Source organism: Aurantimonas sp. DM33-3 (genome assembly GCF_014334315.1).
GTDB classification, from domain to species: Bacteria; Pseudomonadota; Alphaproteobacteria; order Rhizobiales; family Rhizobiaceae; genus Aurantimonas; species Aurantimonas coralicida.
The window spans coordinates 56,006-109,472 of the sequence record NZ_JACSGS010000017.1 but is presented as its reverse complement, the minus strand read 5'-3'; the positions used below and the strand labels follow the sequence as shown (position 1 = coordinate 109,472).

48 protein-coding genes and 1 pseudogene (1 of these 49 only partly in view) are annotated in these 53,467 nt (G+C 66.2%); 29 read left to right on the top strand and 20 right to left on the bottom strand.

Going from position 1 to position 53,467, the window contains the following annotated elements; translation table 11 throughout:
• Positions 1–122: 122 nt before the first annotated feature.
• Positions 123–1,326 (bottom strand): annotated as a pseudogene (locus H9Q09_RS19005) (IS256 family transposase); the annotation flags it as partial.
• Positions 1,327–1,379: 53 nt separating this feature from the next.
• Here H9Q09_RS19005 and H9Q09_RS19000 point away from each other — a divergent pair.
• Positions 1,380–2,408: an IS110 family transposase gene (locus H9Q09_RS19000; RefSeq protein WP_187392337.1), complete on the top strand. Its 1,029-nt coding sequence runs from the start codon at positions 1,380–1,382 to the stop codon at positions 2,406–2,408.
• A gap of 481 nt (positions 2,409–2,889) precedes the next feature.
• On the top strand, positions 2,890–3,252 hold the full coding sequence (locus H9Q09_RS18995; protein WP_187392336.1) for a PRC-barrel domain-containing protein: 363 nt from the start codon (positions 2,890–2,892) through the stop codon (positions 3,250–3,252).
• A 59-nt stretch (positions 3,253–3,311) separates the two neighbouring features.
• On the opposite strand, the gene H9Q09_RS18990 is transcribed toward H9Q09_RS18995, so the two are convergent.
• On the bottom strand, positions 3,312–3,830 hold the full coding sequence (locus H9Q09_RS18990) for a phosphatidylglycerophosphatase A (protein WP_187392335.1): 519 nt from the start codon (positions 3,828–3,830) through the stop codon (positions 3,312–3,314).
• A 167-nt stretch (positions 3,831–3,997) separates the two neighbouring features.
• Here H9Q09_RS18990 and H9Q09_RS18985 point away from each other — a divergent pair, with 167 nt between their 5' ends.
• Positions 3,998–4,765 carry a nucleoside recognition protein gene (locus tag H9Q09_RS18985; protein WP_187392334.1) on the top strand — a complete coding sequence of 256 codons (768 nt, stop codon included), beginning with the start codon at positions 3,998–4,000 and terminating at the stop codon, positions 4,763–4,765.
• A 160-nt stretch (positions 4,766–4,925) separates the two neighbouring features.
• Here H9Q09_RS18985 and H9Q09_RS18980 read toward each other — a convergent pair whose 3' ends face one another.
• Positions 4,926–6,293 (bottom strand): amidase, encoded by a 1,368-nt coding sequence (locus tag H9Q09_RS18980; protein ID WP_187392333.1) that lies wholly within the window; start codon positions 6,291–6,293, stop codon positions 4,926–4,928.
• Between the two features lie 102 nt (positions 6,294–6,395).
• On the opposite strand from H9Q09_RS18980, the gene H9Q09_RS18975 reads away from it, so the two are divergent.
• From H9Q09_RS18975 to H9Q09_RS18960, 4 genes are read left to right on the top strand one after another with little or no spacing between them, the layout of a single operon-like run.
• Complete coding sequence (locus H9Q09_RS18975) at positions 6,396–7,409, top strand: branched-chain amino acid ABC transporter permease (protein ID WP_348646333.1); 1,014 nt, start codon at positions 6,396–6,398, stop codon at positions 7,407–7,409.
• Complete coding sequence (locus H9Q09_RS18970; RefSeq protein ID WP_187392332.1) at positions 7,406–8,347, top strand: branched-chain amino acid ABC transporter permease; 942 nt, start codon at positions 7,406–7,408, stop codon at positions 8,345–8,347. Before H9Q09_RS18975 ends, H9Q09_RS18970 begins: the two co-directional genes overlap by 4 nt.
• Positions 8,340–9,071 carry an ABC transporter ATP-binding protein gene (locus H9Q09_RS18965; protein WP_187392331.1) on the top strand — a complete coding sequence of 244 codons (732 nt, stop codon included), beginning with the start codon at positions 8,340–8,342 and terminating at the stop codon, positions 9,069–9,071. Before H9Q09_RS18970 ends, H9Q09_RS18965 begins: the two co-directional genes overlap by 8 nt.
• Positions 9,058–9,777 carry an ATP-binding cassette domain-containing protein gene (locus tag H9Q09_RS18960; protein ID WP_187392330.1) on the top strand — a complete coding sequence of 240 codons (720 nt, stop codon included), beginning with the start codon at positions 9,058–9,060 and terminating at the stop codon, positions 9,775–9,777. Before H9Q09_RS18965 ends, H9Q09_RS18960 begins: the two co-directional genes overlap by 14 nt.
• A 106-nt stretch (positions 9,778–9,883) precedes the next feature.
• Here H9Q09_RS18960 and H9Q09_RS18955 read toward each other — a convergent pair whose 3' ends face one another.
• The gene (locus H9Q09_RS18955) at positions 9,884–11,101 is read right to left on the bottom strand and encodes an ABC transporter substrate-binding protein (protein ID WP_187392329.1); all 1,218 of its coding nucleotides are present in this window, start codon (positions 11,099–11,101) and stop codon (positions 9,884–9,886) included.
• Positions 11,102–11,298: 197 nt separating this feature from the next.
• Between H9Q09_RS18955 and H9Q09_RS18950 the strand changes: the two genes are divergently transcribed.
• The gene (locus tag H9Q09_RS18950) at positions 11,299–12,147 is read left to right on the top strand and encodes a transcriptional regulator (RefSeq protein ID WP_187392328.1); all 849 of its coding nucleotides are present in this window, start codon (positions 11,299–11,301) and stop codon (positions 12,145–12,147) included.
• A gap of 529 nt (positions 12,148–12,676) precedes the next feature.
• Here the strand turns inward: H9Q09_RS18950 and H9Q09_RS18945 are convergent.
• Positions 12,677–13,585 (bottom strand): LysR family transcriptional regulator, encoded by a 909-nt coding sequence (locus tag H9Q09_RS18945; RefSeq protein ID WP_187392327.1) that lies wholly within the window; start codon positions 13,583–13,585, stop codon positions 12,677–12,679.
• A 78-nt stretch (positions 13,586–13,663) separates the two neighbouring features.
• Between H9Q09_RS18945 and H9Q09_RS18940 the strand changes: the two genes are divergently transcribed.
• From H9Q09_RS18940 to H9Q09_RS18915, 6 genes are all read left to right on the top strand, one after another.
• On the top strand, positions 13,664–14,362 hold the full coding sequence (locus tag H9Q09_RS18940) for an RraA family protein (RefSeq protein WP_210315430.1): 699 nt from the start codon (positions 13,664–13,666) through the stop codon (positions 14,360–14,362).
• 65 nt (positions 14,363–14,427) lie between these two features.
• The gene (locus tag H9Q09_RS18935; RefSeq protein ID WP_246716234.1) at positions 14,428–15,390 is read left to right on the top strand and encodes a tripartite tricarboxylate transporter substrate binding protein; all 963 of its coding nucleotides are present in this window, start codon (positions 14,428–14,430) and stop codon (positions 15,388–15,390) included.
• The gene (locus tag H9Q09_RS18930; protein ID WP_187392324.1) at positions 15,387–15,851 is read left to right on the top strand and encodes a tripartite tricarboxylate transporter TctB family protein; all 465 of its coding nucleotides are present in this window, start codon (positions 15,387–15,389) and stop codon (positions 15,849–15,851) included. The genes H9Q09_RS18935 and H9Q09_RS18930 overlap by 4 nt, the downstream gene beginning before the upstream one ends.
• Before the next feature lie 30 nt (positions 15,852–15,881).
• Positions 15,882–17,387 (top strand): tripartite tricarboxylate transporter permease, encoded by a 1,506-nt coding sequence (locus H9Q09_RS18925; RefSeq protein ID WP_246716233.1) that lies wholly within the window; start codon positions 15,882–15,884, stop codon positions 17,385–17,387.
• Complete coding sequence (locus H9Q09_RS18920) at positions 17,384–18,283, top strand: NAD(P)-dependent oxidoreductase (protein ID WP_187392322.1); 900 nt, start codon at positions 17,384–17,386, stop codon at positions 18,281–18,283. Before H9Q09_RS18925 ends, H9Q09_RS18920 begins: the two co-directional genes overlap by 4 nt.
• Positions 18,280–19,338, top strand: coding sequence for an Ldh family oxidoreductase (locus H9Q09_RS18915; protein WP_187392321.1), 1,059 nt, complete (start codon positions 18,280–18,282; stop codon positions 19,336–19,338). The genes H9Q09_RS18920 and H9Q09_RS18915 overlap by 4 nt, the downstream gene beginning before the upstream one ends.
• Before the next feature lie 78 nt (positions 19,339–19,416).
• Here H9Q09_RS18915 and H9Q09_RS18910 read toward each other — a convergent pair whose 3' ends face one another.
• The 5 genes from H9Q09_RS18910 to H9Q09_RS18890 all read right to left on the bottom strand — a co-directional run bounded on the left by H9Q09_RS18910 (position 19,417) and on the right by H9Q09_RS18890 (position 25,133).
• Positions 19,417–20,466 (bottom strand): Ldh family oxidoreductase, encoded by a 1,050-nt coding sequence (locus tag H9Q09_RS18910; RefSeq protein WP_187392320.1) that lies wholly within the window; start codon positions 20,464–20,466, stop codon positions 19,417–19,419.
• Positions 20,467–20,768: 302 nt separating this feature from the next.
• A complete protein-coding gene (locus tag H9Q09_RS18905; RefSeq protein ID WP_009208005.1) occupies positions 20,769–21,713 on the bottom strand; it encodes an ABC transporter permease in 945 nt (314 codons plus the stop codon).
• Positions 21,710–22,645 (bottom strand): ABC transporter permease, encoded by a 936-nt coding sequence (locus tag H9Q09_RS18900; protein ID WP_009208006.1) that lies wholly within the window; start codon positions 22,643–22,645, stop codon positions 21,710–21,712. The genes H9Q09_RS18905 and H9Q09_RS18900 overlap by 4 nt, the downstream gene beginning before the upstream one ends.
• Complete coding sequence (locus H9Q09_RS18895) at positions 22,642–24,111, bottom strand: sugar ABC transporter ATP-binding protein (protein WP_187392319.1); 1,470 nt, start codon at positions 24,109–24,111, stop codon at positions 22,642–22,644. The genes H9Q09_RS18900 and H9Q09_RS18895 overlap by 4 nt, the downstream gene beginning before the upstream one ends.
• Before the next feature lie 11 nt (positions 24,112–24,122).
• Positions 24,123–25,133, bottom strand: coding sequence for an ABC transporter substrate-binding protein (locus H9Q09_RS18890; protein ID WP_210315429.1), 1,011 nt, complete (start codon positions 25,131–25,133; stop codon positions 24,123–24,125).
• A gap of 333 nt (positions 25,134–25,466) precedes the next feature.
• Between H9Q09_RS18890 and H9Q09_RS18885 the strand changes: the two genes are divergently transcribed.
• Both H9Q09_RS18885 and H9Q09_RS18880 read left to right on the top strand, forming a co-directional pair.
• Positions 25,467–26,258, top strand: coding sequence for an SDR family oxidoreductase (locus H9Q09_RS18885; RefSeq protein WP_348646332.1), 792 nt, complete (start codon positions 25,467–25,469; stop codon positions 26,256–26,258).
• Between the two features lie 78 nt (positions 26,259–26,336).
• Positions 26,337–27,428, top strand: a complete 1,092-nt coding sequence (locus H9Q09_RS18880) for a TRAP transporter substrate-binding protein (RefSeq protein WP_187392317.1) — start codon at positions 26,337–26,339, stop codon at positions 27,426–27,428.
• Positions 27,429–27,504: 76 nt separating this feature from the next.
• Here the strand turns inward: H9Q09_RS18880 and H9Q09_RS18875 are convergent, their stop codons facing one another.
• From H9Q09_RS18875 to H9Q09_RS18865, 3 genes are all read right to left on the bottom strand, one after another.
• Positions 27,505–28,275, bottom strand: coding sequence for a glutaredoxin (locus H9Q09_RS18875; protein WP_187392316.1), 771 nt, complete (start codon positions 28,273–28,275; stop codon positions 27,505–27,507).
• 183 nt (positions 28,276–28,458) lie between these two features.
• Entirely contained in the window at positions 28,459–29,358 is a 900-nt protein-coding gene (locus tag H9Q09_RS18870) for a response regulator transcription factor (protein ID WP_024352129.1), read from the bottom strand.
• Complete coding sequence (locus tag H9Q09_RS18865; RefSeq protein ID WP_187392315.1) at positions 29,355–32,738, bottom strand: ATP-binding protein; 3,384 nt, start codon at positions 32,736–32,738, stop codon at positions 29,355–29,357. The genes H9Q09_RS18870 and H9Q09_RS18865 overlap by 4 nt, the downstream gene beginning before the upstream one ends.
• A gap of 309 nt (positions 32,739–33,047) precedes the next feature.
• Between H9Q09_RS18865 and urtA the strand changes: the two genes are divergently transcribed.
• The 7 genes from urtA (at position 33,048) to H9Q09_RS18830 (ending at position 39,633) form a co-directional block, all read left to right on the top strand.
• Entirely contained in the window at positions 33,048–34,316 is a 1,269-nt protein-coding gene (urtA, locus tag H9Q09_RS18860; protein WP_187392314.1) for an urea ABC transporter substrate-binding protein, read from the top strand.
• A 154-nt stretch (positions 34,317–34,470) separates the two neighbouring features.
• Positions 34,471–35,397, top strand: coding sequence for an urea ABC transporter permease subunit UrtB (gene urtB / locus H9Q09_RS18855; RefSeq protein ID WP_024352132.1), 927 nt, complete (start codon positions 34,471–34,473; stop codon positions 35,395–35,397).
• A 10-nt stretch (positions 35,398–35,407) separates the two neighbouring features.
• Complete coding sequence (urtC, locus tag H9Q09_RS18850) at positions 35,408–36,556, top strand: urea ABC transporter permease subunit UrtC (protein ID WP_187392313.1); 1,149 nt, start codon at positions 35,408–35,410, stop codon at positions 36,554–36,556.
• An 11-nt stretch (positions 36,557–36,567) separates the two neighbouring features.
• Positions 36,568–37,314: an urea ABC transporter ATP-binding protein UrtD gene (gene urtD / locus H9Q09_RS18845; RefSeq protein ID WP_009208017.1), complete on the top strand. Its 747-nt coding sequence runs from the start codon at positions 36,568–36,570 to the stop codon at positions 37,312–37,314.
• 11 nt (positions 37,315–37,325) lie between these two features.
• Entirely contained in the window at positions 37,326–38,015 is a 690-nt protein-coding gene (gene urtE, locus H9Q09_RS18840; protein WP_024352135.1) for an urea ABC transporter ATP-binding subunit UrtE, read from the top strand.
• Between the two features lie 42 nt (positions 38,016–38,057).
• Positions 38,058–39,287, top strand: a complete 1,230-nt coding sequence (fmdA, locus tag H9Q09_RS18835; protein WP_187392312.1) for a formamidase — start codon at positions 38,058–38,060, stop codon at positions 39,285–39,287.
• 4 nt (positions 39,288–39,291) lie between these two features.
• A complete protein-coding gene (locus tag H9Q09_RS18830; RefSeq protein WP_009208021.1) occupies positions 39,292–39,633 on the top strand; it encodes a zinc ribbon domain-containing protein in 342 nt (113 codons plus the stop codon).
• Between the two features lie 87 nt (positions 39,634–39,720).
• Here H9Q09_RS18830 and H9Q09_RS18825 read toward each other — a convergent pair whose 3' ends face one another.
• Complete coding sequence (locus tag H9Q09_RS18825; RefSeq protein WP_187392311.1) at positions 39,721–41,181, bottom strand: aldehyde dehydrogenase family protein; 1,461 nt, start codon at positions 41,179–41,181, stop codon at positions 39,721–39,723.
• Positions 41,182–41,260: 79 nt separating this feature from the next.
• A complete protein-coding gene (locus H9Q09_RS18820) occupies positions 41,261–41,986 on the bottom strand; it encodes a GntR family transcriptional regulator (RefSeq protein WP_187392310.1) in 726 nt (241 codons plus the stop codon).
• A 146-nt stretch (positions 41,987–42,132) separates the two neighbouring features.
• Here H9Q09_RS18820 and H9Q09_RS18815 point away from each other — a divergent pair, with 146 nt between their 5' ends.
• The 5 genes from H9Q09_RS18815 (at position 42,133) to H9Q09_RS18795 (ending at position 47,092) form a co-directional block, all read left to right on the top strand.
• Positions 42,133–43,110 (top strand): TRAP transporter substrate-binding protein, encoded by a 978-nt coding sequence (locus H9Q09_RS18815; RefSeq protein ID WP_029703759.1) that lies wholly within the window; start codon positions 42,133–42,135, stop codon positions 43,108–43,110.
• A gap of 144 nt (positions 43,111–43,254) precedes the next feature.
• Positions 43,255–43,773: a TRAP transporter small permease gene (locus tag H9Q09_RS18810; RefSeq protein WP_024352140.1), complete on the top strand. Its 519-nt coding sequence runs from the start codon at positions 43,255–43,257 to the stop codon at positions 43,771–43,773.
• On the top strand, positions 43,770–45,041 hold the full coding sequence (locus H9Q09_RS18805) for a TRAP transporter large permease (RefSeq protein ID WP_187392309.1): 1,272 nt from the start codon (positions 43,770–43,772) through the stop codon (positions 45,039–45,041). The genes H9Q09_RS18810 and H9Q09_RS18805 overlap by 4 nt, the downstream gene beginning before the upstream one ends.
• 46 nt (positions 45,042–45,087) lie before the next feature.
• Positions 45,088–46,182 carry an isocitrate/isopropylmalate dehydrogenase family protein gene (locus H9Q09_RS18800; RefSeq protein WP_187392308.1) on the top strand — a complete coding sequence of 365 codons (1,095 nt, stop codon included), beginning with the start codon at positions 45,088–45,090 and terminating at the stop codon, positions 46,180–46,182.
• 25 nt (positions 46,183–46,207) lie between these two features.
• Entirely contained in the window at positions 46,208–47,092 is an 885-nt protein-coding gene (locus tag H9Q09_RS18795; protein ID WP_187392307.1) for an NAD(P)-dependent oxidoreductase, read from the top strand.
• 53 nt (positions 47,093–47,145) lie between these two features.
• Here the strand turns inward: H9Q09_RS18795 and H9Q09_RS18790 are convergent, their stop codons facing one another.
• The 5 genes from H9Q09_RS18790 to H9Q09_RS18770 all read right to left on the bottom strand — a co-directional run bounded on the left by H9Q09_RS18790 (position 47,146) and on the right by H9Q09_RS18770 (position 52,538).
• The gene (locus H9Q09_RS18790; protein ID WP_187392306.1) at positions 47,146–48,438 is read right to left on the bottom strand and encodes an amidase; all 1,293 of its coding nucleotides are present in this window, start codon (positions 48,436–48,438) and stop codon (positions 47,146–47,148) included.
• Between the two features lie 68 nt (positions 48,439–48,506).
• Entirely contained in the window at positions 48,507–49,466 is a 960-nt protein-coding gene (locus H9Q09_RS18785; RefSeq protein WP_187392305.1) for an ABC transporter substrate-binding protein, read from the bottom strand.
• Between the two features lie 36 nt (positions 49,467–49,502).
• Positions 49,503–50,369 (bottom strand): ABC transporter permease, encoded by an 867-nt coding sequence (locus tag H9Q09_RS18780; RefSeq protein WP_187392304.1) that lies wholly within the window; start codon positions 50,367–50,369, stop codon positions 49,503–49,505.
• Positions 50,370–50,378: 9 nt separating this feature from the next.
• On the bottom strand, positions 50,379–51,152 hold the full coding sequence (locus H9Q09_RS18775) for an ABC transporter ATP-binding protein (RefSeq protein ID WP_024352147.1): 774 nt from the start codon (positions 51,150–51,152) through the stop codon (positions 50,379–50,381).
• Positions 51,153–51,497: 345 nt separating this feature from the next.
• Positions 51,498–52,538, bottom strand: coding sequence for an SMP-30/gluconolactonase/LRE family protein (locus tag H9Q09_RS18770; protein WP_246716232.1), 1,041 nt, complete (start codon positions 52,536–52,538; stop codon positions 51,498–51,500).
• A 261-nt stretch (positions 52,539–52,799) separates the two neighbouring features.
• Here H9Q09_RS18770 and ugpC point away from each other — a divergent pair, with 261 nt between their 5' ends.
• Positions 52,800–53,467, top strand: partial view of a sn-glycerol-3-phosphate ABC transporter ATP-binding protein UgpC gene (gene ugpC / locus H9Q09_RS18765; protein ID WP_187392302.1) — the 5' portion only. The gene runs 397 nt beyond the window's last position; only the first 668 of its 1,065 coding nucleotides appear in the window; it begins with the start codon at positions 52,800–52,802; its stop codon lies beyond the right edge, outside the window.

The following is a 53,467-nucleotide window of genomic DNA, read 5'->3' as shown; positions in this document are numbered from 1 at the left end:
GACTATGCTGTATCGCTCGACGGACCGCCTCTGTCGTCGTGGCGCATCCATGAAGAACTTGGACCATAGCGCATCCTTCCATCCCTGCGAAAAGACTGCACCATCAAAACCCGGGATCAAACAGCGATAACGAACTTAAAGACCATCAACCGGGCGGTCTTCTGCGACAGTTGCTCCCTTTGTTCTGACCGTCCGGTGCCGGACCGTGGCGAAGACGCTCTCGATGGGGTTCGAGGTCCGCAAATGGTCCCAGTGCTCGGCCGGAAAGTCGAAGAAGGCCAGGAGCGCGTTGCGGTCCTTAGTCAGGCATTCGACAGCCTTGGGATATTTGGCGCCGTACTTCTCGGCGAAGACCGCGATGGCCGCTTCGGCACTCGCCCGTTCCGCCGCGTCCCGCACCTCGCGCAAGTCCGTCTTCATGTTTGGCTGAACCGACTTCGGGACCCTATTGAGGATGTTGAGGAGCTTGTGTTGCCAGCATCGCTGGTGGCGCGTTCCGGGGAAGATCTCCTCGAGCGCTTTCCAGAAGCCGAGTGCTCCGTCGCCGACGGCGATCTCGGGCGCGGCGGCGAGACCGCGTGCTTTCAGGTCGACGAGCAGTTCGCGCCAGCTCTGCGCACTCTCGCGGACACCGACCTGGAAGCCGACGAGTTCTTTCTTGCCTTCGGGCGTGGCGCCGACGATGACGAGCATGCAAGCGGCATCATCCTCCATCCGTGCCTGAAGATAGACCCCGTCGGCCCAGATGTAGACGTAGCGCCGGGCCGACAGATCGCGCCGCTGCCAGCGATCGTATTCGTCCGTCCATTCGTCCTTCAGACGTCCGATCACCGACGGCGACAGGTTCGGGGCGTCCCTTCCCAGCAGCGCAGCAAGGGCCTCTTGGAAATCGCCGGTCGAGATGCCGCGCAGGTAGAGAACCGGCAGCAGGGCATCGAGGCTCTTCGTTCGCCGTGCCCACTTCGGCAAGATCGCCGAGGTGAACGTGATGCGGTCGGCGCCTTCGCCGGACCCGTCACCAGCATTGCCGCCGCGGTCGCGAACCTTCGCTCGCTGAACCGGCACCGGGGCGATGCCCGTCTGGATGGTTCGCTCTGGGCCATGGCCGTGGCGGACGAAACGAGCCCGGCCGTCAGAAAGCCGCTCCTCCTGCATCGCAGCCAAGAATACCTCGGCTTCCGCTTCGATCGCTTCTGCGAGCAACCGGCGGGCCCCATCGTGCAGCACCGAGGTAAGGGGATCCTCGATCGCGTCGGGATGTCGAAATGCGGAACGGTGGTATCCGTCGTCATAGATGGGGTGGTTGCCGCCCTCCCGATACGGCATCGCGATGTGCCAAGGTCGTGGTGTTAAGAGCCACGAAGCGGAGAGGACGGCAGATGAAGGATACGATGATCGGCGTGGATCTGGCAAAGAATGCGTTCCAGCTCCACGGCGCCTCGATGACGGGGCAAGTGAAGTTCCGAAAGAAGCTGACGCGGCTGCAGTTCCTGAAGTTCATGGCGGAACAGCTACCAACTGTGGTGGTGATGGAGGCTTGCGGCAGCGCCAGCTATTGGGCGCGCGAGATGGTCAAGTTCGGCCATGAGGTGAAACTGATCGCCCCACAGTACGTCCGGCCCTTCGTAAAACGCCAGAAGAACGACATGGCAGATGCCGAGGCAATCGTCATTGCCGCGCAACGCCCCGAGATGCGTTTCGTCGAACCGAAGTCAGAGAAACAGCAGGCGCGTGCTGTGATGTTCCGCAGCCGAGAGCGCCTTGTCCACCAGCGTACAGAACTGGTGAACGCATTGCGCGCAGTCCTTTACGAATACGGCCATACCATTCCGCTGGGAATCAGACAGCTCAAGCGAATTGAGGCGCTGCTTGATGAGCCAAACAGCGATCTGCCCGCGCTGGTCCGTGAGGAATGTCGGGACATGATGGCGCAGATCGCGGAGAAAACCACCCGGATCGAAGCCCGAACGAAGCGCGCCGCGGAATTGGCCGCCTCGGACGACATGGCAAAGCGTTTGCAGACGATGCCGGGGGTCGGAACGCTGACCGCGTTGGCGGTCGAAGCCTTTGCTCCGGACATGACAAGCTTCCGGCGCGGCCGCGACTTTGCGGCATGGCTCGGGCTTGTCCCGCGTCAGCATTCCACGGGCGGCAAACAACGGCTGGGGCGTGTGTCGAAGGCCGGCCAAGCCGACATCCGACGACTCCTGATTATCGGGTCGATGTCGCGACTGAACTGGCTAGGCCGCCGGACTATTCCCGAGGGGTCCTGGCTCGCGCGCATGGCAGAGAGAAAGCCGCGGATGCTCGTCGCCATCGCTCTGGCGAACAAGATGGCGCGGGCAATCTGGGCCATGCTGACAAAGAACGAGGACTATCGTGATCCGGCATGGGCTGCCGCTGCATGAGCTTCATGGCGCGGACGACAGCCCGCCGCCGGTGACGGAGGTGTGAGAAGCCGAAGACCAGAATGGGCAAAAGATCGAACAGATCCGGACGGTAAAACCAGGCGATACGCCAGAGCCCCGAGCTCGTTTCATAGATTTGGACCCGTTTCGCGGATCACCATACCGGCCAGCGGCACGTGAACGCCGCAGAAACAGGCCTCACACAAGACCGCGCTCGATCACATGCTCATAGGTAGAAAACTTCTTGCATCACGGGCGGCAACCACACAAGGCGTATCGCTCCTCTGGAGGTTCGGGCAGGCTTCAACAACCGCCCCGATACGCCGCCTTTCTCAAACCGTCATCACCCAGTTTCCGCCATGGCTCTTCCAGACTTCTGAGTGGGCACAATTTCCTAGTAAACGATCTCTCCCGAGGCCCGTGGAACGACAAAACCCGTTCGAGCCTTTCAGGTGCAGCAGTGCACCAGGAGGAATAACCTATGAAACAGATTCTTGCCGCAGCAGCTCTTTCACTCATTGCCGTCCCGGCTCTGGCGCAACAGGGCGCTATGGTGGAAGTGGCAGACCAGACGATGGTGTCTGATTTCAACCTGACAGCCGATGCTGTCGGTGAGCTTGACGTCTATACGAGCGATGGCACGAAAATCGGTGAGGTTGAGGACGTGGTCGGCCCTGATCAGAACACAGCCCAAGGGATTGCCGTCGATTTTGATGACAACGCAACTGACTATGGCCGTGAGGATCGCGTCATCCCGATCGACCAGTTTTCTGTTTCGGAAAGCCGTCTCGTTTTGAGTGCGGACGCCCAGACCGTTTCATCAATGCCGACTTGGGACGACTGAACCTCGATAACATCTATGGAAACCAAAGGACGGCCCTAAGGGCCGTCCTGATACAAAGCCTATCGTTCGGTCTTCGCGCGCCGGATCATCCAGCGCACGGCAATCACAGCGATTGCGGCGACCATTCCCACGGCGCAATCATCCAAGAGTACCCCAATATCAGTTTTGCGGAAAAGCTCGACCTGAGAAAGCGGCCAAGGCTTGAGACGATCAAGCACCGCGTAAAGGGGCGCGGTCGCCAGCGTCCATGGCCGGCTTTTCCAACCGCCGATCGCAGCGACAAACATCCCTGCCACCTCGTCGATGACAATCCTGCCATCGTCGACAACGCCGGTCAGGGCGAACCAGTAACCTCCGGCAGCCACTGCGAGAACAGCGACGGGCAGGAATGCCGCGAGCGCCAGCTTCCCCTGACCGCGTGATGTACTGATCCATAGAAATGGCAGGATCGTCAGCGCAGCCAGAAAGCCCTGAAACGGTTCGACGAGGCCGGTTCCAAACCATGTTGCCAGAATGGCAAGCCAAGACACGGCCGCTATCTCGGCGGGCAAGGACTCAAGGTAGGGAAAAAGCTGCATACAACCCCCAGATCGCAGGACGAATCGCCTTAGCAGGGGCTTACGCCATGTCTCGGATATTGCAATTTCGAGATCGAATCTGAAACAGAACTCAAGTATTCCGTTTCACAAACCGACGGTCCGCTCTCTGTGTAAGGCTGGAGGGCCATGAAGGGCTTGGTTGGGTCGTGAGCCGCCGCATCCAGCCAACTTTAATATATCACAACGTCACCGCCGATCTGAGCGTCGGCAACATCACTGTCTTCTCGGCCCTTCTGCTGTTCGCCCATGGCCTGCCCATTGAGCAGAAGATCATCCAGAAGGCCGGGCCCGCGCTGATTGTCACGACGGTCCTCCGCCTCCTCGGTGGTGTCCTCTACGCCTTCCTGCTGCACCGCCTGCTCGTGGCGACCGGCTGGTTGGCGTCGCCGGTAAATCCTGCCTGGATCCCAATGAACGTCGAGCCGGGCTGGGGGGACTTCCTTTTCGGCCTACTGGAGACGATGGCCGCGATGCTAGTCATCTTCCTGGCTCTGTCCTGGATGCTGGACATCCTGAAGGCCGCCACCGGGCTGCTGGACCTGATGATGCGGGGACTGGCGCCCCTGCTGCGGCTCGTCGGCATTCGAGGGGAGGCGGGAGAGTTCACGGCGGTCGGTCTGCTCCTTGGGATCTCCTATGGCGGCGGCCTGCTGATCCGCGAGGCGCGATCGGGTGCGATCTCCGCGCGCCAGATATTTCTCGCCTGCGTCTTCATGGGCTTTGCCCATGGCGTCATTGAAGACACGCTGGTCGTCGTCGCGCTCGGCGCTAATCCAATGGGCGTCCTCGTCGGCCGCTTGGTCTTTGCCGTCGCGGCGACGGCTTCGATTTCGGTTCTGATTGGACTGATGTCGGAAAGAACCTTCTCCAGATGGGCTTTCCGCAGCGGGCCCCGACCAATCCTGGATATCTAGCCGCTGTTCAGTCCGGCCGCCGCATCGAGATGGAGTCGAGTGCTCTTCCGCGCGTTTGCTTGAGATGCGAATTCCTGCATCTTCGATGTGTGGCGACAATCGACAAAGGTGGCGAACCGCACTCACCTGTCTGCAGGCGGCAGGCACGACCGGTTCACGTTCAGTCTTCAACGACCAGATTCCTCTGTTGCATGGCAGCCTGCAGTTTTGCCGCCACGGCCATGACGAGGTCCTCGCGACCGTGTCGCGCGCAGATCTGCATGCCGATGGGCAGGCCGGTCGCGGTCGTGGCCACCGGCACGGAGATCGCGCAGAGATCGAGATAGTTCGCCAGTCTCGTCAGGCGCGACATGGGGAAGACCGCCTCCTCGACATCGATCAGACGGCAGGCGGGGAAGGGCGTTGTCGGCAAGAGGATAACATCGTCCTTCCCGAGCATCTCCTCGAGTGCGCCAAGCGCCTGGTGGCGCGCAGCGACCCGTGCGGCATGGGCCGCATCGTCGATGGCGGCGCCTTGGCGGACGCGGCTGCGCACGGCCGGGTCGAGCGGCAGATCAGGATCCTCGACGAGGTGGCGCAGCGCGCCATAAGCCTCCTTCGCCATGATCGCGCCGGTCTCGGCCTGATAGTCGACGAATGCACGCGGCAGAACAAGTGGCTGCACCGACAGGCCGGTCTCCGAGAGGCCCGCGATGCTGGCAAGCAACGCTGCCGCCACGGCCGGATCAAGGGGGTCCAGTTCGGCCCGCGGCGGTATTCGAACGGTGCCAATCGACCTGTTCGGATCCGACATGAGAGCCGACACCGTCGCTGTTGGATCGCGCATGGCCGCGAAGATCAGCCTCGCATCGTCGATGTGATGGGTGAGGGGCCCGATCGTGTCGAAGCTCGGGGACAGCGGCGCAACGCCGTCGGTGGACACCACGCCGCGGCTCGTCTTCAGGCCGATCGTCCCGCAAAGCGCCGCCGGGATGCGGACCGAGCCGCCGGTGTCGGAGCCGATCGCCGCGGGCACCATGCTGGCTGCGACCGCCACCGCCGAGCCGCTGCTGGAGCCGCCGGCAACGTAGTGATCGTCGGCCATGCGGGGATTGCGCGGCGCGCCGAGCGCGGCATTGGTGCCCCAGCTGCCGAAGGCGAACTCGACCATCTGCGTCTTGCCGATCAGCACCATGCCGGCATCTTCCAGGCGGCGCAGGAAGGGCGCGGTCGCAATTGCGGGCGTCGTGCCATAGGCGCGAGAGCCGAAGCCGGTGACATGGCCTTCCGTGTCGGCGAGATCCTTCACTGCGATGGGAATGCCGTGCAAGGGGCCGCGCGCCCGACCTTCGACACGCTCGCGATCGAGCCGGCGGGCTGTGGCGATAGCGGCTTCGGAATAGACCGCCACGAAGGCGTGCAGCGCGGCGTCCTGCGCCTCGATACGAGCCAGGCACTCCGCCACCAATGCCTCGCTGGTCAGTTCTCCTGCCGCCATGAGGCGCGCGAGTTCGACAAAGGGCAGCGCGACGATATCGGTCTGCGGCATGGCACAATCTCTCGCATGGTTCGCCGTAAACGGTGGGGCCGCAGTCATAACCGATCCGTGCTTCCACGCCTGCGCCGAATATGTCGCGAGGTGTCGCTTTAAGTGTGCCTACTTGCGACTATTGCTGCACCGCAACCCCATTGTCCCGTCGGTGGAAAGCGTCCATCGTTCCCGCTGCCCCACCGTCTCCCCGCAGAACCGAAGAGCAAGAGCATGAGCCTCCTGGCGATCTCCGAACAGGCGATCAACGGTCTGATCATCAGTTCCTTCTATGCGCTGACCGCGCTGGGGCTGGCAGTTATCTTCGGCGTCCTCAGGATCGTGAACTTCGCCCATGGCGAGCTCTACATGCTGGGTGGGTATGCCTACTATCTCGCGATCAGCGCGCTCGGCCTGCCGCCGCTTTTCGCTCTTCTGGTCGCGGCGGTGGCATTGTTCGCCGTGGGAGCTGCTATCGAATGGCTGCTGATCCGCCCGATCCATACGGGGAAGATCGATCGACCCGAAGAATACGCCATCATGATCACCTTCGCCCTGTCGATCTTCCTCCTGAATTTCGCCAACAGCATCTTCGGCCCCTGGCCGCAAAGGCCGGAGCCCCTGGTGCGAGGCCGGGTCGAAATCGGCGAACTGATCATCAGCGGTGACCGGCTGGCCGCCGCCGCAGCTGCGATCATCCTCATGACCGCCGTAATCCTGGCGCTGCGCTATACGTGGGCTGGCAAGGCTGTTCGCGCCGTCAGCCAGGACCGGATGGCCGCCGAAATCTACGGGATCAGCGTGCAGCGTGCGGGGCTGATCGCCTTCGGTGTCGGCGCCGCTCTGGCAGGGCTCGCCGGCGCGCTGATCGGCCCCGTCTTTAACGTCACACCGCCCATGGGCGTCGTTCCCGTCATCAAGGCCTATATCATCGTCGTTCTCGGTGGACTCGGCTCCGTGCCCGGCGCGATCATCGGGGCTGTGATCCTCGGTCAGGTTGAAAGCTTCGCCACGATCCTGATCCCCGACCCAAGTCGGGCACTCGCCTACAAGGACGCCTACGGGCTGCTCGTGCTGGTGGCGGTGCTGCTGTTGCGCCCGCAGGGTCTCTTCGGTCGCGCGGAGCGCCGGGCATGAGCCGTTTCGCGTCGATGAAGGTCACCGGTTTCGCGGTGCTTGCCTTCGGCTTCGCCGTGCTGCCCCTGGTCGGGCTTTCCGACTACTGGATCTACACGGTTACGATCGGCTTCTATTACGCGCTTCTGGCCGCGAGTTGGTCGCTGCTCGTCGGCTATGTCGGACGGATCAGTTTCGCGCAGGCGGCGATGAGCGGTCTCGGCGGCTACGCTTCGGCGCTGAGTGTCATCCACCTGGGGCTGCCGGTCGGCGTCGGCCTCGCTATGGGCGTCGTTGTGGCAGGGCTTGTCGGCTTCGCACTGGGCTGGCTGACGCTCCGGCTGCATGGTGCCTATCTTGGCCTGACCACGATCGCCTTCGGCGAGATTCTGCGCATTACCGTCACCGCCGAGCACGGGATCACGGAGGGAAGCCTGGGACTGCGTGTCCCGGCGCTCATCCCGGACGGCAGTCGGTTCGACTACTACTATCTGTTTCTCGTCGTGACCGCGGTCTGCCTGATTGCCATGGGACTACTCCTGCGTTCGCGGGTAGGCCTGTTCTTCCAGTCGATCCGCGAGGACGAGGACGGGTCCGCCAGTCTCGGCGTCGACGTCACCTTGTGGAAGTGCGTCGCTTTCGCCGTGTCCAGCGCGTTTGCAGGCCTTGCCGGCGGGCTCTACGCGCATTTCGTACAGCTCATCACGCCGTCGATGATGTCTCTGCAGGAGATGGGGATCGTCCTGGCGATGGCGGTAATCGGCGGGTTTCACAACATCCTTTATGCCGCTCTAGGCGGAATGCTGCTGCAGGTAATGCTGGAGATGCTGCGCGAAGTGGAGCAATGGCGGCTGGTGGTCTTCGGCCTGGTCACGATCCTGATGCTGCGTTTTGCACCGAACGGCATCTTCGGCACGTTCATCGATGCGGTCACCAGCCGGAGGAAGCGCCATGACTGACCAACTCATCGTCCGGGGGCTGCGAAAGCGGTTCGGCGGCGTCGTCGCCCTGAACGACATCGATCTGGCGGTCGAAGCAGGCGAGCTGGTTGGCCTGATCGGGCCGAACGGATCCGGTAAGACGACGCTTTTGAACATCGTCAGCGGCTATTACGATGCCGACGCAGGAACGATCGCCTATGACGGCGCGCCCGTTGCCGGCCTGTCGCCGCATCGTCTCGCGCGCATTGGCATCGGCCGGTCCTTCCAGGTCACCAAGGTGTTCCGCCGGCTGACGGTGCTGGAGAACATGCTGGTATCCGGGCTATCGGATTGGAGCGAGAGTCGGGCTGTCGCAACCGAACGCGCCATGGCGGTGCTGGACGATCTAAAGCTGACGCGTCTCGCCCAGGAGCCGGCCGGCAACCTGTCCGGCGGTCAGGCCAAGCTGCTGGAGTTCGCCCGTATCATGATGCTCCAGCCGAAACTCGTTCTGCTGGACGAGCCCTTCGGCGGGGTCCATCCGGAGCTCAAGCGCTTCATGTACGAGCGGATCCGCGAGTGGAACGGGAACGGCGTGACGATCATCCTCATCAGCCACGACATGGGCTCGATTTTCGGACTTTGCCGCCGGGTCGTCACATTGAGCTACGGAGACATCATCTGCGACGGCACGCCGGACGAAACGCGTGCCAACCCAGCCGTTCTGGAGGCCTATCTGGGGGATCGTCATGACGCAGCTTGAGGTCTCGAATCTACGCGCCGGCTACAGCCGGGACATCGACATTCTCAGCGGTGTCAGCGTCATCGCCCGGCCGCGGCAGCTGACCACGATCATTGGGGCCAATGGCGTCGGAAAGTCGACGCTGCTCAAGACGATCATTGGGCAATTGCGACCCCACGCCGGGTCAATCCGCTACGGCGATAAGGACATGTCAGGTATCGCAACGCGCGATCTGGTGCGCATGGGGATCGCCTATGTTCCGCAGGGCCACGCGCTGTTCAAGGACATGACCGTAGCGGAGAACATCGAGATCGCCACGTGGTCGTTCCGGGCCGACCGGCCGCGCTGTCGCGCCGCAACCGAACGGGTCTTCGAGCGGGCCCAGTATCTGAAGGAATTCCGCCAGCGTCGGGCTGGCCTCATGTCGGGCGGCCAGCAGCGGCTCATGCAGCTGGAACTGGCACTGATGGCCGATCCGGATCTGATCCTGATCGACGAGCCGACCGTCGGCCTCGATCCGAAGCGGGCAGGGGTGATCTACGATCATTTGCGCAAACTGGTCGACGAGCAGGGTCGGACGATCCTGATGGTCGACCAGAACGTCATCGCAGGCACCGACGTCGCCGATTACATCTACGTGCTGGAACTTGGCGCGAACAAGATCGAGGGCAGCAAGGCGCATTTCGATGAGACGTATCGCGACACCATTGCAGACTGGCTGTTCTGACGAAGCTGTCCTACCGGCCGGCACTTGCGCAGTCAGCTGATGCCAAACAAAAACCCCACCGGTCTGCACCGGCGGGGTTTCCAATTTCAGCGCGGATTCTCGCTGTTCAGGGCTTAATCACGAGCTCGTCCGTGGTCGCTTCGGCCCGCGGCCACAGAATGGCGGAGTCTGACGGAGTCTGGTTCGCTTCGGTGTACTGGATCACGAAGATCGGCACATCCGGCCACTGCTGGAACTTCCAGGCTGGGTCCTTGTCCTGCGGGAAATAGATCTCGCCGCGCGTGCCGTTCCAGCGAAGCTGGCGTAGCGCCTCCTGCAGCGCCGGCCCGTCGGTGGCTCCCGCCGCCTTGATCGCTTCGGCGATGACCATGACACCGTCATAACCTTCCATCGCGACAGCGTTTGCCGGGCGGTCGAACTCAGCCTGGTAGGCCTCCGAGAACGAACGGGACAGTTCGGTATCCGGCTTGCCTGGAAGACCGGCAGGGTTGCCGATTACGTACTTTCCGGCATCGCCCATGACGTTCCAGAATTCCGGCTCGAGGACGTCGGCACCGGCGGCGAAGATCGCCGTATCCTTGGAGGGTGCCAGTCCCAGATCATAGGCCTGCCGCAGCATGAGGAGCAGATTGGAGCCGGTGAAGCCGGCTACGATCAGGTCTGGCTGTGGATCGGCGCGCTTAAGTTGCAGAAGCTGTGGCGTGAAATCACTGACGGTGCGCTCGGCGGTGAACGAAGTGACGTTCGCCCCGGTGTCCTGAAGGTTCTTGGTGAACACGTCGATGATGCCGAAACCCCAGTCGGAATTCTCGGAGATGATCGCGATGTTCTTGAACCCGGCTTCCTTCACCCAGTCCGCCGCAACTGAATAGACCAGCGAGTTAGCAACGGTGATGCGAAAGACTTCCGGAATGCCGGCGGCGGTGACCGCGTCCGACCAGCATTCGCCGGCAACGAAAGGTATCTCGTACTTTTCCGCGACAGGACCAACGGCGGTACAGACGGCGCTGTGCGCGCTGCCGGTCACGGCCACGACGCCCTCGCTCGATGCCAGGCGTTCAAATGCGGCGACACCCTTTTCCGGAACGCCCGACGTGTCCTCGACAACAAGCTCGATCTGCTTGCCAAGAAGGCCACCGTTCGCGTTGATCTCCTCGACGGCAATGGTCATGCCGTCGCGCAGAGATTCCCCGGTCTGGACGCCGCCGGGAGGCGAGAGCGGCGCAATGCCGCCGATCTTGATGGTTTCCTGAGCCGTGGCCGCGGACGTGCCCAGCGCAAAGGCTACGAGGGCTGTGGCTGACAGTTTCGATAGTCTGGTCATGGCCTCTCCTGTTGATGATCGAGAGCGCGAAAATGCAGCCCTCGCGGCACCGTTCTGCCCACGAATTAGGCGTGCCCAGAACGAGACCTTGTCCAAAGTGTGGGCCGAGAACCGCTATCGACGCAATCGGCAGAAACGACTTGATCTGAAGCGGAATGGCGTTCCTATAGCGTCACTCAGCGACAGGAGCCGACCAAGTGAATGCCGATTTTATCCCAAATCTGAAACTTCTGTGCAGCTATCAGCGGTCGACAGCTGATGTGTGCCGCAAATTGCGGATGAACCGCCAGCAATTCATGAAATACCTTGGTGGGGGCGCCTTTCCCTCAAACCGAAGCCTGCGTCGCATTTGCGATTTCTTTGGCGTCGATGAGTACGAAATCCTGATGCCCCACGACCAGTTCCGGGATATTGTCCGCCTCCGGCCCGTTCAACACGAGGCCGACGATTTGCTGCCAGCTGCTGTGAAGCGGATCGCCGAGCATGCGGCTCGCCAGCATGCCCAGCTGGCGAAATATTGCGGCTATTACTACAAATACTTCTACTCGTTCTCCACGCCGAGTTTCGTTTTGCGGTCGCTCGTCTGCGTGGGGCAGGTGGGTGAGATGACCTACTACAAGACGATCGAGCGATTGACGCCGGCCGGCAATCGGCATGCACCGGGCGATCTGTTCAAGTACAGCGGCGTTGTCCTGCCGGTCGGTGACAGGATTCACATGATCGATCATGAATCGGTTGTGGGCAACGAGATGTCGCAGACGATCCTGTATCCACCCTATCGCAACCGGGTGTCGACGCTGATCGGATTAATGATGGGCATTACTGCAACCGAGGCGCACCAGCCGGTGGCAGCCCGTGTCGTGATGGAATATCTCGGCCGCCGCGTCGATCACCGACAGGCGATCCGAGGTTGCGGACTCTACGAGGAGGACGCCCAGGAGATTTCCCGGCCAATGCTCGATTATCTCCGCGAGCCGTCGCCAACGGACGGCTTTCTCATCCGGGCGGGTTCGACCTACGAAAAGGTGCAGATGCGAAGCCGATAGGCGGGGGGCTGGAGCCAATTGGCCAGCCGGTAGCAGCACGCTTTACGGGCGAGGCTGTGGCTTGCTGATTGGCAATTGTCCTGCCGACCAAGACGGAGCACGCGTCCGTTCTGGAGCCGATCCGCTGGCGCTTCCGTGTTTTTGCGCTAGAATCATTGGCACGCGGCGATCTGCGTTGCCGTCACACCTCGCTGTCACAGTCGGGAGAAGATTTCTGGCGAAGATATAGTCAAATCAGTGGCTTGGTCGAAAATCGGGGTAGAATCCCCCCCTCTCCGCCATTCGGACATCACACCCCGCCAATTTCCAGACCCCTGTTTTCCCGGCATTCTGACCACCAGCGCGCCTAGCAGGGTGGCGCGTTGAGCCGTGTATCGAGTGGCAGGATCGTTCTGCGGCATGAGCGTCGAGATCTCGTTGCAGAACGAACTCGGCGTCGCTCAGGTCGCGCGGCTCTGCTCAGGAGACCCCGCGGTTAGTAGCGCGGTCGTGATGCGTGTTTTGGTCGGAAAAGCCCAACGCCGACCAGTCATCCACCAGCGGTTTCAGCTACGATTCGGGCGCTGGTTTCGGCGTGATCGCAGAAGGCGGCGAGGATGGGGGAGGTGTCGCTGGCCCGCCAGCCGAGGCAGACCTGCACCGTGGGCGGTGTATCGGCGATCTCCACGTAAGCGACGCCCGGAATGTTCAGGCTGCGCGCGACCTCCGGCACGATCGCCGCGCCCATGCCGGCGCTGACGAGGCCGATCATCGTGTGGATCTGGGTGGCATATTGCTCGACCCGCGGGACGAAGCCGGCCTTTTCGCACATGCCGATGATGCGGGCGTAGAAGAGCGGGCTCTTGCGCTGGGTGAAGAGGATGAACCCGTCCTCGGAGAGGTCGCGCAGATGCAGGCGGTCGGTTGAGGCGAGGCGATGGTCGTGCGGCAGCGCCACCACGAAGCGCTCCTCGCGCAAGGGCCGGGCGCGCAGGCTGGGATCCGAGATCGGCGGGCGCAGGATGCCGACGTCGATCTGGCCGTCGCGCAGCGCCGCCAACTGCTCCTGAATGGTCATCTCGAACAGTTCGAGGTCGACCCGCGGGAACGCCAGGCGGAACCGGCGCAGGACGAGCGGCGTCACGCCATAGGTGGAGGAATGGATGAACCCCACCGACAGACGGCCTTCCTGTCCGGCCTCGACCCGCCGGACTTCCTTGGCCGCCTGTTCGAGATCCGTCAGGATCCGGTAAGAGCGCTCCAGGAACATCCGTCCGGCGGGGGTCAGGGTAACGATGCGCTGATTGCGATTGAGCAAAGTCGCCTGCAGCCGCTCCTCGAGCTGCTGGATCTGCCGGGTCAGGGCCGGCTGAGCAATGTGAAGGCGGCGGGCGGCGCGGCCGAAATGCAGCTCCTCCGCGACGCAGACGAAGGATCGGAGCAGGCGCGTCTCGACCATCAGTGATGCCCTGTCGCTATCATTGAAGTGCCAACAATGTATTGGACGGAATGACCGGCCTCGGTCAAGCTCCCCGTGATGAAGAGCGGCAGGGAGGCCGGAGTGGCAGCAGGATTTCGTGTACTGGACGGGCACGTGCGCAGTGACCGATCGCTGGTGGAGGCGTTCGCGAAGATTCCGTCGGCGATCATCAGCGACAATCTGAACCGCATGGTCGCCGCCGGACCGTCGGTCCGGCCGATGCACAAGGGTGGCACGCTGGCGGGCACGGCGCTGACCGTGAAGACCCGGCCCGGCGACAATCTGATGATCCACAAGGCGGCCGACATCGCCCAGCCCGGCGACGTGATCGTCGTCGATGCGGGCGGCGACCTCACCAACGCGCTGATCGGCGAGCTGATCATCAGCCATGCCCGCTCGCGCGGGGTCGTCGGCTTCGTCGTCAACGGCGCGGTGCGCGACATGGACGTGATCGCGGTCGACGACTATCCGGTCTATGGCGCCGGTGTCAGCCATCGCGGCCCCTACAAGGACGGGCCGGGCGAGGTGAACGTGCCGATCGCGCTGGACGGCATGGTGATCGCGCCGGGCGACATCGTCATCGGCGATCTCGACGGCGTCGTGTGCATTCCCCGCGAGGAGGCGGAGAGCGTGCTGGCGGCGTCGCGGGCGCAGCAGGAGAAGGAAGCCGGCATCCAGGCGGCCATTGCGGGCGCCGGTTGGGATCGCGCCTGGGTGGACGAGATCCTGAAGGCCAAGGGCTGCGAAGGCGTGTGAGGAGGGATGGGGCGCCGTCCGCGGCGGCCCGTCGGAAGACCAGTCAACACCAGAGGGAGGACATCATGAAATTCGTCAAGACAATTGCCGTCACCATGGGGCTCGTCGCCGCCGCGGTGGCGTCGCCGGCCAGCGCCGAATGGAAGCCCGAGCGCCCGATCGAGATCATCGTCGGCTTCGCGCCCGGCGGCGGCACCGACCAGACCGCTCGCCTGATCGCCTCGGCCGCGCAGGAATTCTTCCCCGTGCCGCTGGTGGTGGTGAACCGTCCGGGCGCATCCGGCACGCTGGCCGCCGAGACGGTCGCCAAGGCCGAGCCCGACGGTTACACGCTGCTCGTCGCCGGCGGCAGCGAGAGCACCTCGGTGCCCAATCATCGCGAAATCTCCTACAGCCTGGACGACTTCCGTGGCATCCTGCGGGTCAATCGCGAGCATATGGTGATCGTCACCAAGCAGGGCAGCGGCCTCGACAGCGTCGAGGCGGTGGTCGAGGCGGCCAAGGCCGATCCGGGCAAGCTGGCCTATGCCTCCTCCGGTCCTGCCGGCATCCTGCATTCGGCCTTCCTGGTGTTCGAGAAGGAGGCCGGCATCCAGATCCAGCACGTGCCCTATCAGGGCGGCGCGCCGGCCCTTGCGGCCCTGCTCGGCGGTCATGTCGACATGGCGATCATCACGCCGGGTGATGCCGCGGCGCAGGTCGAGGCCGGCAATGTCAACGCCATCGCCACGACCTCGGACCGGGCCGAGCAGCTGCCCGACGTGCCGTCGCTGACCGAGCTTGGCTACGACGTCGACCTGGAGAACATGAAGGGGCTCGTCGCACCGGCCGGCATTCCGGACGAGGTGGCCGAGTATCTGCAGGACCGCTTCACCAAGGCCATCGAGTCCGACACCTTCAAGACGCTGGCCGAGCGCGGCAACATCACGCCGGGCTATCTCAGCGGCGCCGATTTCGAAAAGGCGATGCGCGACATGTCGGATTCCATCGCCAACGCCATGGGCGACACGCCGAAGACCGCGCAATGACAGCCACGCGGGTTGTCGCCATCGTCTGCGGCCTGGCCTCGGTCTACTTCCTGGCGATCCTCGTCCCGGAAGTGGGAGCCAGCGCGGCGGCGATGGGCACCGGCGATTTCTACTCGGTGGGGCCAACGGCCCTGCCGAACTTCGCCGGGGCGGTGACGCTGCTTCTGAGCGTCGGCGTCTTCGCCACCAGCGGGCCGGCCGCGGTCGATGGCGACCGCCGCTTCGGCCGCGGGCTCGGCGCCGGCCTCGTCTTCACCGTCATGCTGGTGGTCTACGCCCTCGCCATGCCGTCGATCGGCTTCCTGGCCGCCTCGGTGCTGTTCATGGTGGCGGTGTTCCTCGTCTACCGCCCCGCCAGCTGGCTCATCGCCCTGATCCTGACGCTCGCCGTCCCGGTGCTGGTCGATCAGGTGCTGCGCAAGCTCTTCCTGATCCCGCTGCCGTCCGGGGCGTGGTTCTAACCACCCGAAGGGGTATCAATGGACCCGTTGTTGCAGGCCTTCTGGGGCTTGATGGAGCCGGTCACCCTGCTCACCCTGTTCGTCTCGGTGGCGGTGGGGCTGATCATCGGCGCCATTCCCGGCCTTTCGGTCAATATCGCGGTGGCGCTGGCCGTGCCGCTGACCATCTTCATGCCGACGGACCAGGCGCTGGTGACGCTGATCGGCCTTTACGGCGCCGGCATCTTCGGTGGCTCGATCTCGGCGATCCTGCTCAATGCGCCGGGCACCCCGGCGTCCGCCGCGACCATCTTCGACGGCTATCCCATGGCCCAGCAGGGGTTGGCGACCAAGGCGCTGCGGATATCGCTGATCGCCTCGGCCTTCGGCTCGATCTTCAGCATCGTCCTGCTCGTCCTGCTGGCCCCGCAACTGGCGAATTTTGCCCTGCGCTTCGGGCCGGTGGAGATCGCCTCGCTGCTGTTCTTCACCTTCCTGATCATCGGCATCCTGTCCGGCAACTCGCTGATGAAGGGGCTTCTGTCCGGCGCGATCGGCATGCTGCTGGCCACCGTCGGCACCGATCCGATGGTCGGCACGCCGCGCTTCACCTTCGGCTCAACGGCGCTGATGGACGGGCTGACCTATGTGCCGCTGCTGGTCGGCCTGTTCGCCGTGGCGGAAATCATCGAGGAGGCGACACGCCGCTTCTCCCAGGGCGAACGCAAGTTCGATCTCGGCGACGAGGACCTGGCGGCCAACCGCCTGCGCTGGAGCGAGATCAAGGGCATGCTCATGCCGATGACCCGCGCCTCGGCGATCGGCTCGGCCATCGGCATCATGCCCGGCATCGGCGCGACGATCGCGTCGTTCATGTCCTATGCCGACGCCAAGCGGTCGCTCAACAAGGACAACACCTTCGGCAAGGGCGACCCGCGCGGCGTCGCCGTCTCGGAAAGCGCCAACAATGCCGTCGTCGGCGCGACCTTCATCCCGACCCTGGCGCTGGGCGTGCCCGGCGACGCGGTCACCGCGATCCTGCTCGGCGCGCTCGTCCTGCAGGGGGTGACGCCCGGACCGCTGATCTTCATCACCTCGCCGGACATCGTCTACACGATCTATTTCGCGCTGCTGTTCGCCACGCTTCTGATGGTCGCGATCGGCTATTTCGCCGTGCGGCCGCTGGCGATGACGCTGCGCATCCCGAAGATCTACCTGATGCCCTGCGTCGCGCTGGTGTGCGTGGCCGGCAGCTATGTCACCCGCAACAACGTCATGGACATCTACGTGATGCTGGGTGCGGGCGTGCTCGGCTTCATCTTCAACCGGACCGACATCCCCGTCGCGCCGCTGCTCATCACCTTCATCATCACGCCGCCCTTCGAACAGGCCCTGCGACAGGCGCTCACCCGGTCCCAGGGATCGTTCGAGCCGTTCCTGACCAATCCCGTCTCGCTGACCCTCGGCGTGGCGGCGCTTGCCCTGTTCGTCCTCGCCGCCCACCGCAGCCGGCGGCAGGGCAGGGCGCAGCCAGTCGAAAGGACACAGACCCCATGACGGACACCATCGGATTCATCGGGCTCGGCGTGATGGGCGCCGGCATGGCGAAGAACATCCTCAAGGCCGGCTTCAAGCTGGTGGCGACGACCTCGTCGGCCGAGAAGGCCGAGGCCTTCCGGGCGCTCGGGGCCGAGATCGTCGACAGCCCCGCCGCGATCGCCGGCCGCACGACACTGATCGTCACCTGCGTGCCGGATGCGGCGGCTTTGCGCCAGACGCTGTCCGGCGACAACGGTCTCGCCTCGGCGTCGTGGGAGGGCGGGCTGCTCGTGGACTGTTCCACCATCGCGCCCTTCGAGGCCGAGGAGATGGCGGCTGCCCTGGCGGATGTCGGCGCCGGCCTGGTCGATGCGCCGGTCAGCGGCGGTCGCAAGGGTGCCGAAGAGGGCAAGCTGACGATCATGTGCGGCGGCAGCGACGCCGATGTCGCGCGCGCGCGTCCGGTTCTCGACGCCATGGGTACCAACATCCACCATGTCGGCCCGCTCGGCGCCGGACAGGCGGTGAAGGCCTGCAACCAGCTGATGGTCGCGGTCAACATGATGGGCGCCTTCGAGGCGGTGGCGCTCGCCCGCGCCGCGGGTGTCGATCCGAAGGTGATGCGCGAGGTGCTGTCCTCGGGCGCAGCCCGCAGTGGCGTCCTCGAGGCGCATGCCCTGCGCTACATCGAGGGCAATCTGGAGCCCGGCTTCCGGGCCGAGCTGATGCGCAAGGATCTCGGCATCGCGGCGGCCGTCGGCGCCCACTACAAGCGCGCCCAGCCGGCAACGGGGCTTGCCCACCAGCTCCTGGTCGCGGCCTGCAACAGCGGCTTCGCCAAGCTCGACAGCGCCGCTTTGGGGCTCCTCTACGATCAGATGAACGGCACCGACGACGAAAGGCCGACCCGATGACCCGCTTTTCCCTTGCGACGCTCCGGCCGTTCTCCAACGCGCTCTTCGAGGCGAGCGGACTGAGCCCCGATCATGCGGCGCTGGTCACCGACGTCCTGATCCATGCCGATCTGCGCGGCCATGGCTCGCACGGGCTGACGCGCATTCCGATCTATGCCGAGCGCATCGCTGCCGGCGCCGTCAACGCCCGGCCCGACATCCGCTTCGAGCGGCCGGCGCCGGCCTTCCTGCAGGTCGATGGCGACAACGGGCCCGGGCCGGTGGTCAGCGACGCGGCGGTCGAGGCGGCCATCGCGACGGCGAAGGAGCAGGGCGTCTGCGTGGCGGCCGTCGCCCGCAGCAACCACAACGGCTCCGGCTCCTTCTATGTCGAAAAGGCGGTGGCTGCCGGCTGTATCGCGCTGGCCATGACCAACGCGCCGCCCTCCATGGCGGTCTTCGGCGGCCGGCAGGCGGTGATCGGCACCAATCCGGTGACCTTCGGCACGCCGGTGGATGGCGGCACGCCGATCATGATGGACATGGCGACCTCGGTGGTCGCGCGCGGCAAGGTGGTCGAGGCGGCCAAGCGCGGCGAGGCGATCCCGGAAGGCTGGGCGCTCGACGTCGACGGCAAGCCGACCTGCGACGGTCGTGCGGCCGAACGCGGCGTCGTCCTGCCGCTGTCCGGCCCGAAGGGTTCGGCTCTGGCGATCATGGTCGAGGTTCTGTGCGGTGTCCTGTCGGGCGGCCGCTTCGCCGGCTCGCTCGGCAATCTCTACAGCGATTTCGAGACGCCGCAGGACATCGGCCATTTCATGCTGCTGATCGACGTCTCGCGCATCCATGCATCGAGCGGCTATGCGGCGCGGGTACGCGACCTCGTCCTCGAACTGAAGGACAGCGCCACCGCCGAAGGCTTCTCCGAGATCAAGATGCCCGGAGAGGTCGAGATGGAGCGGGCGCGCAGCAACAGCGCCGAGGGCATCGACCTGCCGGACAATGTCGTCGCCGACCTCAACGCCACCGCCGCCAAATTCGCCCTGGCGCCATTGGCCGAGACCGAACAGGCCTGATCGAAAAGGCCCGGATCGCTTCTCGACCGGGCCTGAATTCCGGCCCCGCCCCGACGCCGGGGCCGGTGGCCCGCCGGTTCAGCCAAGGCCCGGAACGCCGGCGTCCTTCGCCGCCGCATCGATCGCGGCGATGTCCTGGGTGGAGAGGGGCAGGCCCGTCCGGCGGGCCTGTTCGGCGCGGCGGGCTTCCGGCTCGCCTGGTAGCAGGATCTCCTCGAAGCCTGCGGCTTTCCGGCCGGCCCGCAGCCGTTCCGCGTAATCGCGTGCGCGCTCGGCATAGGCGTCTGCCGGCATGAACAGATCCGGCCGCATCGCCAGGAAGAAATGGCCGACGTCCTGGCCGCGGGTGAAGTCGTCATTCTGGTTGATCACGCGATCGCCGGAGGCGGCGCCCGACATGATGCCGGCCAGGACATCGATCATCACCGCGACGCCCGAGCCCTTCGGACCGCCCAGCGGCAGCACTACCCCTTTGAGTGCGGCGGCCGGATCGGTGGTCGGCCGGCCCTCGCCATCCAGCGCCCAGCCCTCGGGGATCGTTTCGCCCTTCGCGAGTGCGCGGCGCACCTTGCCCTTGGCGGCGACCGAGGTGGCCATGTCGAGGATGAAGGGAGTGGGTCCCGGCGCGCCCATCGCCAGCGGATTGGTGCCGAGAAACGGGTCGCGTCCGCCCCACACGGGCATGGTCGGCGCAGCATTGGTGAAGACGAAGGAGGCCAGTCCGGCCTCGAGCGCGCGGCTCACGTAGAGCGACGACATGCCGTAATGGTTGGAGCGGGAGGCGGCGGCGAGGCCAACGCCGTAGATCGCGGCCTTCTCGATGGCGATGTCCATCGCCTTGCGCGCGACGACGAAGCCGATGCCGTTGTCGCCGTCGACATGCGCGGCGACCGGCATGCGCTCTGTCACGGTGAGCGTCGGGGCGGGGTTGAGGACGCCCTCCTTGAGTCGGCGGGCATAGACCGGCAGGCGCGCGACGCCGTGGGAGGACACGCCGCGCAGATCCGCCTCGACCAGACATTCGGCGCAATAGCGCGCATCCTCCGCCGGCAGGCCGTTCGCCGTGAGAATGGCCGCCGCGACTGCGGTCAGCGCCTCCACCTGAATGATTTGTTCGGTCTCCGGCATCGTCCCGCTCCCCTCGCGATTTCCTGCATTCGTATTCGTCTGTATGCAGGCGTATTATACGAAGCGTGTCGTCTGCAAGCGATCGCTGGTGCGGTGCCTTCTGCGGATCAGGTCGAGGCCATCCGCAAGGGCCGCCATCGGAGCAGGGCAGCCCATCTCGCCGCGGATCGTGTCCATCACAAGAAGCGGGAACTGCGGCGACGGAGAGATGGCGCCGTGCCCGTCAGCCCGCCGACCGTGCGCGCCCGCCCGCCGGGCTATTCCGGCCGGCCTCGATCCCGGACTCCCGGGCTTTGCCCTCCTCAGCCCCTGACCGGCCGGCTGCCGGCGGCGACGATGGCGATGATGATGAGGCCGGTCATCAGGAGGCGGACGCCGGCGCCGAGGCCGTAGGAATTCAGCATCGAGACGATGAGGAACAGGAACAGCGCGCCAGCCCAGATGCCGGGCACGTTGGAGCGGCCGCCGCCGATGGAGGAGCCGCCGATGACCACGACGGCGATCGAGGTCAGGAGATATTCGGTGCCCATGTTGAGCGCGGCCCCGCCGGAAAAGCACGACAGCAGGAAACCGGTGAGCCCGGCGAGCCCGGCGCAGAGAACGTAGGTGATGGCCCGCACCGCATCGACGGGCACGCCGGCGAGCCGCGCTGCGCGCGGGTTCTGGCCGCTAGCGGACAGATTGCGCCCATAGGCGGCGCGATTGAGCGCCACCCAGGCGATGACGGCGATGACGAGCGCCAGCCAGGCGACGTTGGGCACGCCGAGGCTGCGCCCGATGGCGAAATCGGACAGCGCCTCGGGCGGCTTGATACGGATGCCGCGGTTCGACCAGATCGCGAGGGACAGATAGACGAAGGACGAGGCGAGGGTCGCGATGATCGGCGGGATGCGCAGGAGCTTGATCAGCGCGAAATTGGCGATGCCGGCACCGAGGCCGATGCCCAGCGCGACCAGGAGCCCGACAAGCGCGACATCGGCCCCGGCCGCGCCACCCATATATTTCAACGACACGGTGCCCGCGAGGGTCATGGTCGCCGGGATCGACAGGTCGACATTGCCCGGTCCCAGCGTGATGACGAACATCTGGCCGAGGCCGACAATGACCGAAAAGGCCGAGAAGGTCAGGGCCGCGACCAGGAGGCCGGTGCCGCCGGCGGTTTGTCCAATCGCTGCGGTGAAGGCGAAGGTGATGCCCGCCGCGACGAAGGCCCAGATCCAGGCGCGCGAGAAGAGCGTCGCGATCATGCCGCCACGCCCCGGTTGCGCCGCCGGACCGACAGGAGCAGCCGCGCGGCGAGCACGATGATCAGGATGAACCCCTGGGCGCCGATCTGCCAGTCGGGCGACAGGCGGATGAAGGACAGGAAGCTGCCGGCCAGGGCCAGCGTCAGGGCGCCGATCACCGCGCCGACCGGCGAGATGCGGCCGCCCGTGAACTCGCCGCCGCCCAGAATCACGCCAGCGATCGACAGCAGCGTGTAGCGCAGCGCGATATTGGCGTCCGCGGCAGTCGACAGGCCGACGAGGGTCATGCCCGACAGGATGCCGAAGACCGCCGACAGGGCATAGGCGCTGGCGCGCAGGCGGATCAGCGACCAGCCGGCCCGGGCCAGCGTCCGCTCGTTGCCGCCGAAGCCGCGCAGCACGGTGCCGAAGGAGGAGCGCATGATCAGGAGATGGGCGAGGCCGGCAATCAGCACGCTGGCGACGATCGCCATCGGCGCGATCGGCGGCTTGGCCGTCATCAGCCAGCGCAGCCAGCCCGGCGAGGCACCGCCCGGCGAGGGCAGGATCATCAGCGCCAGCCCGGCCCAGACGAAGGACATGCCGAGGGTGACGACGATGGCCGGCAGGCCGCGGGCCTGGATCAGCGCGCCCAGTCCGGCATAGGCCAGGACCGACGCGGCGAGGATCGCGGCGCCGATCAGCGGTGCGTCGTTCAGCCATGTGGCGGTGACGCAGGCCACGAAGCTGACGAAGGTGCCGACCGACAGGTCGATGTCGTTGACCATGATGATGATCATCTGGGCGACGGTGGCGAGCGCGATCGGCACCGCCAGGTTGAACAGCAGGTTGAGCCCGAGATAGCTCATCGTGCGGGGCTGGATGACGAAGACCGCACCGAGCAGGAGCGCCAGCGAGAGCACCGGCAGGAGAATGCGCAGATTCGGCTTCATGCGGCCTGACCCTGCATCTCGAAGCTGTTCGACAGGATCTGTTCCTCGGTGATCGCCGCGCCGGTCAGCTCGGCGGCGATGGCACCGTTGCGATAGACGAAGACGCGGTCGCACAGGCACGTCTCGTCGATCTCGGTCGAATACCAGAGGAAGGTGCGGCCGGCGTCGGCCTCGCGGCGGATCATCTCGTAGACCTGGGTCTTGGTGCCGATGTCGACGCCGCGCATCGGGTCGTCCATGACGACGATCGGGGCCTCGGTCGCCAGGGCCCGGGCGAACAGAACCTTCTGCTGGTTGCCGCCGGACAGGGACAGGATCGGGTTGTCGATGTCGTCGGTGCGAATGCCGATCTTCTCGCGCCAGTCCTCGGCGAGGGATCGTTCGCCGTCGGCATCGACCATGCCCCGGCGCGTCAGTTGCGGCAGGGCGGCCAGCGTCGCATTGCGCAGGATCGACCACAGCGGAAAGATGCCGTCGCGGCCGCGGTCACCGGCGACGAAGACCGCCTGCGGCGCCCGGCCCCGCCAGTTGGACGTCTGCGACAGGTAGAAGGCGGCCAGCGCTTCGGCCTGACCGTGGCCGGCCAGCCCGGCAAGGCCGACGATCTCGCCGCGTCGCGCCTTCAGCCCTTCCGGCGTCGACAGGATGTCGTCGCCCTGCGGCCGCACACGCTGCGCGGCCTTTTCGGAGGCGACATGGCCCATCGCCGACACCAGCGATTGCCGGGTGAAGTGCCCGGCCTCGCGATCGGCGATGACGCGGCCGTCCTTCATCACGGCGATCCGTGTCGCCACGTCGAAGACCTCGCCCAGCATGTGGGAGATGAAGATCACCGAGCCGCCCCCGGCGCAGAAGCGGCGGACATGGGCAAGCAACTGCCCGGCGATCGAGCCGTCCAGCGAGGAGGTCGGTTCATCCAGAATGACGAGCCGCGCCGGTTCGGCGCCGTCGGCAAAGCCGATCGCCACCTCGACCATCTGGCGCTCGGTCAGCGTCAGGTCGCCGACGATCGCCTCGGGCTGAATGCGGTGGCCGGCAAAGATCTCGTCGAGCGCCGCCATGACGCGTTGCGCCGCCCGGCCGCGCCAGCCGCGACCGGTGAGGTCGCGCTGGGAGATGCGGACATTCTCGGCGACGGTCAGATTGGGGCAGAGCGACAGCTCCTGATGCACGGCGCGCACGCCGGCCCGGCGCCGCGCGATCTGGCCCGAACCGTCGGTGCCGTCGGCCAGGCCGTATCGGACCGCGCCGTCGCTCGGCTCCAGATTGCCGTTGATCAGATTGACCAGGGTCGACTTGCCGGCGCCGTTATGGCCGACGAGGGCGAGGCATTCGCCGCCCGTCACCGCCAGGTCGACCGTATCGAGAGCCCGGACAGGCCCGAAGGATTTGCGCGCGTTCTCCAGCGCGACCAGAATGTTTCCCCGGGGGCCGGCTGCCCCCGGAGCGTCACTGCCTGTCGTCATCGGGTTCGAACTCAGTTGGTGCCGGCGATCACGCCCTGGGCGTCTTCCAGCGTGTACTCGACATTGGCGACGCCGCCCTCGGGCGTCGTCTTCAGGGCCTCGTCGAGCCCGTCCTGGTCGATCCGCAGGAACGGCACGGTGAGATCCTTCGGCACCTCCTTGCCGTCGAGGATCTGCTGGGCGACCCAGAAGGCGAGGGTGGACACGCCCGGCGCGATCGAGACCGACATGGTCTCGTAGCCATTGGCATCGCGCTGCTCGGCCCACCAGGTCAGCTCGTCCTGGCGGTTGCCCATGACGATGATCGGCGTCGGCCGGCCAGCGGCCTCGAAGGCCTGCGCCGCGCCGTAGCCGTCACCGCCCTGGGTCGCGACGCCGACCACTTCCGGCAGAGACGGCAGGACGCCGGCGACGGCCTTCTGGGCGACGTCCTGGGCCCAGTCGCCATGCACCGAGCCGACGATCTTGAACTGCGGATTGGCCTCGACGCCGGCATGGATGCCGGACGAGATGGCGTCGTCGACGAAGACGCCGGCCAGCCCGCGGATTTCGAGCAGGTTGCCGCCGTCGGGCAGGCGGCCCTTCAGATAGTCGATCTGGTCGGCGCCCATCTGCTTGAAGTCGACGGCGATCCGCCAGGCGCAGGGCTCCTCGACGATGCCGTCGAAGGAGACGACGGTGATGCCGGCATCGCAGGCTTCCTTGATGGCGCCGTTGAGCGCCGTCGGCGACGCTGCATTGATGACGATGGCGTCGTAGCCCTGCAGGATCATGTTCTGGATCTGCGCGGCCTGTTCGGTGGCCTGGTTCTCGGCGGTGGTGAAGGCGTCGGCCTCGGCGACGATGCCGTCGGCCACGGCCTTGTCGGTCACGGTCTTCCAGCTCTCCAGCATGGCCTGGCGCCAGGAATTGCCGGCGTAATTATTGGACAGGGCAATGCGCTTGTCGGCGGTCTCGGCATGGGCGCCGGTCGCAAGCATGATGGTGGCTGCCAATACGGCAGCTTTGAGAAGCCTCGTCATGTTATCCTCCCAGACGGTGATCAGCCGCACTCTCCCGATGCGGCAAAGCACCGAGGTACCGGCGCCTCGGGAAGGTAATCACAGAGTGCGGCGCACAAACCAGTGCGATCTTCGCCAGGCCGGGAAACTTTGCCTTCATTTGCGGATGGCGCGCATTTCTTCCGCCTCCAAGTGCTGTCGTAATACCGCATGACAGTCCGGGACGAATCGTATCGTATGCGCTGCGCTGCGGGGCACGACGCGCGCCATGACCGGCGGCGCATGCGGCGGCGGTTCGGGGGGATCGATGACGAACGGGGCGACAGTCGGACAAGCCGGGCCGTGGCGGACCGCGTGACGCTGCAAGCCGCATCACGCCCCGTGCCCGGCCTGTTTTCGCTCGACGGGCAGGTGGCGCTGGTCACCGGCGCAAGCCGCGGGCTCGGGCTGGAGGTCGCGCGGGCGATGGCCGAGGCGGGGGCCCGGGTCGTTCTGGCCGGCCGCGACCGGTCGCGCCTCGAGGCGGCGGCGGGCAGCATCAGTGGCACCGCGCATGAGCCGGTTATCGCCGATTTCGATTTCACCGATCCCGATGCGACGCGCGCGGCGCTGCGCCGGATCCATGCGAAGGCCGGCCGGCTCGACATTCTCGTGCACAATGCCGGGGCTCGCGACCGCAAGCCGCTGGCGGAGTTTTCCGATGCCGACATCCGCGCGCTCATCGACACGAACCTGACCGCCGGCATCGTCCTTGCCCGCGAGGCGGCGGCGCTGATGGTGCTGCAGGGCCATGGCCGGCTGATCATGATGACGTCGATCGCCGGCCATGTCGCCCGCGCCAACGACGCGGTCTATACGGCGTCCAAGCACGGGCTCACCGGCCTGGTGCGGGCGCTGGCGGCCGAATACGGCCGGCACGGCATCACCAGCAACGCCATCGCGCCGGGCGGTTTCGCGACGGAAGCCAATGCCGATCTGATCGCCGATCCGAAGGCTGCGGAGCATTTCGCCGGCCGGTCGCTGGTCGGGCGCTGGGGACAGCCACGGGAGATCGCCGGCGCGGCGGTGTTCCTGGCCTCGCCCGCCGCATCCTACGTCACGGGGCATGTCCTCGTGGTGGACGGGGGCCTGACGACGGCGATGTGAACATGCGGCGCGGCGCCAGGCGCACGCGCCGGGGGAGGCGCCCGGACCCATCCGGGCCACCGAAACGGGGGAAGAGTGATGGACCGCAGAAACTTCATGGCGACGGCCGGACTAGGCGCCGTCGGCAGTACGCTCGCCGCACCGGCGCTGGCGCAGTCGCAGCCGGAGGTGATCTGGCGCCTGCAATCGAGCTATCCGAAATCGCTGAACACGATCTACGGCGCGGCCGATTCCTTCGCCAAGGCCGTGACCGAGGCGACGGACGGTCGCTTCCAGATCCAGGTCTTTGCCGCCGGCGAGATCATTCCGCCGCTGAGCATCGTCGACGGCGTGCAGCGCGGCACCGTCGAGATGGGCCAGACCGGCTCGTATTTCTATATCGGCCAGGATCCGGCCTTCGCCTTCGGCACCTGCATTCCATTCGGCCCGAATGCCCGCCAGCAGAATGGCTGGTTCTACGAGGGCGGCGGCAACGACCTCTTCAACGAGTTCTGCGCGACTTACGATCTGATCCATTTCCCGGGCGGCAACACCGGCACCCAGATGGGCGGCTGGTTCCGCAAGGAGATCAACAGCGCCGAGGACCTGAAGGGGCTGAAGATGCGGATCGGCGGCCTCGCCGGCAACGTCCTGCAGCGGCTCGGCCTGGTGCCGACGCAGATCGCGGCGGGCGACATCTATCCCTCGCTGGAGCGCGGCACGATCGACGCCGCCGAATTCGTCGGTCCGCAGGACGACCAGAATCTCGGCCTGTCGAAGATCGCGCCCTTCTATTACTTCCCCGGCTTCTGGGAGGGCGCGGCGTCGCTCAGCTTCTTCATCAATCTGGAGAAGTGGAAGGCGCTGCCGGCCAGCTACCAGTCGATCGTGCGGACCGCGGCAATGGCCGCCGGCACCGAGATGACGGCGAAATACGACGTCCAGAACCCGCTCGCGCTCGCTCGCCTCCTGTCCGAGGGCACGCAACTCCGCGCCTTCCCGCAGGATGTCCTGCAGAAGAGCTACGCGGCGGCGAGGGAGGTCTATGCGGAGCTCGGCGAGAAGAGCCCGGCCTTCAAGAAGCTGTTCGACCACCAGATGGAATATCGCGACCGGACCTACCAGTGGTGGCGGATCTCGGACTACAGCTACGACACGCTGATGCTGCGCGCCGCGCAGGAACAATGGTGAGCAAAGCCGTCTGAACGATCAGATCCAGGGGCGGCGAGGTTTCGGCCTTGCCGCCCCGATTGCGGTGCCCCGGAGCTCAGCCTCCCCAGATCATGCGCAGGGGCATCCACAGGCCCATGCCGATCATCACGAGGTTCTCGGTCAGCGACACGAAGCCCAAAGGCACGTTCGAGCCGCCGCCGACACAGGCGCATTTGAGTTCGCGCTTCTGCACATAGACCGCATAGAAGACCGACACGGCGCCGATCGTCCCGATGATCAGCGCGATCGGCGCCGACAGCCAGGTGAGGGTGCCGGCGATCATCAGCACGCCGGCCAGCGTCTCGCCGAACGGGTAGATCTTGCCGTAGCGCACCCATCGCTTGGCCAGCAGGTCGTAGTTCAGGAACATGGTCGAGAAGCTCTCGACGTCCTGCAGCTTCTGGATGCCGAGCAGGCACATGGAGATGGCGAAGAACCACTCGATCGCCCGCACGGTGAAGATCGTCTCGTATGCAGCGAAGGAGACCGCCAGCGCCATCAGGAAGGCGACCGAGAAGATGGCGATCACCGGCTGGTAGGTGGTCTGGTCCTCAGACTGGACCGACTTGCCGAAATGCTCGCGCAGATCCGTATAGCCGCCAACGCGATCGCCGCCGATGAAGGCCTGCGGCGTCGTCTCGACGCCATGTTTCGCCTTGAAGGCGTCGGTCTCCTCGCGGGTGGTGAGCCAGTTGTCGTCGACCGCGAACCCTTCGCGCTCGAGAAGGTCCTTCGACTTCAGCCCGTAGGGGCAGACATGCCCGTCCATGACCATCCGGTAGAGGACGGCCGACGGGTTGCTGTCGTTCGCTGCGGCGTTGCTCATGCTCCATCGTCCTTCCTGCGGCGTCCCGCGTGCCACCTTGCCGTTGCCTCTTGGCCAAGGAGTTGCGAGCGCAGAAGTTCCCGCACGGACCGCGCCGGATGCAGGATCGGTCCGATTCTCGCCTGGGGAACCGGTGAAGGAAGGGGTGCCTGCGGAGCCGGCCGCGGTCTTGCCGGCGGGCGATCAGACGAATTCGCGGATCTGCTCCATGGCGATCGCGGTGGCGGCTGAGCGGTTCTCGACGCCGAGCTTGCGGAAAACCGTCTCCAGATGCTTGTTCACCGTCCGCACGCTCAGCTTGAGGATGTCGGCGATGTCCTGGTTCGACTTGCCGCGCGACAGCCACAGCAGCACCTCGGCCTCGCGTGGGGAGATCGGCAGTTTCGCATTGAGGGACGCGATCAGCGTCGCGTCGCTGGCGACCTGCGAGACCCGCAACAGGAATTCGCCGTCCCCCGCCTCGCCGAGAAAGGCGAAGCTCAGGCCGGTGCCGATCTCCGTTGCGGTCGCGCGGCCCTCGCGCAGGCTGGCGAGGATGGTCTTCAGGACGCTCGCGGGGATCGGCCCCTCGGCGGCTTCCAGAATGTGGCGGCGGGCCCAAGGTGTCGTCCAGAGAACCTCGCCCGACGCGTCGATGGCGAAGAGATGGCGGCCGGCGCTGTCGAGGGCGAGCCGGGCCGAGCGGGTCTTGCGGGCATTCGCCTGGTGGACGCGCATGCGGGCGAAGACCTGCTCGATGACGACGGGCTTGGTGACGTAGTCGACCCCGCCGGCCTCGAAAGCCTCGAGCACATGCTCGGTCTCGCTGAGCCCGGTCATGAAGATCACCGGAATGTCGGCCAGACGGCTGTCGGCCTTGATCTGGCGGGTGGTCTCGAACCCGTCGGTGCCGGGCATGACGGCATCCATCAGGATGATGTCGGGGATCGCCCGGCGGGCGATGGCCAGCGCCCGCGAGCCGCTGGCGGCCACGAGCACGGTCATGCCCTCATCCTCCAGCGCCGTGCGCAACAGGCTGATCGTGTCGGGCGAATCGTCGACCACGAGGACGGTGGTGCGGTGGCCGCCGCGTTCCGCGTTCATCGCCCGTCTCCCGCCAGAAGCGTCTCGACGGCATCGAAATCCATCCGCTCCACGGCGAGGCGGAGCTGCGCGACGCCGGCCGCAGCCCCCGGGTCGCGGCGAGCGATCTCGTCCAGCTTGGCGTTGATCCCCCGCACATGGCCGATCTCCACCAGCGCCTGCAGATCGCTGCGGTCGATCTCCGCAAGGGCGCCGAGGTCGTAGACACCGTCGCTTGCGCCGGACACCGGAGCCGGTGCGACCGGCGCGTCGCCTGCCGGTTCGTCGTCATGCAGCCATTCGAGACCCAGCGTGCGGGCGATGGTGTCGAGCAGGGTGTCGATCACCAGCGGCTTGGACACCCAGTCTGCGATCGGTCCGGTGATCGACTGGGGCCGGGCGTCGGCCGACAGCATGACGATCCGGCTCGCGATCCCGTCCGCGGCGATGCGCTCGGCAACCTCCCAGCCGCTCTGGCCGGGCATGCTGACATCGAGAATGACGAGGTCGGGCTCGGCGAGACGGGCCATGCGCAGGCCGGTCTCGCCGCCATCCGCCGTGAGGACGGTGAAGCCGATCGGTGTCAGGATTTCCTCGACCAGCTGCCGATGCACCGGCTCGTCGTCGACGACCAGCACGGTCCGGCGTTCGCCGCGATAGCCGGTGACCTCCCGGCGCTGGGCCACGACCCCGACGGGGGCGACGACGGTCGCCAGCATCAGGCGGACCGTGAAGGTGCTGCCGACCCCGAGCGTCGAGGCCAGGCGGACGTCGCCGCCCAGGATCTCGGCGAGCAGCTTGGTGATGGTGAGCCCGAGCCCCATGCCGGGCACCGGCCGCGCGGCGCCGTCCTCGATGCGCTCGAAGGGCTCGAAGACGCGCTCGACATGCTCCTCGGCGATCCCCGGTCCGGTGTCGGAAATGGCGAATTCGGCAATCTGGCTGCGATAGCGCACCGTCAGGGTCACCTGACCCTCGCGGGTGAACTTGATGGCGTTCGACAGGAGATTGATCAGGATCTGCCGGGTGCGCTTGGCGTCGCCGCGCACGATGTCCGGCAAGGCCCCCTCGACCCGGTAGACGAAGCCGATGCCGGCATTGCCGGCCTGCAGCCGGAACATCTCGACGATCTGCGACAGGAGCGGGCCGAGGGCGAATTCGTCGCGGTAGATCTCCAGCTTGCCGGCTTCGATGCGGGAGATGTCCAGGAGGCCGTCGATCAGCCCGGCCAGATGCTCACCGCTGCGGCGGATCACCTTCACGCCCTCACGGCGCTTCTCCGGGATTGCCGTATCCTTGTCGAGGATCTGGGCGAAGCCCAGCAGCGAATTAAGCGGCGTGCGCAATTCGTGGCTCATGCCGACGACGAAGCGCGTCTTGGCGAGACTCGCGGCCTCGGCCTTTTCCTTGGCCCGCTGCAGCTCGGCATCGGTGATGCGATGCGCCTCGATCTCGCGGGTCAGAAGCCCGGTCTGGTGCCGCGTCTCCTCGAGCGCGACGCGGCGGCTTTCATGGGCGAGGACGAAGACCCAGGAGGCGATGCCGATGAAGATGATCAGGATGACGAAGACCTGCGCCAGCACCATGGCCGCGGTGGACGGATCGGCCGAGCGGGTCAGGGTCGCCTGCAGGTAGATCAGCGACAGGGCGGCGGCGCTGAAGCCGATCAGGGTCAGGAAGATCGCCAGATAATGGCCGCGGGCGGAATCGGCGAAGGCGGCGAGGCGGGTGGAGACGTTGCGCGCCAGCCCGTCGACGATCTGTTCGCGGGCCCGGCTGCCGGTCTTGCACAGGTCGTTGCAGCGTGCGTCGAGCGTGCAGCACAGCGAGCAGATCGGCCCGGCATAGGCCGGACAGGAGGCCATGTCCTCGCGCTCGAATTCGAGCTCGCAGATGCAACAGGCCAGCGTCGGCAGACCGGCCCAGTCGTCGCGCGCCCTGCGGGCCAGATAATAGCGGCCGTCGGTGGCATAGGCGATGGCCGGAGCCGCGACGAAGGCGGCGATCAGCGTCACGAACACCGACAGCGCGGCCAGGAGCTCGCCGAACAGGCCCACATGGGCGAGGGCGCCGAGGATGATGCCGGTGCCCATGGCGCCGAAGCCGACCGGGTTGATGTCGTAGAGATGCGCCCGCTTGAACTCGATATGGGCCGGCGACAGGCCGAGCGGCTTGTTGACGACGAGATCGGCGACGAGGGGCGCGACCCAGGCGACCGCGAGGATCGCGTAGAGCGCCAGGATCTCCTCCAGCGCCTGCAGGATGCCCATCTCCATCAACAGGACCGCAATGGCGACGTTGAAGATCACCCAGACGACGCGCCCCGGATGGCTGTGGGTGAGGCGAGAGAAGAAATTCGACCAGGCGATCGAGCCGGCATAGGCGTTGGTGACGTTGATCTTCATCTGGGCGATGACGACGAACAGGCCGGTGATCCACAGCGCCGCGGTCGCGTCCGGGATGATCGCCTCATAGGCGGTCAGATACATCACGGTGGGATGATGGGCCTCGGCGATCGACAGGCCTTGTCCGACCACGAAGACCGCCAGCATCGAGCCGGCGAGGATCTTCAGCGTGCCGACGATGATCCAGCCGGGGCCGCCGGCGATCAGCGCCGTCCACCATGCGGCGCTCCGGCCGGCCCGGCGCCGCGGCATGAAGCGCAGGAAGTCGACCTGTTCGCCGAGCTGCGCGGTCAAAGCGAAGAGGATCGCCGTCGCGCCGCCGAACAGCAGGATGTCGAAGCTGCCGTCGCCGCGGGTGCCGGTATAGGCCGCCCATTCGGCGTCGGGCAGGCCGCCGGCCAGCGCGAGGGCGACGAAGGGGGCGACGTTGAGCAGCACCCAGATCGGCTGGGTGATCGTCTGGAAGCGGCTGATCAGGGCGATGCCGTGGGTCACGATGGGGATGACGGCGACGGCGCAGACGATGTAGCCGGCCCATAGCGGCAGGCCGATGGTCATCTTCAGCGCCATCGCCATGATCGCCGCCTCGATGGCGAGGAAGATGAAGGTGAAGCTCGCATAGATCAGCGAGGTCACCGTCGAGCCGAGATAGCCGAAGCCGGCGCCGCGGGTCAGAAGGTCGATGTCGACGCCGTATTTGGCGGCGTAGAACGAGATCGGCAGGCCGGCCAGGAAGATCAGGATGGCGACGCAGGCGATGGCGGGCAGGGCGTTGGCGACGCCGTAGCTCAGCGTCACCGTGCCGCCGATGGCTTCCAGCGCCAGGAACGAGATGCCGCCCAGCGCCGTCATGGCGATCTGCATCGGCGTGAAGCGCCGGGCGCTCTTGGCGGTGAAGCGGAGGGCGTAGTCTTCCAGCGTCTCGTCGGCGACGAACTGGTTGTAGCTGCGGCGCACCCGGAGGATGCGCTGGGGCGCGCTGCGCGGGTCGTTCACGCCGCGTCCCGGGAGAGGCACAGACAGCCGTCCTGCATTCGCGTCCTCACATTGTCGCCGCGCCGTGTGGCGTGGTCGATGGATGACAGCGACCGCCGGCCCGCGGTCCCCGTTTCCGCACGCAGGGATCTGCCGCCCGTCCTGTCGCAAAGGCCCGTCCGCATGGCGGGATGATGGGGCCTGACGGTCAGCACCGGAATACGTCAATCTGCGTATTGTTGCTCTGCAGCATTCGTCGCGATGATCGCCCTGTCAACCGAGTGGTCAGTCCGGACCGCCGGGCTCATTCATCCAAAGACGGGGTTTCAGATGACAGACGCGACCAGAGGTGACGGCCTGCGCTCCAGGCTGCGACGCCAGCTTCTGCTGGGGACCGCGGCGGCGTTGACGCTTGCCGTGACCGGTGCGGGCGCCGCCTTCGCCCAGACGCCGCCGACCGAGGAGGTGAACACCACCGGCCTCGCGGTCACCGAGGACACCGTGAAGGTGGGCATCCTGCATTCGGTCACCGGCACCATGGCGATCTCGGAGACCGGCTCCGTCCAGGCCGAGAAGCTCGCCATCGAGCAGATCAACGCCATGGGCGGCGTCCTCGGCCGCAAGATCGAATACACCCAGGAAGACGGTGCCTCCGACTGGCCGACCTTCGCCGAGAAGGCCAAGAAGCTGCTCGTCGAGGACAAGGTCGCGGCGGTGTTCGGCTGCTGGACCTCGGCATCGCGCAAGGCGGTTCTGCCCGTGTTCGAGCAGTATAACGGCATGCTCTACTACCCGACCTTCTACGAGGGTCTCGAGGAGTCGCCCAATGTGATCTACACGGGTCAGGAAGCGACCCAGCAGATCCTGTCGGGCATCGACTGGGTGGTGAAGAACAAGGACGCCAAGAGCTTCTACCTGCTTGGCTCGGATTACATCTGGCCGCGCACCTCCAACAAGATCGCGCGCAAGCACATCGAGAAGCTCGGCCTGGAAGTGGTCGGCGAGGACTATTATCCGCTCGGCCACACCCAGTTCAACTCGGTCATCAACAAGATCAAGCTGAAGAAGCCGGACGTCATCTACGCCATCGTCGTCGGCGGCTCCAACGTCGCCTTCTACAAGCAGCTCAAGGCCGCCGGCATTGACATGACCAAGGAGGCCCCGGTCCTCCTGACGATCTCGGTGACCGAGGACGAGATCCGCGGCATCGGCGGCGAGAACATCGAGGGCGCCTATGCCGCGATGAAGTATTTCGAGAGCCTGCCGAACGAGAACAACCAGAAGTTCGTCGCCGACTTCAAGAACATGTGGGGCGAGGACATCGTCATCGGCGACGTGACCCAGGCCGCCTATCTCGGCCCCTGGCTGTGGAAGGCCGCGGTCGAGAAGGCCGGCAGCTTCGACATCGACGCGGTGCGCGAGGCGTCCCCGGGCATCGAGCTGACCACCGCGCCGGAAGGCTATGTGCGTATCCACGAGAACCATCACCTCTGGTCCAAGACGCGTATCGGCCACGCCCAGGCCGACGGCCAGTACGAGGTGGTCTACGAGACCGAGGAGCTGATGGAGCCCGATCCGTTCCCGGAAGGCTACCAGTAAGCCGCAACGCTCCGGCGGGCCGTCCCTTGCGGACGGTCCGCCGATCGGCCGAACCGCCGGCCCTTGCCCGACCCAGCCGTCTTCCCGCCCGCGCCACGTTCCGCCTGCCGCGACCCGTGCGCCGAGCCCCTTTCCGCCCAACAAGGAGCCCCGGATGTTTGCCGACTATTCCTGGAGCGAACTCGGATCGATCTTCGCCATGCAGGGCTTTGCCGGGCTGGTGCTGTTCTCGGTCCTGGTGCTCATGGCCCTCGGCCTCGCGATCATCTTCGGCCAGATGGGCGTCATCAACATGGCCCATGGCGAGTTCATGATCCTGGGCGCCTACGTGACCTATCTGGTCGCGGGCTTCTTCGAAGCCTTCCTGCCGGCCCTGGTGCCGATCTCCTTCTTCGTGGCGGTGGTGCTGGCGTTCTTCGCCTCCGGGGCCCTCGGCGTGGCGGTCGAGATGAGCCTGATCCGCTTTCTCTACAAGCGCCCGCTCGACACGCTGCTGGCCACCTGGGGCCTGTCGCTGATCCTGCAGCAGACCTACCGCACCATCTTCGGCGCGCGCGAGGTGGGCGTCACCCTGCCGAGCTGGATGATGGGCTCGCTGCCTCTGACCGACATCATCGAGATCCCGATCAACGGGCTCATCGTCATGGCGATCACGCTGCTCATCACGCTCGGCGTCTATCTCGTCATGTTCCGCTCACGGCTCGGCGCCCAGACCCGCGCCGTCGTCCAGAACCGCACCATGGCAGGCGCTGTCGGCATCGACACCGAAAAGGTCGACCGGATGACCTTCGGGCTGGGCTGCGGCATCGCCGGCGTCGCCGGCAGCGCCTTCACCATGATCGGCTCGACCGGGCCGAGCGCCGGCCAGCTCTACATCGTCGACACCTTCCTGGTCGTCGTCTTCGGCGGCGCGGCAAGCCTTCTGGGCACCATCGCCTCGGCCTTCACCATCTCCCAGGCCCAGTCGACCATGGAATTCTTCCTGTCCGGGTCGATGGCCAAGGTGCTGACCCTCCTGACCGTCGTCGGCATCCTGATGCTGCGACCGCAGGGCCTGTTCACCCTCAAAGTCCGCCGGTGAGGATCAAACCATGACGAAGTTCCTGTCTTCCAACGGCCGATACGAGGCGATCGGCTTCCTCCTCCTCGCAGCCCTGCTGATCGTCGTGATCCCGGCGATGACCGACGCCTTCCGCCTCAACCTCGTCGGCAAGTACCTGACCTACGCCTTCGTCGCCGTCGGCCTCGTCCTGTGCTGGGGCTCGGCCGGCATCCTCAGCCTCGGGCAGGGCATCTTCTTCGGCCTCGGCGGCTACTGCATGGCCATGTTCCTGAAGCTGGAGGCCTCGACGCCGGAGGCGACGGCGATCCAGTCGACCCCGGGCATTCCGGACTTCATGGACTGGAACCAGCTGACCGAGCTGCCCTTCTTCTGGGAGCCGTTCCACTCCTTCGGCTTCACGCTTCTGGCGGTGGTGCTGGTGCCGGCGATCCTCGCCTTCGTCATCGGCTTCGCGATGTTCACCCGGCGGGTCGGCGGCGTCTATTTCGCCATCATCACCCAGGCCATCGCCGCGATCCTGACCATCCTGATCATCGGCCAGCAGGGCTATACGGGCGGCGTCAACGGCATCACCGACCTGCGCACCCTGCTTGGCTGGGATATCCGCACCGACGACGCCAAGACGATCCTCTATTTCGTCAACGCGCTCCTGCTGCTCGGCGCCATCGGCCTGTCGATGCTCGTGCGCAATTCCAAGCTCGGCCGCATCCTCGTCGCGCTGCGTGACAAGGAGGACCGGGTCCGCTTCTCCGGCTACGACGTCGCCGCCTTCAAGACCTTCGTGTTCTGCTTCGCCGCGGCGCTTGCCGGTGTCGGCGGGGCGATGTTCACCCTGCAAGTGGGCTTCATGTCGCCGACCTTCGTCGGCATCGTGCCGTCGATCGAGATGGTGATCTTCTGCGCCGTCGGCGGTCGCCTGTCGCTGATCGGCGCGGTCTACGGCACGCTGCTGGTCAACTGGGCCAAGACCTCCTTCTCCGAGAGCTTCCCGGAATTGTGGCTCTTCGCCATGGGCGCGCTGTTCATCGTCGTCGTCATGGCCTTCCCGAACGGCCTGGCCGGCATCTTCACCAGCCATGTGCGGCCGCTGATCGACCGGTTCCTGCGCCGCTCGCCCGCGCCGCTCGCCGACCGCCGGGCGCCCGACGCCGCGGTCGCTCCCGCCGCCGCCGAATAAGGACCCGCGCCATGACGACACCCAAAGAGTTTCTCCTGGCCGTGGAAGGTCTCACCGTCTCCTTCGATGGCTTCAAGGCGGTGGACGACCTCTCCTTCTACGTCGATCCCGACGAGATCCGCGTCATCATCGGCCCGAACGGCGCCGGCAAGACGACGGCCCTCGACCTGATCTGCGGGCGCACCAAGGCGTCCTCCGGCTCGATCCGCTTTCGCGGCCAGGAGCTGACGAAGATGAAGGAGCACCAGATCGTCCATGCCGGCGTCGGGCGGAAATTCCAGAACCCGTCGATCTACGACGACCTGACGGTCTTCGAGAATCTGGAGATCTCCTTCCCGCGGGGACGCACGGTGTTCGGGGCGCTGGCGTTCAAGCGCGACGCGGAGGTGCGGGACCGTGTGGAGGAGATCGCCGAGATGATCTTCCTCGCCGACCATCTGGACGATCGCGCCGAGTTCCTCAGCCACGGCCAGAAGCAGTGGCTGGAGATCGGCATGCTGCTGATCCAGGACCCCGAACTCCTGATGCTCGACGAGCCCGTCGCCGGCATGAGCGTGTCGGAGCGGGTCAAGACCGCCGAACTCCTCAACCGCATCATCAAGGGCCGCTCGGTGATCGTCATCGAGCACGACATGAAGTTCGCCGAGGACATCGCGACGCGGGTCACCGTGCTGCACCAGGGCAAGGTCATCTCCGAGGGCGACATGGCCCATGTGAAGGCCGATCCCAAGGTCGTCGAAGTCTATCTCGGGCACTGAGGAACACGCCGATGCTGAACATTTCCGACCTGCATGTCGCCTATGGCTCGAGCGAGGTGCTGCACGGCCTGACCTTTGACGTGGCGCCCGGCGAGATCGTCGCCGTCATGGGCCGCAACGGCATGGGCAAGACGACGCTGATGAAGTCGCTGATGGGGATCGTGCCCCAGTCCTCCGGCGCCGTGATGGTGGACGGTGCCGACATGTCGGGCGCGAAGAGCCACCAGCGGGTGAAGGGCGGTCTTGGCTACGTTCCGCAAGGGCGTATGATCTTTTCCACCATGACGGTGCGCGAGAACATCGAGACCGGCCTGACGGTGACCGGCGAAAGCCAGGTGCCGGAGGACATCTACGAGCTGTTTCCGGTGCTGCTGGAAATGAAGGGCCGGCGCGGCGGCAATCTGTCGGGCGGCCAGCAGCAGCAGCTGGCGATCGCCCGCGCGCTGGCTTCGCGGCCCAAGGTCCTGCTCCTCGACGAGCCGACCGAAGGCATCCAGCCCTCGATCATTCGCGAAATGGGCCGCACGCTGAAGCGCATCCGCGACGAGAAGGGGCTGTCCATCGTCGTCTCCGAACAGGTGCTGTCCTTCGCCCTCGACATCGCCGACCGGGTGCTGGTGCTGGAGAACGGCGACCTTGTCCATGACGAGCCGGTGGACGGCGCCGACGAGGCGCGCATCGCGAAATATCTGTCGGTCTGACCGGCAACCATTCCCGAAGCCGAAACGAAGGAGCGCAACGGCATGACCGACACCCTGATCAAGGTCGATTTGACCCAGTCGCCGCATGACAACGAGATGGTCCACAATCGCTGGCATCCCGACATCCCGATGGCCTGCTGGGTCAATCCGGGCGACGACTTCAAGGTCGAGACCCATGACTGGACCGGCGGCCAGATCAAGAATGACGACGACGCTTCCGACGTGCGCGACGTCGAGCTCGAGCAGGTGCATTACCTGTCCGGCCCGATCGGGGTGAAGGGTGCCGAGCCCGGCGATCTCCTCGTCGTCGACATCCTCGACATCGGCGCCTTCGAGGAGAGCCTGTGGGGTTTCAACGGCTTCTTCTCCAAGCAGAATGGCGGCGGCTTCCTGACCGAGCACTACCCGCTGGCCCAGAAGTCGATCTGGGATTTCGAGGGCATGTTCACCAAGTCGCGCCACGTGCCGGGCGTGCGCTATGCCGGCCTCATCCATCCGGGCCTGATCGGCTGCCTGCCGGACCGGGCGATGCTGGACGACTGGAACACCCGCGAGAAGGCGCTGTTCGACACCGATCCGGACCGTGTGCCGACCCTGGCGGCCCTGCCGAACACCCAGTCGGCCCATATGGGCAAGCTGACGGGCGAGGCGAAGGCCAAGGCGGCGGCCGAGGGCGCGCGCACCGTGCCGCCGCGCGAGCATGGCGGCAATTGCGACATCAAGGATCTGTCGCGTGGCTCGAAGGTCTATTTCCCGGTCTATGTCGACGGGGCCGGGCTTTCCATGGGCGATCTCCACTTCAGCCAGGGCGACGGCGAGATCACCTTCTGCGGCGCCATCGAGATGGCCGGCTGGCTGCACATCAAGGTCAGCCTGATCAAGGGCGGCATGAAGAAATACGGGGTCAAGAACCCGATCTTCCGGCCCTCGCCGATCACGCCGAAATACGACGACTACCTCATCTTCGAGGGCATCTCCGTCGACGAGGCCGGCAGGCAGCATTATCTCGACGTCCACATCGCCTATCGCCAGGCCTGCCTCAACGCCATCGAATATCTGAAGAAGTTCGGCTATTCCGGCGCCCAGGCCTATTCGATCCTCGGCACCGCGCCGGTCCAGGGTCATATCTCCGGCGTCGTCGACGTGCCGAACGCCTGTGCCACCCTGTGGCTGCCGACGGACATCTTCGAGTTCGACATCATGCCGGGCAATGACGGGCCGACGAAGTTCCTCGACGGCTCGATCGACATGCCCATCGCGCAGGACCTGTAAGGCGATGCCGTTCTACGACTATGATTGTGCCGATTGCGGCACCTTCACCAGCCTGCGCCCCATGGCGCAGGCTGGCGAGCCCTGCGATTGCCCGTCCTGCGGCGACAGCGCCCGCCGGGTCATCCTCTCGGCGCCGCGGCTGTCGACCATGGATGCCGGTCGCCGCACCGCCTTCGCCACCAACGAACGCAGCGCCAACGCGCCGCGCTCGGGCGGCAAGAAGCACGGCGCCGGCTGCTCCTGCTGCGCGGCGCCCGGGGGCCGCGCGAAAGCCGGTGCGACGCTGACCATGCCGACCGGCGCCAAGACCTTTCCCGCCAAGCGGCCGTGGATGATCAGCCACTGACGGCAGACGGGTAAGGGGACAGGTTCGAGGGGGGAAGCGGTATCGCGGGGCGCGCCATGCGCCCTGCGATACCGTCCTTCTCTTGGCCTAGCCGTGCTTGATCGAGATGGTCTTCAGGCGGGAGAAGCCGTAGAGGGCCTCGAAGCCCTTTTCGCGGCCGTGGCCGGACTTGCCGACACCGCCGAAGGGCAGTTCGACGCCGCCGCCGGCGCCGTAATTGTTGATGAAGACCTGCCCGACATGCAGCTTGCGGGCGAGCCGCATCTGGCGGGCGCCGTTCTCCGTCCAGACGCCCGCGACGAGGCCGTAATCGGTGCCGTTGGCAATGCGGATGGCGTCGGCCTCGTCCTCGAACGGGATCAGCACCTGTACCGGGCCGAAGATCTCTTCCTGGGCAAGCCTGTGGTCGGGATCGACATCGGCGAAGAGAATCGGCGCGACGTAATGGCCGTCCGCCGGGGCGTCGGCATGGATCGTGCCTTCGCCGGCGACCGTGAGCTCGGCCTTGCCCTGCGCGATATAGCCCGCGACGATCGCCTTCTGCTTGCCCGAGACCAGCGGCCCGAGATCGTGGTCGGCGGATGCGGGGCCGACGACGAGCCCGGCATAAACCTCGGCCATGCGGCGCTTCACCTCGTCATAGACGCCGCGCTGCACGAGCACGCGCGAGGCGGCCGAGCAGGTCTGGCCGGCGGCCTGGACGCAGGCGCCGACGAGGGTCGGCAGGGCCGCGTCGAGATCGCAATCGTCGAAGACGATGTGCGGCGACTTGCCCCCGAGCTCGAGCGTCACCGGAATGACGTTCTCGCTGGCGGCGGCCTGGATGCGCCGGCCGGTGCCGACCGAGCCGGTGAAGGAGACGTGGTGGACGCGCGGATGCGCCGACAGCGCCGCGCCGACCTCGTGGCCATAGCCGGTGACGATGTTGAGGACGCCGGCGGGCAGGCCGGCTTCCTCGGCCAGGGCCGCGACGGCCAGCGCGCTGAGCGAGGCATCCTCGGCCGGCTTCAGGACGCAGGCATTGCCCATGGCGAGCGCCGCGCCGACCGAGCGGCCCATGATCTGCATGGGGTAGTTCCAGGGAATGATATGGGCGGTCACGCCGTGCGGCTCGCGCAGGGTCAGCACCGTCGTGCCTTGCTGATAGGGGATGGTCTCCCCGGTGATCTTGTCGGCGGCGCCGCCGTAGAACTCGAAATAGCGGGCGAGCGCCACGGCGTCGTTGCGGGCCTGGCCGAGCGGCTTGCCGACATCGCGCGATTCCAGATGGGCCAGCGTCTCGGCGCGCTCGGTGACGAGGCGGGACAGGCGCACCAGGATGCGGCCGCGCTCGGTGGCGGTCATCGCGCCCCATTCGCCGTCGAGCGCCGCTTCCGCCGCCGCGACCGCCGCCTCGACATCGGCGGCCGTCCCCTCGGCGATCTGTCCGATGTTCTCGCCGGTCGAGGGGTTTTCGACGGCGATGGTCCGGCCGCCGGCCCCGGAGCGCCATTCGCCGCCGATCAGGAGCTTCGTCGGATCGAACCAGAGACCGGACTGGATTGTCATGTGATGTTCCTCCCAGGAAAATGTCCGCGCAGGCGGCGCGGTGGGCACGCCGGGACGATCTGCCGGCGGCCGGTGTCGTTCAGACGGCGTGTCGGACGTGCGGTTCGAGCCGCTCGCGGGCGGCTTCGAGATGGGCCAGCATGGCGGCTTCGGCCCGCGGCGGGTCGCGGTCGATGATCGCCTCGAGGATCCCGACATGCTCCTCGATGACGGCGTGGCCGACATTGGCGTGATAGCGCAGCCGGAAGATGTGCATCTGGGTGAACAGCCGGCCCAGCGTCTCGGCGATGAGGTCGTTGCCGCAGGCCTCGGCGATGGCGGTGTGGAACCGGCTGTCGAGAACCACGAGCCGGGCGCAATGGGCGTCGATGTCCTCGCGCGACAACGCCTGCATCTCGGCGGCGATCTCCTTCAGCACGGCAAGCTGGCCGGGCGTGGCATGTTCGGCGGCGCGCGCGGCGCTGCGCGGCTCGACCAGGGCGCGCATCTCGAAGATGCTCTCCAGCCGGGCGACGGAGGGCAGGGGCGCGACCGAGTAGCCGGTCAGGTGCTTCTTGACGACCAGACCCTCGGCCTCCAGCCGGATCAAGGCAGCGCGGATCGGGGTCTGGGAAACGCCGAAGCGGCGGGCCAGCTTGTCGACGGAAAGGCGTTCGCCGGGCGGGATCTTCAGGGCGATCAGGTCGTCGATCAGCCGCTCGTAGACCGCGTCGCCGAGCGACGGTCCCTGCACGATCAGGTCGTCCGCGGATGCGGTCCAGTCCCCCATGCGATCTCCGCGAAAGGCGGTGTTGCGGTCGGCCACAGCCCGTCCTTGACCAATGCCATTCAGTCTCATACGGATATCGTATCGGATATCTGGTGTAAACATCATCGGATTTGAGGTTGCCGACGCAGGAGGATGCGGGCAATTTCAACCAAGACGGTCCGAACCGAATGGGAGGAATACGCATGACCCTGAGAGGCATTCTCGCCGGCGCCCTTCTGGCGACCAGCGCCCTGACCGCGACGTCGCTTTCGGCCAAGGAAATGAACTTCGCCATCGTGACGCCGCCGGACGGTCACTACGGCCAGGGCGCCAAGGCCTTCGCCGAGAAGATGAACGAGCTCTCCGAAGGCGAGATCACCATCAACGTCAAGGCCGGCGGTTCGCTGGGCGGCGAGCGCGAGCTCCTGGAAGGCGAGCAGATCGGCACGATCGAGCTGGCGATGACCTCGACCGGTCCGGTCGGCAGCTTCGTGCCGGAGATCTACGCGCTCGACTTCCCGTTCCTCTTCAACGACTACGCCAGCGCCCACGAGATCCTCGACGGCGAGATCGGCGACGAGCTGCTGGCGAAGTTCGAGGACAAGGGCATGATCGGCCTTGCCTGGTCGGAGAACGGCTTCCGCCACATCACCAATTCGGTAAAGCCGGTGCAGACGCCCGCGGACGTGGCGGGCCTGAAGCTGCGGACCATGGAGAACCAGGTCCATATCGACGCCTTCAAGGAACTCGGCGCATCGCCGACCCCGATGAGCTGGACCGAGGTGCTGACCTCGCTGCAGCAGGGCACGATCGACGGCCAGGAAAACCCGATCCCGATCATCGTCTCCAACAACATGTGGGACATGCAGAAATACGTGACGCTGACCGGCCACGTCTATTCGCCGGCGGTCATCACCATGTCGAAGATCCACTGGGACCAGCTCTCCGAGGAAGAGCAGGGCTGGATCCGCGAAGCCGCCAAGGCCGGCGTCGAGGCGACCCGCGCGGTCGTTGCCGAGACCGAGAAGAACGGCGTCGCCACCATGCGCGAGAACGGCATGGAAGTGATCGAGGATGTCGACAAGAAGGCGTTCCAGGATGCCGTCCAGCCGACCTATGATCGCTACGGCAAGGAATATGGCGAGGCCATGATCCAGCGGATCCGCGACGCCCAGAAGTAAGCCACTCGACAAGTCGCGGGGCCGGACCGTCCGGCCTCGCGGTGCCCGGCCCAGAGCCGCCCGGCTGCGGTTCGCGGCCACCGCCCGCGCGCGGCTTCGCTGGAGGCCGCGCGTCTCGCCCTCCAGCTCTCGAAGGTGCCGTCCATGCGCAAGGCCGTCCTGACCGCCGCCGAGAAGCTGACCGTTCTCACCCACAATCTCTCCGCCCTGCTGCTGGCGCTGGCGACGGCGCTGGTGTTCTGGCAGGTGGTGACGCGCTTCGTTCTCGGCGATGCCGCGGCGTGGTCGGAGGTGCTGGCCCGCGGCGTGGTGATCTGGATGGTGTTTCTCGTCGCCGGCGCCGGTTTCCGGCTGAGCGCGATGATCCCGCTGGAATTCGTGCGCAGCGTCCTGCCCGACCGCATGCAGCGCAGCGTCTCCTTCATTGTCCTTCTCGGCATCCTCGCCTTTCTCGGGGTGCTGACCTGGTTCGGCGTCCTGATGACGATCCGCGTCTCGACCCAGCAGGTGGCGATGCTCAACATCCCGATCTCCTGGCTCTATGCCGCGATCCCGGTCGGCGCGGTGCTGGCGATCCCGGGCGCGATCCTCGAATTCCTGCGCCCGATCGAGCCGTCGCGGGCCGAGCACGACGTCCAGCGCGACCGGGAGTCCTTCGAATGAACGCCGCCCTCGTCGCCGCCCTTCTGGTCTTCTTCTCGCTGTCGATCCCGGTCGCCGTCGCGATCGGTCTCGCCGCGATCGTCGGGGTCGCCTTCTTCTCGCCGCTGCCGCTGCTGGTGGTGCCGCAGAAAATCTTCACCTCCATCGACAGCTTCCCGCTGCTGGCGGTGCCGTTCTTCATCCTGGCCGGCAATCTGATGACCCATGGCGGCGTCTCGCGCCGGCTGGTGGATTTTGCCAAGTCGCTGGTGGGCGGCGTGCAGGGCGGGCTGGCCTCGACCTGCGTCGTCACCTGCATGATCTTCGCCGCGATCTCCGGCTCCTCCGTCGCCACGACCTTCGCCATCGGCGCGATCCTCGTGCCGGCCATGGCGCGGCACAAATATCCGCTGCCCATGGCCGCGACGATCCAGGCGACTTCGGCTGAACTCGGCGTGATCATTCCGCCCTCGGTGCCGATGATCATCTTCGGCGTCTCCACAGAGACCTCGGTGACCAAGCTGTTCATCGCCGGCATCGGGCCGGGCGTGCTCATCGCCGGCGCGCTCATCGTGATGACCCAGGTCTGGTGCCGGCTGAAGGGCATCGGCAAGGAGGACGGCGACGACGCGCTGCCCATCGTCAAGAGCACCATCGACGCCTTCTGGGCGCTGATGCTGCCGGTGATCATTCTCGGCGGCATCTATGGCGGCATCTTCACGCCGACCGAGGCGGCAGCCGTCTCGGCGGTCTATGCGCTGGTCGTCGGCCTGTTCGTCTACCGAGAGATGAGCTTCTCCGACCTGCCGCGGATCTTCCGGGCATCGGCCGTGGCGACCGGGGCGATCATGCTGATCATCGCCACCGCGGGACTGTTCTCCTTCCTCGTCAGCCTGTCGGGCCTGCCCAATGTCATCGGCAGCTGGGCCGAAGCGACCTTCGGCGGGGCGGTGGGCTTCCTGCTCTTCGTCAACTTGCTGCTGCTTCTGGTCGGCATGTTCGTGGAGACCTCGGCGGCGATCCTTGTCCTGGCGCCGATCCTCACGCCCATCGCCATCGGCTTCGGCGTCGATCCGGTCCATTTCGGCATCATCGTCATCGTCAATCTGGCGCTCGGCATGGTGACGCCGCCGCTCGGCGTGAACCTCTTCGCCGCCGCCGCCGTGGCGCGGATCCCGGTGCAGAGCATGTTCCGCTCGCTGATCGTGCCGGTGCTCGTGGTGTTCGGCGCGCTTCTCCTGATCACCTTCGTGCCGGCGATCTCGCTGTGGCCGGCGGCGCATCTGTGAGCCGGCCGACCGGCGCAATTCTTCCAGCCAGACCAGGGACTTCCGCATGAGTGCAGTGACGCCGTACCGCATCGCGACCATCGAGGGCGACGGGATCGGCCCCGAGGTGACGCAGGGCGCCATGCGGGTGCTGACGGAGGCCTGCGGCGCGGGCGTCCTCGACTTCGTCATGCTGGAAGGCGGCGCCGGCTCGCATGTGGCGACCGGCGAGGTGCTGCCGGCCGAGACCGCCGAGGCCTGCCGGACGCATCACGCGATCCTGCACGGCGCCGCTGGCCTGCCGGGCGTCGTCTATCCGGACGGCACCGAGGTCGGCAACGAACTGCATCTGAAGCTGCGCTTTGCGCTCGATCTCTACGCCAATGTGCGGCCGATCAAGCTTCTGAAGGGTGTCGCCTCGCCGCTGCGTGCCTATGAGGGCGGCGGCATCGACTATGTCATCGTGCGCGAGAACACCGAGGGGCTCTATGCCAGCCGCGGCGCCGGCGTGGTGCTGCGCGGCGAGATGGCGTCCGACAGCCTCGTCATCACCCGCAAGGGCACCGAGCGCGTCGCCCGTTTCGCCTTCGAGCTGGCCCGCCAGCGCAAGGGCGCGCTGCGCGACGGCAAGCGCCGCGTCACGGTCTGCGACAAGGCCAACATCCTGCGCAGCTACGCCTTCTTCCGCGGGATCTGCGACGAAGTGCACGGCGACTATCCCGATGTCGAGATCGACTACGCCTATGCCGACGCGATCACCGTGCATCTCCTGAAGCGACCGGATTTCTACGACGTGATCGTCGCGGAGAACATGTTCGGCGACATCATCTCCGATCTCGGAGCCGCCACCGTCGGCGGCATGGGCATTTCGCCCTCGGGCGAGATCGGCGACAGCCACGGCCTGTTCCAGGGCGCCCACGGTTCGGCGCCGGACATTGCCGGGCAGGATCTGGCAAGCCCCGTGGCGGCCATCCTGTCGGGCGCGATGATGCTGCGCTGGCTGGCGGACAAGCACGACGACGCCACGCTTGCCACGGCGGCCGGACGCGTCGAGGCGGCGGTCGACCGGACGCTGGAGGCGGGCGACTTCGTACCCACCGATCTCGGCGGACGCGCACGCTGCAGCGAGATGACCGACGCCATCCTGCGGGCGATGGCCTGACCCTTTCTCACAAGAGGACAAGTGCATGACGAAGCAGACGGTCGGCGTGATCGGCGTCGGGATGATGGGCCACGGCATCGCCCGCAACATCCAGAAGAAGGGTTGGCCGCTCGCCTATCTCGACCATCCCGGCAACCAGCCGAGCGACGATCTCGACGCGGATGGGGCAAAGCGCTTCGATGACGCCTCGGCGCTGGCGGCGGCGTGCGACGTCCTGATCCTGTGCGTCACCGGCAGCCCTCAGATCGAGGCGTTGCTGCTGGGGCCCGACAGCGTCACCGCCGCGCTGCGGCCGGGCACCATCGTCGTCGACTGCTCGACCGGCATTCCCAGCGCCACCACGAGGGCTGCCGAAGCGGTGAAGGCGGTCGGCTGCGACTTCGTCGACGCGGCCATGACCCGCACGCCGAAGGAGGCCGAGGAGGGCCGGCTCAACCTGTTGATCGGTGGTGACGCGGCAACGGTCGCGGCGCTGACGCCGTTGTTCGAGGCGTTCTCGGAGAACCGCTTCCATGCCGGCGGCATCGGCCGGGGCCAGACGCTGAAGCTGCTGCACAATTTCGTTTCGCTGGGCAGCGTCACGCTGATCGCCGAGGCGGCGGCCTGCGCCGCCGAAAACGACATCGCACCGGAGGTTCTGGTGGACTGCCTGCGGCGCGGCGGCGGCTATGGCGCCGGTCTCGACCGCACCGCCCCCTACATCCTCGACGGCGACGTCACCCCGATGCGCTTTTCCAATGCGAATGCCCGCAAGGACCTGACCTATTACAGCCAGCTCGTCGAGGAGACGGGCACGTCCCGCAAGGTCGCCGAAGGCGTACGCGGCGCGCTGGACTGGCTGGTCGAGACCGGCCATGGCGACGAGATGATGCCGACCGCCTGCACGACGTTCCGCAAGAAGGACGATTGATCGTCTGAGCCGGACGGCCGCCTCAAAGCGGAGGCGGCCGTCCGCAGCCTTGATCAGCCCATCGTCGCCAGGGTCGCTTCGGCGAAAGCGGCGACGCTCAGGAGTTGCCGGTCCCGGCTCCAAGGCGCGACGAGCTGGATGCCGAGCGGCAGGCCGTTCGGCCCGAAGCCCGCGGGCAGGCTGATTGCCGGGGCGCCGATGAAGGTCCAGGGCGCGCAGAGCGCGGGATCGCCGGTGTTGTCGAGCCCCTCCGGCGCTTCGCCGGTTGCCGGCACGGTGAGGATCGCATCGTAGCCGGCAAAGTGCTCGGCCATCGCGCGGCGCAGATGCTTCTGGTTCTCCAGCGCGGCCACATAGGCCTTGGCGGAAATGCCGGCGCCGTCGGCGACCAGCGCCTTCAGATGATCGCTGGTGCGATCGGGGAAGCGCTCGACGCGCTCCTCGTAGATATGCCGGCCCTCGACCCGCAGAACGGTCATGATGTCGTCGAGGGTCTGGGCGTAGAGCGCGTCCAGCGCCACCGGCTCGAGCGTCGCGCCGGCCGCCGTCAGCGCTGCGGCCGCCCGGTCGCGCAGGGCGCGCTGATGCGGATCGACGCGGTCCCAGGCGGGCGGCTCGATGACGGCGATCCGGGGCCGTTCGGCGGCGACGGCGGCGCTGCCCGGCTCCGGCGCGCTGCCGGCCGGCAGGTCGCCATGCGGATCTGACGGGTCGGCGGCGGCGAACAGCCCATAGGTCTTGGCGATGGTGGCGACGTCGCGGGCGAACAGGCCGACATGGTCGAGCGACCAGGACAGCGGATGGACGCCGGTGCGCGGGATCGAACCATAGCTCGGCTTGTAGCCGACGACGCCGCAATAGGCGGCGGGGCGGATCACCGAGCCGATGGTCTGGGTGCCGAGCGCCAGAGGCACGATGCCGGCGGCAACGGCGGCGGCCGAGCCGCTCGACGAACCGCCGGGCGTGTGGCGCGAATTGTGCGGATTGACCGTCGCGCCGGAGCTGCGCCAGGCGAACTCCGTTGTGACCGTCTTGCCGAGGACCGCGCCGCCCAGCTCGCGGATGCGCGCGACGATCCAGGCGTCGGCGGCCGGTACATGCGCCGGATCGATGCGCGAGCCGTAGCCGGTGGGCATGTCGGCGGTGTCGATGATGTCCTTGACCCCGACGGCGAGGCCGGCGAGCGGGCCGCTGGGGCCTGCGACCGGCGCGGTGTCCGGCAGATGGGCGAAGGCGCGCAGGGCCGGATTGCTGCTGACGGCCATTTCGTAGGCGACCCCGACGGGGCCGAGCGTCGTGTCGCCCGCAGTGCCGATGCCGGCCGCGGAGGCGGTGATGTTTGCCATGGTCAGATCCCCCTCGAATGCGTCGCCGCGGGACGCTGGGCGCCCCGCGGCATCGATGATGCGGTCGCTCAGTCGACGATCGCCTTGTCGATGAACTGCCGGTCGATGAAATTGGCGAAGTCCGGCTGGGAGTCGAGATTGCCGAGGGCGATCTGGACGCCGAGGCTGGTGGTCATCGCCTCGTCGGTGATGTCGACGCTGGGAGCGTAGACGCCGTCGGTGATCATCCGCTTGACGGCAGCCTCGACAACGTTGGCGTCGAGGTTCGGGAACTCCTTCTGGGCGACCGCGACCGCATCGGCGGGCGAGGCCTGGATCATCGCCAGTGCCTTTTCGAGGCCGTTGACGAAGCTCTGGGCCTTGTCGGCATCGATGTCGGTGCGGGTCATGATGGTGGAGAAGGCGTAGGGGCCGTATTCCTTCGGGAAGGAGACGATGACCTTCTTGCCCTCGGCGACGGCCTGGTCAACGCCGGGCTCATACATCACCGCCAGCGGCGCCTGGCCGCCGATGAAGGGCGCCGGCTCGGCGCCGATCTGCACCTGGGTGAGCGTCACGCTGTCCTCGGAGACGTCGTTCTCGCCGAGCATCTTGAGGAACAGCGACGTCGAGGTGGTCGGCATCATGCCGGCGACCACGGTCTGGTCGGCGAAGCTCTCGGGACCCTTGTAGTCGAAATCCTCGTCCGCGAGGATCCAGACGGCGGCGCCGTTGACGACATTGGCGATGGTCTTGACCGGGGCGCCCTTCTCGAAGGCGATGGCGGTCCATTCGGGACCGTGCAGCGAGAAGTCGGCGCTGCCGGAGATGACCGAGTTCAGCGCCGTCGGGCCGGAGCCGGCGCTTTCCTTGATGACGGTCAGGCCCTCGGCCTCGAACATGCCCTTGTCCATGGCGACGTAGAGCGGCAGGTAGAGCAGCGACTGGAAGGCCTGGGAGATCGTCACCTCGGTCTTGTCCTGGGCCAGCGCCGGGCTGGCAAAGGCGGTGAGGGCGACGGTGGCCGCGACGGCGAGAAACTTCTTCATTGTTGGTACCCCTGCTGGTGATGGGAGGCGCAAGCCTCAGGCTGCGACCTGTCGCGTGGACTGGTCCTGCTTCCACGGCAGCACGCGCCGCTCGATGAAATTGACGATGTGGTAGAGGGCGAAGCCCAGGAGCATCAGCGAGAACAGCCCGACCCAGACGGTGTTGAGGTCGTAGAGATTCGACGCCGTGAAGACGAGGTGGCCGAGCCCGTGCTGGGAGGAGATGAATTCCCCGACGACGGCGCCGACAAGGGCGAAGCCGATATTGATGCGGAAGGTGGCGATCACCGCCGGCAGCGAGGACGGCACCACCGCCTTGAAGAAGATGCGGTGCTTGTCGGCGCCCATGGAGGTGAGCAGGCGCTGCAGGTCCTTGTCGGAATCGCGGGCCGCCTGGTAGGCGGTGATCAGCGCCACGATGGCGGTCATGGCGATGACCAGCGCGATCTTCGAGGTGTAGCCGGTCCCGAACCACAGGATGATCAGCGGTGCGAGGGCGATCTTCGGCACGCTGTTGAGCGCGATGACGAAGGGCTCGACGAGCCTGGCGACGCCGACCGAATACCACAGCGACAGGCCGAGCGACGTGCCGATGGTGGTGCCGAGGATGAAGCCCACGACCGCTTCCAGCGTGGTGTAGCCGGCATCGACGAAGAGCGAGCCGTCCATAATGAAGCGGGCGAAATTGACGAAGATCCCCGACGGCTGGCCGAACAGGAAGCCGGAGACGCCGCCGTAGCGCACGCCAAGTTCCCACAAGGCGAAGAAGCTCAGCACGGCGAGAAGCTGCAGCCCTGACCGGGCGATGCCGCCGCCCAGTCCGTCACTGGCGATCTGCCAGTCGATGCGGCGACGGGGCATGGCCCCGGTCGCGGCAGGATTGCGTGTGGTGGTGATGCTCATTCGGTGCCCTCAGTGCGTCTGGATATCGAGCTCGTTGCAGAGCAGGTGGAAGTACTGGGCGAAGTGCGGATCGCTGCGGGACTCCACGGGGGAGTGGCTGGCGATGTCGATCTCGTGGATGGCCTTCACCTTGGACGGACGCCCGGACAGGACGACGACGCGCTTGGACAGGGCGACCGCCTCGTCGACGTCGTGGGTGATCAGGATGACCGTCTTGCCGGACTTCTCGACCGCGTCGACGAGGACGCCCTCCAGATGCAGACGGGTCTGGTAATCCAGCGCCGAAAACGGCTCGTCGAGGAGCAGGATGTCGGGGTCCATGACGAGGGTGCGGATCAGCGCGACGCGCTGGCGCTGGCCGCCCGAAAGGGTGCTCGGATAGGCGTTCTCGAAGCCGCTGAGACCGAAGGTGTTGAGGTAGTCGAGGGCCTTCTCGCGGGCTTCCTGCCGGTCGACATTGCGCATTTCCAGGCCCAGCAGGGCGTTCTGCAGGACGGTGCGCCAGGGAAAGAGAAGGTCCTTCTGCATCATGTAGCCGATGCGACCGCGCAGGCCGTCCACCGGCTGGCCGCGATAGCGCATGACGCCGCCATCGGCCTCGAGCAGTCCGGCGATCATGTTGAAGATCGTCGTCTTGCCGCAGCCCGACGGGCCGATGATCGAGACGAAGTCCCGTTCGTAGATGTCGAAGGTCAGGTCGCGGACGACCGGGACCGTGCCACTGCGCGTGGCGAAGGTCTTGGCGAGGCCGCGGATTTCCAGTTGCGTCTGTCTGTCGCCCATATCGGCTCCTCATGCTGCATTGCGACAGACGCAGCATGGAGTGTGCCAGATGGGGCGGTGGGGCCGCCCGGGCGGGGCTGCCCGACGCGCCGGGCTGTTCAAGTCGCTGGAATCACTGCGTCGCGGCCACCTGCATGGCTGCCCTGCACTTTATGCAGGGCGGATTCTGCCGAATTTTGACCGCCCTCCGCTGCCGAGACGCAGCCGAAGCACGCCCAGTACACGCGCTTCATGGCTAAAATATATACACGACTTATGATTGCATCATTATAAGGCAGTGTAGTGTGGGCCCGGCCGGACGGGCGGCAGCGATGGATCGCGCTGCCGCCGCGTCTCTGTCGCCGATCAGGCGATATGGGCGCCCTGGGCGGCGGTGTAGATCGAATAGATCGACTGGCTCGCCGTCATCAGCAGCCGGTTCCGGTGCTCGCCGACGAAGGTGAGGTTGGCGCAGCCCTCCGGGGTCTTGATCTGGCCGATCTTGGTGCCGTCCGGCGCGTAGACATGCACGCCGTCCTGGCCTTCGCCGGCAAAGCCCGTCGCCGCCCAGACGTTGCCGTCGACATCGGCGCGCAGGCCGTCGTGGAAGCCGCTTTCGAGCGTCGCGAACTCGCGCCGGCCGGTCAGCCGGCGGCCATTGTCCTCGACATTCCAGGCGATGATCCGGGCCGGCTCCGGATGGTGCGTTGCGGCAGAATCGGCGACGTAGAGCGTGCGGTAGTCCGGCGAGAAGCACAGGCCGTTCGGCTTGAAGATCTCGTCGCTCAGCCGGGTCAGCGCGCCGCTCGCGGCGTCGATATGGTAGATGCTGGTCGGCAGTTCGAGCTCGCGCACGGTGCCTTCATAGTACCAGTGGCTGCCATAGCCCGGATCGGTGAAGATGATGCCGCCGTCGTCCGGGTGGACCACCGCGTCGTTGGGAGCGTTGAGCTGCTTGCCCTCGAAGGTCTCGGCGAGCACCTCGGCCGGGCCCTGATGGCCGTAGCGCACGACGCGGGCGGTCGAGTGTTCGCAGCTGATCTGCCGGCCCTCGAAATCGAAGGTATTGCCGTTGGAATGGTTGGAATGGTGGCGCAGCGGCGTCACCGCGCCGGTGACCTCGTCCCAGCGCATCTGGCGATTGTTGGGAATGTCGCTGAAGACGGCGTAGCGGCCGACGCCGTTCCAGGCCGGCCCCTCGGCCCACAGGGCGCCGCTCCACTGGCGCTGCAGCGGCGTGTTGCCGATCATGTATTGCGAGAAGCGGCGATCCAGCACCTCCCAGGCGTCGTCGGGATAGCGCGAGGGCTGCGGCGCCAGAGACTGCGCCCGCACGACATGCGGCATGGCGAGAGCGGCGCCGAGCGCCGCGCCGCCGGTGAGCAATGCGCGTCGATGAATGGTCATGGGTTCCTCCCCGTCGACCGGCATGCCGACCCTCCGGACGACCGTGTTGCTGTTGTGGGGAACGGCCGGCGCCGAAGCGTAACGCGAAGCGGCAGGCCGGACCAGCGTAACGTATACGAAAAGCCGGGAATCGCGCTGTAACGGCCGCGGTTACCTTGCGGTGCAGCACAAGATTTCGGCGTCGGGCGCCCGCCAGCCATTGCGCAGGGGAGCCTGCGAATACAGTATACCGCCTGAAATTGCTGCGAGGGTGGGGCTTCAATGGCATCTGTGACATTTCGGGACGTGCGCAAGGCGTTTGGCCCGGTCGAAGTGCTGCACGGCGTATCCATTGATATCGAGGAAGGCCAGTTCGTCGTGCTGGTCGGTCCGTCCGGTTGCGGCAAGTCGACCCTGTTGCGGATGCTGGCCGGTCTCGAGCACATCACCTCCGGCGAGATCCTGATCGGCGACCGGGTGGTCAACGCGCTGCCGCCCAAGGATCGCGACATCGCGATGGTCTTCCAGAACTACGCGCTCTATCCGCACATCACGGTTGCCGAGAACATGGGCTTCTCGCTGATGCTGAAGAAGGCCTCCAAGGCGGAGATCGCCGAGCGGGTCCGGCCGGCGGCCGAGATTCTCGGCCTGACCAATCTGCTCGATCGCTATCCGCGGCAGCTGTCGGGCGGCCAGCGCCAGCGCGTCGCCATGGGGCGGGCGATCGTGCGCGAGCCGCAGGTCTTCCTGTTCGACGAGCCGCTGTCCAATCTCGATGCCAAGCTGCGCGTCTCGATGCGCTCGGAGATGAAGAACCTGCACCAGCGGCTGCAGACGACCACGGTCTACGTTACCCACGATCAGATCGAGGCGATGACCATGGCCGACAAGATCGTCGTCATGCATGACGGCATCGTCGAGCAGGTGGGCAGCCCGCTGGAACTCTACGA

Coding starts and splice junctions, on each gene's coding strand:
- H9Q09_RS18870 (WP_024352129.1), bottom strand. CDS start 29,358: ATGAACGCGGAACGCGGCGGCCACCGCACCACCGTCCTCGTGGTCGAC.
- H9Q09_RS18960 (WP_187392330.1), top strand. CDS start 9,058: ATGACGCAGCTTGAGGTCTCGAATCTACGCGCCGGCTACAGCCGGGAC.
- H9Q09_RS18890 (WP_210315429.1), bottom strand. CDS start 25,133: ATGACGAGGCTTCTCAAAGCTGCCGTATTGGCAGCCACCATCATGCTT.
- H9Q09_RS18875 (WP_187392316.1), bottom strand. CDS start 28,275: ATGAGCAACGCCGCAGCGAACGACAGCAACCCGTCGGCCGTCCTCTAC.
- H9Q09_RS18785 (WP_187392305.1), bottom strand. CDS start 49,466: ATGAAGAAGTTTCTCGCCGTCGCGGCCACCGTCGCCCTCACCGCCTTT.
- H9Q09_RS18770 (WP_246716232.1), bottom strand. CDS start 52,538: ATGACCATTCATCGACGCGCATTGCTCACCGGCGGCGCGGCGCTCGGC.
- H9Q09_RS18830 (WP_009208021.1), top strand. CDS start 39,292: ATGCCGTTCTACGACTATGATTGTGCCGATTGCGGCACCTTCACCAGC.
- H9Q09_RS18825 (WP_187392311.1), bottom strand. CDS start 41,181: ATGACAATCCAGTCCGGTCTCTGGTTCGATCCGACGAAGCTCCTGATC.
- fmdA (WP_187392312.1), top strand. CDS start 38,058: ATGACCGACACCCTGATCAAGGTCGATTTGACCCAGTCGCCGCATGAC.
- H9Q09_RS18935 (WP_246716234.1), top strand. CDS start 14,428: ATGAAATTCGTCAAGACAATTGCCGTCACCATGGGGCTCGTCGCCGCC.
- H9Q09_RS18980 (WP_187392333.1), bottom strand. CDS start 6,293: ATGCCGCAGACCGATATCGTCGCGCTGCCCTTTGTCGAACTCGCGCGC.
- H9Q09_RS19000 (WP_187392337.1), top strand. CDS start 1,380: ATGAAGGATACGATGATCGGCGTGGATCTGGCAAAGAATGCGTTCCAG.
- H9Q09_RS18810 (WP_024352140.1), top strand. CDS start 43,255: ATGCGCAAGGCCGTCCTGACCGCCGCCGAGAAGCTGACCGTTCTCACC.
- urtB (WP_024352132.1), top strand. CDS start 34,471: ATGTTTGCCGACTATTCCTGGAGCGAACTCGGATCGATCTTCGCCATG.
- H9Q09_RS18895 (WP_187392319.1), bottom strand. CDS start 24,111: ATGACGACAGGCAGTGACGCTCCGGGGGCAGCCGGCCCCCGGGGAAAC.
- H9Q09_RS18805 (WP_187392309.1), top strand. CDS start 43,770: ATGAACGCCGCCCTCGTCGCCGCCCTTCTGGTCTTCTTCTCGCTGTCG.
- H9Q09_RS18780 (WP_187392304.1), bottom strand. CDS start 50,369: ATGAGCATCACCACCACACGCAATCCTGCCGCGACCGGGGCCATGCCC.
- H9Q09_RS18910 (WP_187392320.1), bottom strand. CDS start 20,466: ATGCCGGAGACCGAACAAATCATTCAGGTGGAGGCGCTGACCGCAGTC.
- H9Q09_RS18995 (WP_187392336.1), top strand. CDS start 2,890: ATGAAACAGATTCTTGCCGCAGCAGCTCTTTCACTCATTGCCGTCCCG.
- H9Q09_RS18920 (WP_187392322.1), top strand. CDS start 17,384: ATGACGGACACCATCGGATTCATCGGGCTCGGCGTGATGGGCGCCGGC.
- H9Q09_RS18905 (WP_009208005.1), bottom strand. CDS start 21,713: ATGATCGCGACGCTCTTCTCGCGCGCCTGGATCTGGGCCTTCGTCGCG.
- H9Q09_RS18955 (WP_187392329.1), bottom strand. CDS start 11,101: ATGACCAGACTATCGAAACTGTCAGCCACAGCCCTCGTAGCCTTTGCG.
- H9Q09_RS18915 (WP_187392321.1), top strand. CDS start 18,280: ATGACCCGCTTTTCCCTTGCGACGCTCCGGCCGTTCTCCAACGCGCTC.
- H9Q09_RS18800 (WP_187392308.1), top strand. CDS start 45,088: ATGAGTGCAGTGACGCCGTACCGCATCGCGACCATCGAGGGCGACGGG.
- H9Q09_RS18945 (WP_187392327.1), bottom strand. CDS start 13,585: ATGGTCGAGACGCGCCTGCTCCGATCCTTCGTCTGCGTCGCGGAGGAG.
- H9Q09_RS18815 (WP_029703759.1), top strand. CDS start 42,133: ATGACCCTGAGAGGCATTCTCGCCGGCGCCCTTCTGGCGACCAGCGCC.
- urtD (WP_009208017.1), top strand. CDS start 36,568: ATGACGACACCCAAAGAGTTTCTCCTGGCCGTGGAAGGTCTCACCGTC.
- H9Q09_RS18970 (WP_187392332.1), top strand. CDS start 7,406: ATGAGCCGTTTCGCGTCGATGAAGGTCACCGGTTTCGCGGTGCTTGCC.
- H9Q09_RS18775 (WP_024352147.1), bottom strand. CDS start 51,152: ATGGGCGACAGACAGACGCAACTGGAAATCCGCGGCCTCGCCAAGACC.
- H9Q09_RS18930 (WP_187392324.1), top strand. CDS start 15,387: ATGACAGCCACGCGGGTTGTCGCCATCGTCTGCGGCCTGGCCTCGGTC.
- H9Q09_RS18880 (WP_187392317.1), top strand. CDS start 26,337: ATGGACCGCAGAAACTTCATGGCGACGGCCGGACTAGGCGCCGTCGGC.
- urtA (WP_187392314.1), top strand. CDS start 33,048: ATGACAGACGCGACCAGAGGTGACGGCCTGCGCTCCAGGCTGCGACGC.
- urtE (WP_024352135.1), top strand. CDS start 37,326: ATGCTGAACATTTCCGACCTGCATGTCGCCTATGGCTCGAGCGAGGTG.
- H9Q09_RS18900 (WP_009208006.1), bottom strand. CDS start 22,645: ATGAAGCCGAATCTGCGCATTCTCCTGCCGGTGCTCTCGCTGGCGCTC.
- H9Q09_RS18990 (WP_187392335.1), bottom strand. CDS start 3,830: ATGCAGCTTTTTCCCTACCTTGAGTCCTTGCCCGCCGAGATAGCGGCC.
- H9Q09_RS18965 (WP_187392331.1), top strand. CDS start 8,340: ATGACTGACCAACTCATCGTCCGGGGGCTGCGAAAGCGGTTCGGCGGC.
- urtC (WP_187392313.1), top strand. CDS start 35,408: ATGACGAAGTTCCTGTCTTCCAACGGCCGATACGAGGCGATCGGCTTC.
- H9Q09_RS18940 (WP_210315430.1), top strand. CDS start 13,664: ATGAAGAGCGGCAGGGAGGCCGGAGTGGCAGCAGGATTTCGTGTACTG.
- H9Q09_RS18795 (WP_187392307.1), top strand. CDS start 46,208: ATGACGAAGCAGACGGTCGGCGTGATCGGCGTCGGGATGATGGGCCAC.
- H9Q09_RS18790 (WP_187392306.1), bottom strand. CDS start 48,438: ATGGCAAACATCACCGCCTCCGCGGCCGGCATCGGCACTGCGGGCGAC.